Source organism: Paraburkholderia sp. BR10954 (assembly GCF_040965775.1).
In the GTDB taxonomy this organism is placed as follows: domain Bacteria; phylum Pseudomonadota; class Gammaproteobacteria; order Burkholderiales; family Burkholderiaceae; genus Paraburkholderia; species Paraburkholderia youngii.
Map to the genome: position 1 here is coordinate 56,011 of NZ_JBFRCK010000028.1, position 50,177 is coordinate 106,187.

Annotated in this window: 44 protein-coding genes (1 of these 44 running past the window's edge); 26 read left to right on the forward strand and 18 right to left on the reverse strand. The window is 63.3% G+C overall.

Annotated elements, in window-relative coordinates:
- The 4 genes from AB4Y34_RS30390 to AB4Y34_RS30405 form a co-directional block, all read left to right on the forward strand.
- Positions 1-276 carry the 3' portion of a hypothetical protein gene (locus tag AB4Y34_RS30390; protein WP_176380439.1) on the forward strand. 33 nt of this gene lie to the left of the window's left edge, so the window shows 276 of its 309 coding nt (coding positions 34-309); its start codon lies beyond the left edge, outside the window; the stop codon is at positions 274-276.
- Positions 237-353 carry a hypothetical protein gene (locus tag AB4Y34_RS30395; RefSeq protein WP_368718131.1) on the forward strand — a complete coding sequence of 39 codons (117 nt, stop codon included), beginning with the start codon at positions 237-239 and terminating at the stop codon, positions 351-353. Before AB4Y34_RS30390 ends, AB4Y34_RS30395 begins: the two co-directional genes overlap by 40 nt.
- Before the next feature lie 176 nt (positions 354-529).
- Positions 530-3,028 carry a filamentous hemagglutinin N-terminal domain-containing protein gene (locus AB4Y34_RS30400; RefSeq protein WP_368718106.1) on the forward strand — a complete coding sequence of 833 codons (2,499 nt, stop codon included), beginning with the start codon at positions 530-532 and terminating at the stop codon, positions 3,026-3,028.
- Between the two features lie 601 nt (positions 3,029-3,629).
- Positions 3,630-4,988, forward strand: a complete 1,359-nt coding sequence (locus AB4Y34_RS30405) for an alpha/beta fold hydrolase (protein ID WP_368718107.1) — start codon at positions 3,630-3,632, stop codon at positions 4,986-4,988.
- Positions 4,989-5,133: 145 nt separating this feature from the next.
- Here AB4Y34_RS30405 and AB4Y34_RS30410 read toward each other — a convergent pair whose 3' ends face one another.
- Positions 5,134-7,089 carry an alkaline phosphatase family protein gene (locus tag AB4Y34_RS30410; protein ID WP_368718108.1) on the reverse strand — a complete coding sequence of 652 codons (1,956 nt, stop codon included), beginning with the start codon at positions 7,087-7,089 and terminating at the stop codon, positions 5,134-5,136.
- A 678-nt stretch (positions 7,090-7,767) separates the two neighbouring features.
- On the opposite strand from AB4Y34_RS30410, the gene phnF reads away from it, so the two are divergent.
- The 18 genes from phnF to AB4Y34_RS30500 all read left to right on the forward strand — a co-directional run bounded on the left by phnF (position 7,768) and on the right by AB4Y34_RS30500 (position 23,314).
- Complete coding sequence (gene phnF, locus AB4Y34_RS30415; RefSeq protein WP_368718109.1) at positions 7,768-8,493, forward strand: phosphonate metabolism transcriptional regulator PhnF; 726 nt, start codon at positions 7,768-7,770, stop codon at positions 8,491-8,493.
- 118 nt (positions 8,494-8,611) lie between these two features.
- On the forward strand, positions 8,612-9,088 hold the full coding sequence (gene phnG / locus AB4Y34_RS30420; protein WP_368718110.1) for a phosphonate C-P lyase system protein PhnG: 477 nt from the start codon (positions 8,612-8,614) through the stop codon (positions 9,086-9,088).
- Positions 9,081-9,656: a phosphonate C-P lyase system protein PhnH gene (gene phnH / locus AB4Y34_RS30425; protein WP_176378578.1), complete on the forward strand. Its 576-nt coding sequence runs from the start codon at positions 9,081-9,083 to the stop codon at positions 9,654-9,656. Before phnG ends, phnH begins: the two co-directional genes overlap by 8 nt.
- Complete coding sequence (locus tag AB4Y34_RS30430; protein ID WP_368718111.1) at positions 9,656-10,786, forward strand: carbon-phosphorus lyase complex subunit PhnI; 1,131 nt, start codon at positions 9,656-9,658, stop codon at positions 10,784-10,786. Before phnH ends, AB4Y34_RS30430 begins: the two co-directional genes overlap by 1 nt.
- Positions 10,783-11,703, forward strand: coding sequence for an alpha-D-ribose 1-methylphosphonate 5-phosphate C-P-lyase PhnJ (locus AB4Y34_RS30435; protein ID WP_176378576.1), 921 nt, complete (start codon positions 10,783-10,785; stop codon positions 11,701-11,703). The genes AB4Y34_RS30430 and AB4Y34_RS30435 overlap by 4 nt, the downstream gene beginning before the upstream one ends.
- The gene (locus tag AB4Y34_RS30440) at positions 11,700-12,530 is read left to right on the forward strand and encodes an ATP-binding cassette domain-containing protein (RefSeq protein WP_368718112.1); all 831 of its coding nucleotides are present in this window, start codon (positions 11,700-11,702) and stop codon (positions 12,528-12,530) included. The genes AB4Y34_RS30435 and AB4Y34_RS30440 overlap by 4 nt, the downstream gene beginning before the upstream one ends.
- A gap of 9 nt (positions 12,531-12,539) precedes the next feature.
- Complete coding sequence (gene phnL / locus AB4Y34_RS30445; protein ID WP_176111612.1) at positions 12,540-13,262, forward strand: phosphonate C-P lyase system protein PhnL; 723 nt, start codon at positions 12,540-12,542, stop codon at positions 13,260-13,262.
- On the forward strand, positions 13,259-14,413 hold the full coding sequence (locus tag AB4Y34_RS30450) for an alpha-D-ribose 1-methylphosphonate 5-triphosphate diphosphatase (RefSeq protein WP_368718113.1): 1,155 nt from the start codon (positions 13,259-13,261) through the stop codon (positions 14,411-14,413). Before phnL ends, AB4Y34_RS30450 begins: the two co-directional genes overlap by 4 nt.
- 10 nt (positions 14,414-14,423) lie before the next feature.
- Positions 14,424-14,981 (forward strand): phosphonate metabolism protein/1,5-bisphosphokinase (PRPP-forming) PhnN, encoded by a 558-nt coding sequence (gene phnN, locus AB4Y34_RS30455; RefSeq protein WP_368718114.1) that lies wholly within the window; start codon positions 14,424-14,426, stop codon positions 14,979-14,981.
- Positions 14,981-15,784, forward strand: a complete 804-nt coding sequence (gene phnP, locus AB4Y34_RS30460; protein WP_368718132.1) for a phosphonate metabolism protein PhnP — start codon at positions 14,981-14,983, stop codon at positions 15,782-15,784. The genes phnN and phnP overlap by 1 nt, the downstream gene beginning before the upstream one ends.
- Positions 15,785-15,878: 94 nt before the next feature.
- The gene (locus AB4Y34_RS30465; protein WP_176378570.1) at positions 15,879-17,324 is read left to right on the forward strand and encodes an MFS transporter; all 1,446 of its coding nucleotides are present in this window, start codon (positions 15,879-15,881) and stop codon (positions 17,322-17,324) included.
- A 437-nt stretch (positions 17,325-17,761) separates the two neighbouring features.
- The gene (locus AB4Y34_RS30470) at positions 17,762-18,289 is read left to right on the forward strand and encodes a Na+/H+ antiporter subunit E (RefSeq protein WP_176378569.1); all 528 of its coding nucleotides are present in this window, start codon (positions 17,762-17,764) and stop codon (positions 18,287-18,289) included.
- A complete protein-coding gene (locus tag AB4Y34_RS30475; protein ID WP_176378568.1) occupies positions 18,282-18,542 on the forward strand; it encodes a monovalent cation/H+ antiporter complex subunit F in 261 nt (86 codons plus the stop codon). Before AB4Y34_RS30470 ends, AB4Y34_RS30475 begins: the two co-directional genes overlap by 8 nt.
- 3 nt (positions 18,543-18,545) lie before the next feature.
- Positions 18,546-18,788 (forward strand): hydrogenase subunit MbhD domain-containing protein, encoded by a 243-nt coding sequence (locus AB4Y34_RS30480; protein WP_018433708.1) that lies wholly within the window; start codon positions 18,546-18,548, stop codon positions 18,786-18,788.
- A gap of 3 nt (positions 18,789-18,791) precedes the next feature.
- Positions 18,792-19,136 carry a monovalent cation/H(+) antiporter subunit G gene (gene mnhG, locus AB4Y34_RS30485; protein ID WP_176111604.1) on the forward strand — a complete coding sequence of 115 codons (345 nt, stop codon included), beginning with the start codon at positions 18,792-18,794 and terminating at the stop codon, positions 19,134-19,136.
- Positions 19,133-19,834, forward strand: coding sequence for a Na(+)/H(+) antiporter subunit B (locus AB4Y34_RS30490; protein WP_368718115.1), 702 nt, complete (start codon positions 19,133-19,135; stop codon positions 19,832-19,834). The genes mnhG and AB4Y34_RS30490 overlap by 4 nt, the downstream gene beginning before the upstream one ends.
- Before the next feature lie 16 nt (positions 19,835-19,850).
- A complete protein-coding gene (locus AB4Y34_RS30495; protein ID WP_368718116.1) occupies positions 19,851-20,225 on the forward strand; it encodes a sodium:proton antiporter in 375 nt (124 codons plus the stop codon).
- Positions 20,219-23,314 carry a complex I subunit 5 family protein gene (locus AB4Y34_RS30500; protein ID WP_368718117.1) on the forward strand — a complete coding sequence of 1,032 codons (3,096 nt, stop codon included), beginning with the start codon at positions 20,219-20,221 and terminating at the stop codon, positions 23,312-23,314. The genes AB4Y34_RS30495 and AB4Y34_RS30500 overlap by 7 nt, the downstream gene beginning before the upstream one ends.
- Before the next feature lie 94 nt (positions 23,315-23,408).
- Here the strand turns inward: AB4Y34_RS30500 and AB4Y34_RS30505 are convergent, their stop codons facing one another.
- The 5 genes from AB4Y34_RS30505 to AB4Y34_RS30525 form a co-directional block, all read right to left on the reverse strand.
- Positions 23,409-23,978 carry a hypothetical protein gene (locus AB4Y34_RS30505; protein ID WP_255208698.1) on the reverse strand — a complete coding sequence of 190 codons (570 nt, stop codon included), beginning with the start codon at positions 23,976-23,978 and terminating at the stop codon, positions 23,409-23,411.
- Between the two features lie 140 nt (positions 23,979-24,118).
- Positions 24,119-25,549, reverse strand: a complete 1,431-nt coding sequence (locus tag AB4Y34_RS30510) for a cytochrome-c peroxidase (RefSeq protein ID WP_368718118.1) — start codon at positions 25,547-25,549, stop codon at positions 24,119-24,121.
- 106 nt (positions 25,550-25,655) lie between these two features.
- A complete protein-coding gene (locus tag AB4Y34_RS30515; RefSeq protein WP_368718119.1) occupies positions 25,656-28,052 on the reverse strand; it encodes an alkaline phosphatase family protein in 2,397 nt (798 codons plus the stop codon).
- 429 nt (positions 28,053-28,481) lie between these two features.
- Positions 28,482-29,156 (reverse strand): PQQ-binding-like beta-propeller repeat protein, encoded by a 675-nt coding sequence (locus AB4Y34_RS30520; RefSeq protein WP_176121558.1) that lies wholly within the window; start codon positions 29,154-29,156, stop codon positions 28,482-28,484.
- A 14-nt stretch (positions 29,157-29,170) separates the two neighbouring features.
- Positions 29,171-30,400 (reverse strand): helix-turn-helix domain-containing protein, encoded by a 1,230-nt coding sequence (locus AB4Y34_RS30525; protein WP_368718120.1) that lies wholly within the window; start codon positions 30,398-30,400, stop codon positions 29,171-29,173.
- 167 nt (positions 30,401-30,567) lie between these two features.
- Between AB4Y34_RS30525 and AB4Y34_RS30530 the strand changes: the two genes are divergently transcribed.
- The 3 genes from AB4Y34_RS30530 (at position 30,568) to AB4Y34_RS30540 (ending at position 32,626) form a co-directional block, all read left to right on the forward strand.
- Positions 30,568-31,329, forward strand: a complete 762-nt coding sequence (locus AB4Y34_RS30530; RefSeq protein ID WP_368718121.1) for a DUF899 domain-containing protein — start codon at positions 30,568-30,570, stop codon at positions 31,327-31,329.
- Positions 31,329-32,162: a DUF2182 domain-containing protein gene (locus tag AB4Y34_RS30535; RefSeq protein ID WP_368718122.1), complete on the forward strand. Its 834-nt coding sequence runs from the start codon at positions 31,329-31,331 to the stop codon at positions 32,160-32,162. Before AB4Y34_RS30530 ends, AB4Y34_RS30535 begins: the two co-directional genes overlap by 1 nt.
- Positions 32,163-32,359: 197 nt before the next feature.
- On the forward strand, positions 32,360-32,626 hold the full coding sequence (locus AB4Y34_RS30540; RefSeq protein ID WP_176111596.1) for a DUF4148 domain-containing protein: 267 nt from the start codon (positions 32,360-32,362) through the stop codon (positions 32,624-32,626).
- 153 nt (positions 32,627-32,779) lie between these two features.
- Here the strand turns inward: AB4Y34_RS30540 and AB4Y34_RS30545 are convergent, their stop codons facing one another.
- The 12 genes from AB4Y34_RS30545 to AB4Y34_RS30600 all read right to left on the reverse strand — a co-directional run bounded on the left by AB4Y34_RS30545 (position 32,780) and on the right by AB4Y34_RS30600 (position 48,743).
- Positions 32,780-34,222: an aldehyde dehydrogenase family protein gene (locus AB4Y34_RS30545; protein ID WP_018433696.1), complete on the reverse strand. Its 1,443-nt coding sequence runs from the start codon at positions 34,220-34,222 to the stop codon at positions 32,780-32,782.
- A 39-nt stretch (positions 34,223-34,261) separates the two neighbouring features.
- On the reverse strand, positions 34,262-35,449 hold the full coding sequence (locus AB4Y34_RS30550; protein WP_176378559.1) for a fumarylacetoacetate hydrolase family protein: 1,188 nt from the start codon (positions 35,447-35,449) through the stop codon (positions 34,262-34,264).
- Positions 35,450-35,533: 84 nt separating this feature from the next.
- Entirely contained in the window at positions 35,534-37,318 is a 1,785-nt protein-coding gene (locus AB4Y34_RS30555; protein WP_176378558.1) for an IlvD/Edd family dehydratase, read from the reverse strand.
- Positions 37,319-37,360: 42 nt separating this feature from the next.
- Positions 37,361-38,767: an MFS transporter gene (locus AB4Y34_RS30560; protein WP_176378557.1), complete on the reverse strand. Its 1,407-nt coding sequence runs from the start codon at positions 38,765-38,767 to the stop codon at positions 37,361-37,363.
- Between the two features lie 179 nt (positions 38,768-38,946).
- Entirely contained in the window at positions 38,947-39,942 is a 996-nt protein-coding gene (locus AB4Y34_RS30565; RefSeq protein WP_368718123.1) for a LacI family DNA-binding transcriptional regulator, read from the reverse strand.
- Between the two features lie 156 nt (positions 39,943-40,098).
- Positions 40,099-40,983, reverse strand: a complete 885-nt coding sequence (locus tag AB4Y34_RS30570; RefSeq protein ID WP_368718124.1) for an SMP-30/gluconolactonase/LRE family protein — start codon at positions 40,981-40,983, stop codon at positions 40,099-40,101.
- Positions 40,980-41,747: an SDR family NAD(P)-dependent oxidoreductase gene (locus tag AB4Y34_RS30575; protein WP_176111590.1), complete on the reverse strand. Its 768-nt coding sequence runs from the start codon at positions 41,745-41,747 to the stop codon at positions 40,980-40,982. Before AB4Y34_RS30575 ends, AB4Y34_RS30570 begins: the two co-directional genes overlap by 4 nt.
- A gap of 64 nt (positions 41,748-41,811) precedes the next feature.
- Entirely contained in the window at positions 41,812-44,217 is a 2,406-nt protein-coding gene (locus AB4Y34_RS30580) for a glycoside hydrolase family 3 N-terminal domain-containing protein (protein WP_368718125.1), read from the reverse strand.
- A gap of 281 nt (positions 44,218-44,498) precedes the next feature.
- Positions 44,499-45,629: an ABC transporter ATP-binding protein gene (locus tag AB4Y34_RS30585; protein ID WP_368718126.1), complete on the reverse strand. Its 1,131-nt coding sequence runs from the start codon at positions 45,627-45,629 to the stop codon at positions 44,499-44,501.
- A gap of 69 nt (positions 45,630-45,698) precedes the next feature.
- Positions 45,699-46,529 (reverse strand): carbohydrate ABC transporter permease, encoded by an 831-nt coding sequence (locus AB4Y34_RS30590; RefSeq protein ID WP_368718127.1) that lies wholly within the window; start codon positions 46,527-46,529, stop codon positions 45,699-45,701.
- 3 nt (positions 46,530-46,532) lie between these two features.
- Positions 46,533-47,450, reverse strand: a complete 918-nt coding sequence (locus AB4Y34_RS30595; RefSeq protein ID WP_368367179.1) for a carbohydrate ABC transporter permease — start codon at positions 47,448-47,450, stop codon at positions 46,533-46,535.
- Positions 47,451-47,510: 60 nt separating this feature from the next.
- A complete protein-coding gene (locus tag AB4Y34_RS30600) occupies positions 47,511-48,743 on the reverse strand; it encodes an extracellular solute-binding protein (protein WP_368718128.1) in 1,233 nt (410 codons plus the stop codon).
- 335 nt (positions 48,744-49,078) lie between these two features.
- On the opposite strand from AB4Y34_RS30600, the gene AB4Y34_RS30605 reads away from it, so the two are divergent.
- A complete protein-coding gene (locus tag AB4Y34_RS30605; protein WP_176378551.1) occupies positions 49,079-50,128 on the forward strand; it encodes a LacI family DNA-binding transcriptional regulator in 1,050 nt (349 codons plus the stop codon).
- Positions 50,129-50,177: the final 49 nt, after the last annotated feature.

Below are 50,177 nucleotides of genomic sequence, written 5' to 3' on the forward strand. Positions count from 1 at the left end.
ATCCACGAACATCTCATTCGCCGGGCCGACGGGCTGTCGACAGCCCAGATGCATGCGGACGTCGCGCGCGGCGTACTGGAGGACGACCCGGTGACGCTGCGTTTCTGCCGACGCACGATGGGCCGCCCGTGCGGGCCTTCACCACGTCTTGCGCCGAGGCCGCGCGGGCCTATTCGCAAGCGGCGCGCTGAGATGGAGGCGCAGTCCTGGATGCCGTTGGTGTGCGGCGTCACGACGTGCGCGGCTTTGCGATGGGTGTTGCTTCCCACGCCATAAGTACCGCCAGGGCGTTTGGGATCACTCTTGACGCCTTGACGCAATTTGCCGTCGGATCTTGTCGACGCGCAACATGAGTCCCGCCGCGTAACAGATGTCGCAAAAGTCCTGCCAGGAAGGCGCAATGCGCTGAGAAATCGGCATGCACCGGCGACACCAACTGCTATTCTTCATATGCTGCGACTCACGCCTTTCCGGCCGGCACTGCGGGGTCGTCGGTAACCATTCCGCACGCACGCGGAAAGGGGGCTGTATGTCACATCCGGAACAACCTCGCCCCACGCGACGCACACCGAGTCGACGGCAGTCGAGCGGACCCCTCTGGCTCTCCATCGGTATTTCGCTGGCTGGACTGTCCCTCACACCAGTGGCGTTCGCGGCGGGTAGCCTGCCGCAAGGCGGCCGTTACGTCGCCGGCACCGGCACGATAGCGGGCGCAGGCAACAGCCTCGTGATCACGCAATCCGGTTCGACACGTGGTGTGATCGACTGGAACAGCTTCTCGATCGGCGGAAGCAATAGCGTGACGTTCAATAACGGCGGTGGTGCGACGCTGAACCGCGTGACGGGAGGCTCGCTCTCCGCGATCTTCGGCAAGCTCAGTGCCACGGGCAGCGTGTATCTGGTCAATCCGCAAGGTGTCGTCGTGGGTCCATCCGGCGTGGTGACGACGGGCGGACGCTTCGTCGCATCGACGCTGGACACGGACAACTGTGCGTTCATGAATGGCGGCGCGCTCACCCTGTCGGGCAACTCGGACGCGGTAGTCGTGAATCTCGGGAAAATCAGCTCCAGTGGCGGCGACGTGTTCCTGATCGCGCGGACCGTAATCAACGGCGGCACCGTCAACGCGCCTGACGGTACGGCGGAATTCGCGGCCGGGTCGAAGGTGCTGCTGCAGGACTCGTCGAGCGGCCAACAGGTATTCGTCCAGGCGGGCAGCGCGGGCAACGTGGTCGATTCGGGTACCACGCGCGCCGCGCAGATCAGCCTGCAAGCCGCGGACGGCAACGTTTATGCACTCGCGGGCGGCGGCGCGCGCATCCGTGCGACCGGCAGTGCCACTCGCGACGGGCATGTGTGGCTCGTGGCGGACGACGGCACGGTGTCGCAACGAGGCGCAATCGTAGCGAAGAACCCGGACGGCAGTGGAGGCACGGTCGATACCGAGGCAGCGCAACTGTCGTTCCAGCGCGGCGCCGCCGTGTACGCCGGTCGATGGAACATCGCAACGCCATCGCTTACCGTGGACGCTTCAGTGGCGCGTGCGCTCCAACGCAGCCTGAATGCGGGGAGCACGGTCGAACTCTTCACCACCGGCGCCAACGGTGCGGCCGGTGACCTGCTGATCGCATCCGATATCGACTGGCGCGGTGCGTCGGCGCTGACGCTCGCGGCTTACCACAACGTCGCGCTTTCTCCGGGCGCGACGATCCGCGACACAGGTTCTGGCAACCTTACGCTGCGCGCGGACGCGACGGGCATCGATAACGGCGGCAGCGTGACGAACGGCGGCACGATCGACTGGTCGAAGAGCACCGGGACGGTCAGCGCGCTATACGACATGAACGGCACCTACGCGCCGGGGACACTGCTCGCCAACACGACCTGGACGGCGCCGTCCGACAGCGGACTGATCACTCAGATTACCGGCTACCAGCTCGTCAATTCACTTGCGGATCTGGAAAACATTTCGCTCGATCTCGCCAGCAACTATGCGCTCGGCAAGGACATCGACATCAGCACGCCACGTTGCTGCGGCACAGGCGTTTATGTGCCGATCGGAACTGGCGCCGCGCCGTTCGCCGGACAGTTCGACGGCTTGGGCCACACGATCTCGAATCTGAATGCGTGGCAGAGTGTTCCCGCCACGGGCGATCCGGCGAATCCCGAGGCAGCCAGTGGTCTATTCGGTGTGGTCGGCACGACGGGCGTCGTTCGCAACGTCAGCGTGAGCGGCTTCGTGAGCATCAGCGGCTATGGCTCCTTCGGCATCCTGGCCGGCGTCAACGACGGCCAGATCGTGCGCGCCCAGACGAGTGGCAGCCTTTCCTTATCTGAACCTTTCGTTTCGATCGATGCGATGAGCGGCGGTCTCGTGGGCTCGAATTACGGCACGATCACACGCTCGTCCAGCGACGCGGCGATGGTGAGCGAGGGCGTGTTGGGCGGCCTCGTCGGATACAACTTCAGCACCGGCGTAATCCGGCAGTCGTATGAATCGCAAAGCCCGGACATCCCGCCGTCGTTTGGGCCGGGCACCGTGAATTCCGCGGCTCACGGTCTGGGCGCCGGCGGTCTGGTCGGCACAAACGACGGTCTGATCACGCAGTCATATGCGACCGGCTCCGTTACGTATGCGCCCGACTACTGCGGTGGTGGTGGCGGCTTCCCCTGCTTTGGGACGGGGAGCGCGGCGCTCGTTCAAAGCAACACCGGCACGATCGAGCAATCTTTGGCGACCGGCACAGTCACCCAAATGGTCCTGGCCGGTCGTGGCCCCCCGCCGTTCGGCCTGGCGCTAAGCAACACCGGCACGATCGCCAACGACGTCTACTGGGACACGCAGACAACCGGGGCCACAGTCGGCGTGGGCACGGGTACTCCGGTGCCGATCGCGAATGGACTCACCACCGCGCAGATGAGCGTGCCATCTAGTTTCGGCCCGACGTTCGACTTCGGCTCAACCGGCGTCTGGGCACTTCCGGCCGGCGCGACCCATCCGGTACTGCGTTGGCAACTCGGTCCTTGAGGGGAACGATCATCGCAGGGGACAAACACCCGAAGGGTATGGCTTCACGGAGTGACTCGAGGTACGCAGAGGTAGCCTTGGCTGAGGCGCTTAAGTCCAAGGGCTTATGCCACCGTTGTATCGCTTCCGAACTGGAGCCACGCGCAGGCCGGCGCGGCTCTCGGGTAGCGGGTTCTCGCTACTGCGCAGAACCGGTCGGCCAGCTACGGACGGTGGCCCGCATTTCCATGTGGACGCTCGAACGTCCTATCCACCTCAGATAACCGACCGTCGCGCATGAGCATGTTTGTGTGCGTCCCGCTGCGTTCACCGCTGCCGTCCTCTTTGCTGCAGTGAATGGAGGCACATTGGGTTCCCGCCCCCCGTCGTCCGCCCCTCCCTCTCGCCCAGGTCTTCCTTTGTATCCCAACGTATCTGCAAACAGACTGGATACGCGCGCTTACACACATCCAGCTCCCGGACACAAACGCGATACGTTCATCCGGTCAAATACGCCCGTCGCGAGCCGAACGCCGGGCCGCGAACCGCACGTATGACTTCGTGAAGCTGTACGTCGCAGACTTCACTCGTAACACGCTGATCAAGGCAGGAGATCGATTCCATGTCAAAAGACACCCCACAATCCGCATCGCGTCGACACTTCGTCGGTGTGGCCGCCGCGGCGCTCGCCGCAGGCTCGCTGAGCCGCCTCGCATTCGCAGATACGAACCCGGAAGTCGGCAAAATCGTGGAACCCGCGAACGGCGACAGGTCCGCAATTCGTCCGCTCCACGTTCATGTTCCCGACTCGCAGCTCGTCGATATGCGGCGTCGCATCAAGGCCACGCGCTGGCCGGATCGCGAGACGGTGTCCGACGAATCGCAGGGTATTCAGCTCGCCACCATTCAGGGGCTCGCGCAATACTGGGCGACCGGCTATGACTGGCGCAAATGCGAGGCGCGGCTGAATTCGTATCCGCAGTTTGTCACCGAGATCGATGGACTCGATATCCATTTCATCCATGTGCGATCGAAGCACGACAACGCGATGCCATTGATCGTGACGCACGGCTGGCCCGGCTCGGTGATCGAACAGTTCAAGATCATCGATCCGCTCGTCAATCCGACTGCGTATGGCGCGCCGGCTTCGGACGCCTTTCATCTCGTGATTCCATCATTGCCCGGTTATGGTTTTTCAGCGAGACCAACCACAACGGGCTGGGGTCCGGAGCGCACCGCCCGCGCGTGGGTCACGTTGATGAAGCGGCTCGGATATCAGCGTTTTGCATCGCAGGGCGGCGATCTCGGCGGCATCGTGACCAACATCATGGCTAAACAGGCGCCGCCCGAACTGATGGGGATTCACGTGAACTTCCCTGCTTCCGTTCCCGCAGAGGTTCTGAAGTCGCTGGCCGCGGGCGACGCGATGCCTGCCGGCTTATCGGACGAGGAGCAGCACGCGTATGAACAGGTGAGCGCCAACTTCAAGAAGAAGCGCGGCTACGCATTCGAAATGGGCACACGCCCACAGACGCTGTACGGACTCGCCGACTCGCCGGTCGCGCTGGCATCGTGGCTGCTCGATCATGGCGATGGTTACGGCCAGCCCGCTGCGGCGTTGAGCGCTGCCGTGCTCGGTCATCCCGTCAACGGTCATTCCGCAGGCGCGCTAACCCGTGACGACGTGCTCGACGACATCACACTCTATTGGCTCACCAATACGGGGGTTTCGGCGGCTCGCTTCTATTGGGAATCGCACGCGAACTTCTTCCTCGCGGCAGACGTCAATGTGCCCGCCGCTGTGAGCGCGTTTCCGGGAGAGAACTACCAGGCGCCAAAGAGTTGGACCGAAAAGGCATATCACAACCTGATTTACTTCAACAAGCCCGAAACTGGCGGGCACTTCGCCGCGTGGGAAGAACCGATGATTTTCGCGAACGAAGTGCGCACGGGGTTAAGGTCCTTGCGCGCCCAAGTTTGAAGCGCTCTGACGAATGCGCCGGCGGCTCAGCGGTCGCTAGCAGCATCGCCTCAATAGTCCGCTCGCCCTGCGGATGAAACCGCCGCGCCGGGAGTGCGCGGCGGTTCCCGGTTGTGGTGCCCAGCGTACCTCGTGCAGAACACGATCAGAAAGGCCACCATCCCTTACCGCCGCTGCGATCGTCGTCGCTGTCCGGCCTGCCGTGGTCATGATCGTGATCGTCGGATTCCCGCTTGAAATCGAACAGATCGAACAGGTCACCGATCGCAGGCGCATTCACCGGCACGTATGGGTTATGGCTGCGTTGGATCGGATTTGGCAGGTTGTCACGACTACGACCGGTGATCGGCGGCAACCCCCAGTTGCGCTCAATGAATTTGACGAGTGAAGCGTGATCGGAGTAGCTGTGGGAAATGCGTCCTCCGGTCGAGAATTTCGATACTGCGATCATCGGGATGCGCGAACCATCGCCAAAATAGTCAATGGGTTGAACATAGCCTGAATCGTAGTAGCCGCCGCCCTCGTCGGTGGTGATCAGGATCGCCGTCGTGGCCCATAGCTTCGGGTCGCTTTTTACCGCATCGACCAGTTTCCTCACGAACGCCTCGTAAAGTCCAAACTTCGACGATGTCGGATGTCCATCAAGCAAGCCGCCCGGCTTTACAAACGATACAGCTGGCAGATTGCCCGCGCCGATGTCCGCATACAGGTCCGGCAAATCTGCAAGATGCGTGTCCCGCACCTGCTGGTTCGTCATGATCGACGTCTCGTACAGGAACGGATTGCAGATGTTGCAGTAGACGCTTTTCGTCGGATCCTTGATGAAGCTCTGCCAGCCTTCCCCGTAATACTTCCAGGGGATGTTGCGATCAAGCAGAGTGTCCCCGATGGTGCGCACCGGTGACGGCGGGATCGTGAAAGGCGACTTCGACCTGTCGAGTTCCGTGCCGTCGCCGTTATATCCAGGGTTGTAATTGTTCAGCAGGTAATAGTGCTTTGGCGCGCAGTTCGCCTTGGGGTCGTAGGGCAACGATTCGAGGTATCGAAGGATCGGGCCGACGCCCGGCTGGCCCGGGTCCGAACAGTTGCTATAGCTGCCGCCTGAGTAGCCATCCTGGGTGTACCAGTTGTTTGTGCCGGTCAACGGATCGGGATTTTCAATCTGATCCGAAGGTGGCGTTGCCGCGTTGCCGTTGCCGTCGGTGTAGTAGTACGCATCAGCGGCGCCGATCATGATGCTGTTGGCCCCCGTACCGCCCATCACCGGTTGGTGATAGTTGTCGCTCATCGCGTACTGCCGCGCCAGTTGCGTGAAGTACGGCATGTCGCCATTGTTCACGTTGTAAAAGCCGAGCGCATTCGAGCCTTCACCGGTGGTCTGATCGCTAAAAGGCGTCGGTCGCCGCTTACCGTTGCTGCCCGCGCCGATGGTAGTCTCGACCCACGCAAACAGGTCGCCCAGACAGCCACTCGGATTCTCGCGGCTCGCATGCGCGACGGCACAGTCCGCTTGCTGCCAGGCTTGATAGAAGCGGTGCACCGGACCACCCATGTACGCATCATAGAGCGGAGGCTGCAACAGGTACGGACCATTCAGCAACGCATTGTAGTTGGCCACCCGCGAATCCTCTGCATGCGTCGGCAGCCCTGTCGCGCCGGTCAACAGTTGATCGATGTCGGACGCTTCGAGCGCCGTCCCCTCGGCCTGCGCGGCCGCATCGTGAGTCGCGAATGGTGGCGGGCTCGCATCGCTCGCCGCAGTCGGCGCCCCGCCGGTGTTGGGCGCCGGCAGCGTCCCGTACGGTGTTTTATTCGACGGGGCCAGCGCGAATTTGGCCGGTCCAATCAATTGCGCCTGATATTGCTGCGCCTTCGCGAAGTGTGGCCCAGGGGAGCCATCCGCATTGACGATGCCGCGCGACAGCAGGTTCCACACTGATTGGCCTTGCGGGGGTTGATAGGTGCCGAAAACGTGGTCAAACGTTCGGTTTTCGCCGACAACAATGATCACATGCTTGATCGGCGTCAGTGTTCGGGACGTTCGATCGTTGCCTGCCGCAGATACGCCGGCGGGTAACGTAGCGAACGCTAACGCGGCCACTCCCGCGAAAGCTGCGATAGAAAGTCGTACGCATGCCTTATTGCATCGTTGTGACAGTTGGGACCTCACCATTTGTCGTCTCCTTACCGTTGATTACAACGGTAAGACCTTAGGGCCGTTCCATGAAGCTGGAGAGTCGTTGGCATTACAGACGGCTGTCGTCGTGTGCGCGAACCCGTTGGACAAAGATCCAGACGCCGGCTCGGTATTGCAATCGTTCCGTGGCTTTTCGACACGGACGATCGAAGAGACTCCGCCCTCCGCGGTTGTTGCAAGGTCCCCGAGCGCGATGATGCTTACGACATGGCTTTTGGTTGGGAATCGCACAGTGCACATAGCAGACAATAAAGACGGCGAGCAATCCGGCGACGAACGACATGGCCGTAATCATTTGACCTTCCTCTCCTGCAATACTCGCGATTTCGGATTGCCACTCGCTAGCCTAGAGCACGCCTGGTTTTCAAGCCGGTTGCAGCGGGCGCGTCGGCCATGAGGTGATCGTCAAGATCGATCCTGACGACTGACGGTGCAAGGCGCGACCGTTATCGCGCAAAGCCCGACTAACGCGGAATTCGAGCCGTCAGTCGACTTCCGAGACCCTGCTTTCCGCATCACATCTCTGTCACATACTCTTTGTAGGATCCGGTTATCCACTTATCTAGATAACCGCATCTGAGCTTGTACGCTGTCAGTCGAGAGCAGGGCGAATCCTTGTATGCCCAGATCGCACGACAACTGGAACAGGAAATCGCCAACGTCTACGCACCTGGCGACTACCTGCCATCCGAGGGCGAACTCGCGTCACGTTTTGGGGTGAACCGGCACACGCTCCGTCGTGCCATCGACGAGTTGGTCGAGGCCGGCCTGGTGGAGCGCCGTCATGGCCGCGGCATCCTTGTGCTCGATAACCAGATCGACTACCAGATCGGCAAAACCACCCGCTTTACCGAAACCCTGAACGCTCAGGGTTTGCTGGCCGGAAACCGCATCCTGCGCAGGCAGACCTTGCCTGCCAGTGTGCGCGTTGCCGAACGCCTGGCCATCCTGGAAGGCGAGCCCGTGCATTGGCTGGAAACGTTACGAAGCGTGGACGGCAAGCCGATGTGCCTCATTTCGCATTTTTTGCCAGCACAACCCTTCCCCGATCTGCTGGTCCGTTATCAAGGCGACTCCCTTCACGCTTTTCTGAACGCAGAGTATGGCTGCCAACTCCGTCGCGTCGATAGCGCCGTTACGGCAGTGCTACCCCAAGGTGACGACGCGCGAATCCTTGGCATGCCGCAAAACCGGCCAGTGTTGCGGGTCAAGAGCGTGAACGTGGATGAGCGCGACAACAAGCCGGTCGAGTATGTGATTACCCGGTTCCGCGCAGACCGCGTCCAGTTGCGCATTCCGCTGCTGTAAAGGGTCTCGGGTCATCCCTGAGCCAAAGGTCGCGGCCTTCGGGCCGTATGAATCGGCTAAGAAATCTAACTGCTTCACCAAGTTTCTAGAGCTATATGTACATTCAGAAGGACAACTCATGAACGCGATAGCGTCGCAGCTCGCTCGCGGGGACTGGATGCGCTACTGGACGAACGTGCCGGCACAGCGCATTCGCGCACTCGCGCGTCAATTCGGTGAGCAATTTCAGGTGGAAGACCTGGAAATCCCGCAATCGGGCCTCGCCTTGGTGCCACTCACCGACGCTGCGATGGGCGAGACTTACTACCTCGGTGAGATTCCGGTCGCAAAGGCGCATGTGCGCCTGACCGACCCACAAGGCGGCACCGCCGAAGGCGCGGGGATCGTCATGGATGACCGCACGAGCCTGATTCGCGCACTCGCGATTCTCGACGCGGTGACGGCTGCCGCCTGGCCTGGACATGATGCGGCCGTGGAACTTCTTCGTGAAGGCAAACAGATCGTCGAAGCAACCGCGGCCGATCGCAAGAAGCTGCTGGCGGCAACGCGCGTGGACTTCGCGTTGCTCGCCGCGCAGGAGGACGATGATGAATGAGCTGCAGACGCATATCGTCTCGCATCCGGCCGACTGGACACCACTGGTTCAGCAGCGCGCATTTCGCCGCATCGTGGATGCGTTTTCCTATCCCGGGCGAATTAACGAACTCGAGACTCAGGCTACGCATGTGCTGCCACTCGTGCTTGCGACGCTGGCCGATCCCGCAACCACACTGGCCGATCCCGGCGAACTGGTAGCTGCGGCGGACCGTCAGCGGCTCGGTGCGAAGTCCGCCAGCGCGGATCAGGCCCAATTCGTCGTGATGCCGGGCAGTCAACTACCCGCTGTCGAGCCTGCTTTCGGCACGCTCGACAGCCCGGAAAGCGGCGCAACACTCGTACTGGTGGTCGATGAGATCAAGCAAGGTGGCGAGCTCGTCCTCAGCGGTCCAGGCATTCAAAGCAGCGTTTCGCTGCAGGTGTCGGGAGTCGACCCGCAGTGGTGGAAGTTGCGCAAGCAATGGAACAGCGGCTTCCCGCTTGGCGTCGATCTGGTACTGCTGGACGAGCGCAGCGTAGTCGCACTGCCCCGCACGATCAAAGTTGCCATCGAAGGAGGCCGGTAATGGGTTATGTGGCTATCAAGGGCGGCGGCCGGGCGATCGAGGGCGCAGAGCGTGTCGTCGACGCGTTGCGTACGGCCGAGGGCGAGCACGGCACGCCGCTGACCCTGCAGACGATCGAACATCAGCTTCGTTCGCTGACCTCGCGAGTGGTTTCGGAAGGCGGGTTGTATCACCCGCGCCTCGCCGCGCTCGCTATCAAGCAGATGCAGGGCGATACGCTCGAAGCAGCGTTCGCACTGCGAGCCTATCGTTCGACCAAGCCTCGACTGCTCGAGGCGCCCGTACAGCACACGGGCGAAATGCGCGTGATCCGCCGTATCTCCAGCGCGTTCAAGGACATTCCTGGCGGTCAGATGCTCGGTCCGACCAACGACTACGCGCTGCGCCTGATGCGCCTCGACCTCGCCAACGAATCACCCGAAGCGTTTCGCTCGGTTGCACGCACGTTCCTCGACTCGATCGACGAAAGCGATCTGCCCGACACCTTCCCGAAGGTCGTGGATGCACTGCGCGCCGAAGGACTGCTCCCGGCGCTGCAGCCGTCACGCATCGAGCCTTTCGATGTCACGCGCGATCCGCTGATCTTCCCGGTTCCGCGTTCCGCCGCCCTCGCGACGATGGCGCGCGCCGAAACCGGCTCGCTGCTCGCGATCGCTTACTCGAACATGCGCGGCTATGGCGATGTCCACCCGACTGTGGCCGAACTGCGTGTCGGCTATGTGCCGGTGCGGCTTCCTCATCCGGTCACCGGCGAACTCGTCGAGGCCGGCGAGGTGCTGATGACCGAGTGCGAGATGGTCGCGATGTACGAAGACGACGACAGGGGCGGCCCACCCGTCTTCACTCTCGGCTATGGCGCGTGTTTCGGCCACAACGAAGTCAAGGCGATCTCGATGGCCGTGCTTGACCGTTCGCTGCAGAACGGCATGCGAAATGGTCCGACCAATCCGTCGGAGGACCCGGAGTTCGTGTTGCTGCATATCGACGGCGTCGATTCGATGGGTTTCGCGAGCCACTACAAGATGCCCCATTACGTCACATTCCAGTCGGACATGGACCGGCTGCGCACGACCCAGCAGAAGGCTGCGGACAAGCAGACCGAACAGGATGCACAAGGAGTCGAGCTATGAACGATCTCTACGAACTGCCGCTCGACGAAGCAGGTTACAACTTTGGCTTCCTCGATGAATACGCGAAGCGTGAGATCCGCCGCGCGGTGATCAAAGCGATCTGCGTTCCCGGCTACCAGACGCCGTACGCCTCTCGTGAAATGCCGATGGGCCGTGGTTTCGGTACGGGCGGTCTGCAGCTCACGCTGTCGCTCGTCGGTCCGGACGACACGCTCAAGGTGATCGACCAGGGCTCCGACGACTCGGTCAACGCGGTCAATCTGCGTCACTTCGTCGAACTCACCTGCGAGGGTGTTCAGACTACCGAGCACACCAGTGAAGCCACGCTGATCCAGTCGCGCCACCGGATTCCCGAAGTCGCGTTGACCGAAGAGCAGATTCTCGTCCTGCAGGTGCCGTATCCCGATCCGCTGGTCGTCGTGGAACCGTCCGAGGCGCGCCGCAAGACGATGCACGGCGAAGGCGACTACTCGCGTCTGCTGACCAAGCTGTACGAAGACATCGTGCAGTTCGACGAAATCACTATCTCGCATCGCTATCCGACGCGTATCAACGGTCATTACGTGATCGACCCGAGTCCGATTCCGCGCTACGACGTGCCGCAGCTGCATATGTCGGCCGCGCTCGTGCTACTCGGTGCGGGACGCGAAAAGAAGATTTATGCGGTGCCGCCCTATACCCGCGCGGACCCGCTCGCGTTCGACGACGTGCCGTTCCGCACCGAGGACTTCCACGACGAGCACGGCAATCGCCGCGCCTGCGTGCGCTGCGGCTCGATCGACAGTTTTCTCGACGAGATCATCGGCGAGGACGGCGACAAGTCGTACCAATGTTCGGATTCGGACTACTGCAACGACTATCGCAACGGCCGCACTCATCAGAAGGCCAACGCAACGAACGAAGGAGCAGTCCAGTGAGTTCCATTCTTCAAGTGCGCGGCTTGACCAAGATTCACGGCACAGGCTGCGAGCGCTGCATCGAAAGCACCGGCCCGGAACAGGACACCAACATCTGCCCGCATTGCGGTTCGGTGGTGGCTGCCCACGACGTCAGCTTCGACCTGCGGCCCGGCGAGATTCTCGGGATCATGGGTGAGTCGGGGTCGGGCAAGTCGACCGTCGTCAAAACACTGTACTTCGATGAAAAGCCAACCGCGGGCACCGCGCGCTTCTTCGATGAAGACAATGACTGGGACCTGTTCGCAGCGAATGCCGCCGCACAGCGCTGGCTGCGCAATCATCGCTTCGGCATGGTGTACCAGAACCCACACCTCGGCTTGAACTTCAACGTGTCAGCCGGCGGCAACATCGCCGAGCGCCTGTTGATGAACGACGTGACGCTGTTCGGCGAGATCCGGGAGCGCGCACGCGATCTGCTCTCGCGCACCGAGGTATTGCCCGAACGTATGGACGAGTCGCCGAAGAAGTTTTCGGGCGGCATGCAACAGCGCGTGCAGATCGCGAAGGCACTCGCGACCCGTCCGCCTCTGCTGTTTCTCGATGAAGTGACCACCGGCCTCGATCTCTCGGTGCAGGCGCGCATCCTCGACCTGATCCTCGAGATCCAGCAGGAACTCGGCACGGCGATGATCGCCGTCACGCACGATCTCGGCGTGATCCGCTTGCTGGCTGGTCGCACGATCGTGATGAAGTACGGCCGCATCATCGAGTCGGGCCTGACCGACCAGATTCTCGAAGACCCGCAGCATGCGTACACGCAGCGGCTTGTGGCCTCCGCTCTCTGAGGTAAACCAATGTCCGCGATCCTGACCGTTAAAAATCTGAGCAAGCACTTTGCGCTGCACGATCAGCGCAAGACCATCCCGTCCTGCGCGAACGTCTCGTTTGCCGTCGAGCCGGGCCGCCTGTCTGCGCTGATCGGCCCGACCGGTGCCGGCAAATCGTCGGTGCTCAAATGCATCTACCGTACTTACCTGGCGAGCGCCGGAAGCCTGCTGTTCCGCACCGCAGCCGGTGAGACGGTCGATCTCGCGCAGGCGTCCGAGCACGAAGTGCTCGCATTGCGCAAAGACGAGATTGGCTTCGTCACGCAATTCCTGCACTGCCTGCCGCGCAAGGCCGCCGTCGATGTCGTGGCCGAGCCGCTGCTCGTGCGCGGCACCGCGCGTGCCGAGGCGCGCGACAACGCGCGTGGAATGCTCGATGCGCTGAACGTGCCCGAGCGTCTTTGGGAAGTGCCCCCTGCGACCTTCTCGGGTGGTGAAAAGCAGCGCGTCAACCTGGCGCGGGGCCTCGTCGCTCGACCGCGCCTGTTGCTCCTCGACGAACCGACCGCCAGCCTCGATCCGCGCACCACCGACAAGGTCGTGGAGATCCTGCAAGGGATCAAGGCCGAAGGTGTGGCGATGCTCGCCATCTTCCACCACCCGGACCTGGTAGAGCGCCTTGCCGACCAGGTGATCGAACTGGCACCGCCGGTTGTCCACTCCCCTCTTTCGGAAGCGATCACGCAATGAGCCGCCAACTTCTGACGAACGCAACCGTCGTTCTCGCTGACGAAGTGCGTGAAAAACTCGCCATACTCATCGAGGACGGCAAAATCGCGGCGCTCGACCCAGAGCACACCGCCGGAGCGACCGTGGTCGACCTGCGAGAACATACGCTGATGCCAGGTATGATAGACCTGCACTGCGACTCGCTTGAAAAAGAGGTGGAGCCTCGTCCCGGCGTGTATTTCCCGATCGACTTCGCTTGCGCGCAGGCAGACAAGCGCAATGCGTCTGCGGGCATCACCACGGTATTTCATGCGCTGTCTTTCGCGAACCGCGAGTTCGGCGTACGCAACAACGAAACGGCAGCCGAGCTCGGCCGCTCGATCCACGCCTGGCAGGCGCATGCGCTGATCGACAACAGATTCCATGCACGCTTCGAGGTAACCGACGTCACCGCCCCTCCGGTTCTGTCGTCGCTGATGGACGAAGGCGTGATCGACCTGATCTCGTTCATGGATCACAGCCCGGGCCAAGGTCAGTTTCGCGACGTCGAGTCGTTCCGCAAATACCTTGCGAACGCCTACAAGGCCGACGATGCCACGCTCGACGAGATCATGAAGCAGAAGGCAGAGGCAGCCAGAGGCGCGATCGAACGCATGCAGCAGCTGGCTGCGCTGGCGCGCGCCAAGGGTGTCGCAATTGCAAGCCACGACGACGATTCGGCCGCCAAGGTCGACGTGGTACGCGATCTCGGTGCGACGATCTCGGAGTTCCCGATCAACCTCGAAACGGCCCAGGCCGCGCGCAGCAGCGGCATAGCCACGCTGTTCGGCGCGCCGAACATTCTGCGCGGCAAGTCGCAGTCGGGCAACATGCGGGCGCTCGATGCCGTGCTGGCAGGCGTCGCGGACTGCCTGTGCGGCGACTACTCGCCTGCCTCGTTGCTGCCAGCCACGTTCAAGCTGCCCGAGGTCGCGGACGTTTCGCTCGCGCACGCCGTCGCGCTCGTGACGCGCAATCCCGCACGGGCAGCCGGGCTAAACGACCGCGGCGAGATCGCGGTCGGACAGCGCGCCGATCTGGTCGCAGTCCAGCGGATAGGTGGGTTGCCGCATGCGGACCAGGTGTGGTCTCGCGGCAAGCTCGTACTCGGCGCGAGCCGCGTGCATCACTGAGGCCGCTTCCATGTCAGGCAATCTGATCTACGTAAGCGGTCCTTCCGGCAGCGGCAAGGACAGCCTGCTGCGCTATGCGCGCGAGCAGTTGTCCGGCCACGCCGGGATCTGCTTTGTTCATCGCTACATCACGCGCGCAGCGGACGCCGGTAGCGAGAATCACGTCGCGCTGAGTCCCGAAGAGTTCGCGGCGCGCAGCAACTCGGACCTGTTCGCGCTGAACTGGGCGAGCAATGGGCTGCAATACGGTATCGGGGCCGAGATCGACCATTGGCTGGATAAAGGGTTGACCGTCGTGATGAACGGGTCGCGCGAATATCTGCCGCATGCACGCACGCGCTACCCCCACCTCGTGCCGGTGGAAATTGCAGTGCCGCAAGCGGTACTGCGTGAACGCCTTCTGGCGCGCGGTCGCGAAACGGTCGAGCAGGTGGAGCAGCGCCTGCGGCGCAACCATTTGCTCGAGCAGCGTGCCGGCAAAGTGGAGATCATCCGCAACGACGGCGATCTCGAACAGGCAGGAGAGGCACTGGTTTCGCTGATTCTCCGCTGCGCGGAGCCATCATGATGCGCGTTACCTTCCTCGGCACCGGCGCGGCAGGCGGCGTACCGCTCTACGGCTGCAACTGCCCCGCATGTACACGAGCGCGAGCCTTACCCGCTTGCGTTCGTCGCCCCTGCAGCGCGTTGATCGAAACGGACACGACCCGCGTTCTGCTCGATGCCGGACTGGTGGACCTATCCGAGCGTTTTCCCGCTGGAAGTTTCGACGCGATCGTACTCACGCACTTCCATCCAGACCACGTGCAAGGGTTGTTCCATCTGCGCTGGGGCGTCGGGAAATCCATCCCGACCTGGGTCCCGCCAGACAGCAACGGTTGCGCCGATCTGTATCGCAACCCGGGCCTGCTCGCATTTAATCAGGCAGAGAAATTCGGCACGTTCGATCTCGGTGACCTGCGTTTCACGGCGCTGCCGCTGATCCATTCCAAACCAACGTTCGGCTATGCGATCGAAGGGCCGGCCGGAGAACGATTCGCCTATCTGACCGACACGATCGGCTTGCCGCCTTCCACGCTGGAGTGGCTGCAGGGATGGGGGGCGTTTTCGCTGGCTCTCGACTGTTCCTTCCCGCCAAAGGCTCAACCGGGCAACCACAACGACTGGAATACCGCTTGTGCGCTGATCGAGCAGCTGCGGCCAGTACGTACATGGATGACGCATGCATCCCATACGTTCGATACGTGGCTACTTGAGCAATCAGAAGACGTCATGCCAGAAGGCGTTTTGATCGCGCGGGACGGCATGGCTCACGTGCTTCCCGCTGATTTTCGGACTGCACCGACGTTCGAAGGGGGCCGCCATGGCTAGGTAATCAGCGCGGTATGACTCGCATGTGTCTTCAAGATTTCACTTTACTTAGTATGACGAATATCGCAACGAATCAGGAAAGGAACATATCGACATGACTTCCCGAACCACCATCAAGACCGACGCCCTAACTCGGCTCGATCACATGCCGTGGACCCGCTTCCACACGTTGCTGACGGTCGCGCTGGGAGTGGGCTGGACGCTCGACTCTTTTGAAACCAATATCATCGGTAGCGTGTTCGGCACGATCAAGGCGCTTTGGCACCTCGACGCGGCCCAAAGCTCACTGGCCGTAAGCGTGTGGGTGCTCGGCATTCTGGTCGGCGCGGTCGCGTTTGGCTACCTGGCTGATCGCTTCGGCCGCAAACGCCTGTTCCTGGCTACGCTCCTCTGGTATGCCGCGTTCAGCGTGGCAACCATCTTCGCGTGGGATTACCACTCCTTCCTCGTGTTCCGCGCGCTCACCGCGCTCGCCGTGGGCGGCGAATACTCCGCCGTGACGGCCACCATGGGTGAATTCATTCCGCGCCGCAATCGCGGACGTACCGACGCGCTGATCCTGTCGGGTTTTCCCCTCGGTGCCGTACTGTCCGCCGTTGTTTCGTACTACGCGCTGAATCTCCTGCCGCCCGACATCGCGTGGCGCGTAGGTTTCGGCCTGGGTACCACGATGGCCCTGATTTTCTTCTGGATTCGCCGCGTCATTCCCGAATCGCCGCGCTGGCTTCTGCAGCAAGGGCGCGTGACCGAAGCTGAAGCAATCGTCGATGAAATTGCCGCGTATGCAAAGGGTGCCGGGATCAGCGCGGCAACCGAAGCGCAGAAACGCTATGAGCCCACCGTGATCGTGCCTGCACACCCGACGTTCTGGCGCAACGTGAGTGAGCTGGTTGGCCGCTATCGCGGACCGTGCGGCCTTGCCAGTGCTTTGAACTTCTCGCAAGCCGTCGTTGTGTATGGCGTACTGTCGTTGATGGCGCTCGTCATTCTGCCGTACATGAAAGTGCCTGCTGCTGCAATGCCGATCTACTACATTTACGGCAACGTAGCGGCTTTGCTCGGTGGCTTCCTGGCATCGCGTGTGCTCGAGTCGTGGGGGCGTCGCTCGTCGCTGTTCACAAGCTACACGTTCACTGTGCTCGCTATTCTGGTGGTGTACTTTGCGCAAACGCTGCCTTCCATGGTGGTCGGCTATTGCCTGATCCAGTTTGGCGTCACGTGGGGCTATATCTCGGCTTACGTGGTTTCGTCTGAGATCCTGCCGACGCGGTTGCGCGCGTCGGGTTTGGGCGTGTCCGTTGCTTTCGGTCGAGTGGGCGCAATGATTACGCCGCTACTGTTGACCAGCGCCTTCAGCACGACGGGTACCCCTTCCGCACCGTTGCTCGTACTGCTGGCGCTTGCGCTGCCCGGTCCGGTTGCCGCCGCGATCTGGTGGGTCAAGGGACGCGAAACCCGGAATATTTCGCTGGAGGAAGGTAGCGATGATGCGTTGACGGAAGCCGCACCGCAGCATAATTTCCGAACGCGCGAAGCGTAGACGCCTGGAAAGTCAAAGGGCTGCGGAGAAATCTCTGCAGCCTTTTTTTCATTCTGGTTTCGGAATGGCCACCGTCGAGTCGTGGATTCAACTGGTCGGTCTCAGCAAAGCGAACCCGGGCAGCCTTCGCCGATACGAACGTGGTACTTGCATGAGTGCACGGCATGCCCAAGGGCATCAGTACAGATTTCATTTGCAAATCCGTTTTGCAGCGCGCCCCGCACCAGACCATATCTGTTTGCAAACATGGAATTGCGGGGAAAGACGAATATTCATACAAAACAGTCACTTAGCGAGCTACGTCGGGACGGGTATTGTTTGCACACATCCATCTATCGCGGTTTTTTCCAATCAACGAGCGCTGATCGGCGTCGGGTTTGATTTGCCATAAATTGTCACTTAGAATTTTCCGCAAGGCCTCCTTAGGAACCGATGACATGCCTTCGAACAACGGAAAACCGGTGTCGTCGTTCGTTCCTCGGGGAATGCCCGGCCTCTGGGTCATCCTGTTCGTCATCTGGATGGTCGCGAATGCATCGCTCGCGGTCGAACCCGTTCTTGCCGGTCTCGTCATTACCTTGGTCGTCGCGCGTGTCTTCGTATCGTCGAGCGAAGCATGGCAGCGCCTACGTCTAACGCCAGCCGCGCCGTATCACTTCGCCGCGTATAGCGTGACTTTCATCGTCGAGCTCGTACGCGCCAATCTGAATGTGATGGCGCTGGTGTACTCGCCGCGTATCGACATCAAGCCCGGCATCGTCAAGGTTCGCACCCGCCTCCAAACACCCCTCGGCCGTCTCGCGCTCGCCAATTCGATTGCGCTCACGCCGGGCTCGCTCGTGATGGATATTCGGGACGACATACTTTTCATTCACTGGCTCGACGTGAAGACGACCGATATCGACGAAGCGACCAACGCACTCGTCACACCGTTCGAAAAGCATCTGGAGAAAGTCTTTGGCTGAGATCATGCTCCGGATCGCCGGCGTGCTGATCTTGTTCGCGATCCTGTTCGGCGTGATCCGTCTCGTGATCGGCAAGACACTCGTCGACCGCATCGTCGCGATCGACGTGCTGACGGTCATCTCGCTATCGCTGATCGCGCTGTATGCGCAGTTCTCCGGTCGTTTCGTCTATATCGACGTCGCGCTCGTGTACGCACTGCTCAGCTTTCTCGCGGTGCTCGCGATTGCGCGCTTTCTTGAAAGGGGGCTGTGAGCGATGCTCGAACTGCTCCTGCTGCTGATGTGCGCGAGCATCCTCGTGAGCGGGGTGCTGGCCGTCTGCCTGAAGAATCTGCTGGCCGCGATGGTGAGCTCTGGACTCGCGAGCCTGTTCGCGGCGGTCGCCTTCCTGCTGCTCGCCGCGCCGGACGTCGCGATGGCCGAAGCCGCGATCGGCTCGGGACTCACGACTTTCGTCTTTCTGTACGCGATCCGCAAAACCGGCTATCAGAAGGGCTAGCGCATGTTCGAACTGACCGGCAGCGTGTTCATCCTGTTGGGCGCCGTCTTTCTGTTCTCCGCCGGCCTCGGGCTGCTGCGCATGCCGGATGCGTATACGCGCATTCAGGCCGGCACCAAGGCGTCGACGCTCGGCAACATGCTCGTGCTGATCGGCCTCGCGTTCTACCACCCGAGCTGGACCTTCCGTCTGATCCTGCTGATCTACTTCGTGCTCGTGACCAACCCGCTGTCCTCGCATGCGTTATCGCGCGCCGCCTGGCTGATCCGCACGCCGATGACCCCGTCCACGATCACCGACGCGCTCGCCGACGAAGATGCGCGCACCGCCGGGAAGGCCGAATCATGATGCGTCGCGTGTTCGGGCTGCTGACGGTGCTGCTGTTCGCGGTCGTGTTCTGGCGAATTGTCGGCGGCTATACGGAGTTGCAGGGGCTGCGCCCGCTCGCCTGGTACTACGTCGTCAGAGGGCCGCTCGAACTCGGCGCTCCGAACATCGTGACCGGCATCCTGATTACGTTTCGCGGCTTCGACACGCTCGGCGAAGTCGCGGTGCTGTTCATGGTCGCGGCGAGCGTCGGCGTGCTGCTGAAAGAGGAAAGCGCAACGCCCACCGCTGTGGCGGACGAAGCCGCGCTTGCGCGCCGGCCCGCCGGCGAGATCGTACATACCGGCAAACAGGTGCTGCTGCCGATGATCTTCACCTTCGGCGGCTACGTAATCGTCAACGGCCATCTGTCGGCGGGCGGCGGCTTCCAGGGCGGCGCGATCGTCGCATCCGCGGTGATGCTGATGCTGCTCGCGCGGCCCCGCTCGACGCTGAACCTCGCGCTGCTGAGCGTCGTCGAATCGCTCGCGGGCGTGCTCTACGTGTGCATCGGCATTCTGGGCCTCGTGCTCGCGGGCGGTTTTCTCGACGCGCGCTTTCTGCCGCGCGGCGAATTCGGCACGTTCTTCAGCGCCGGCGCGATCCCGCTGATTTCCGCGCTGCTCGGCGTCAAGGTCGGCGCGGAGCTTAGCGTCATCATCGACCGGTTCAGAAGCTGAACGAAAAGGAGAGCGCATGAGCACAGGCATCCCGGTTTCGAAGATCCTGCTGATCACGGGTTTCTGTCTTTCCTTGATCGGCCTGTGGGGCATGCTGACCCACCGCAACATCCTGCGCATCATCATCGGCTTCGCGGTGATCGACACGGGCCTGCACATCGTGATGGTCGCGACCGGCTACATCACGGGTGGCACTGCGCCGATCATCGATGCGGCGCTCAGCAAATCCGCAGCCGCGCACCGTGCGATCGATCCGATTCCATCGGCGCTCGTCGTCACCGCGATCGTGATCGGGCTATCGGTCACCGCCATCATGCTGTCGTTCGCAATCCGTCTTTACGCCGTCAAAAAGACGCTCTCCATCGACGCCTTCACCGAGTCGAAATGGTAGCCGCACTGTTTCATCCGTTGCAGATCTTCATTCTCGGGCTCGGCGGCGGCTTTGTGATTCCGCTGCTGTATCGGCTCGGCAAGCCGTGGCTCACGCTCGGTTTCTTCATCGCGCTGTGCGGGATCGTGCTGGTCTCCGGCGTGTCGTTTTACGGCCTGCTCGATGGCGGCGACACGATCGAAGTGCTGACCGCGGGCGCGCTGCCGCCGGTGTCGATCAATCTGCGCTTCGGCTTGTGGGAAGGCCTTTTCACGTTCAGCGTCAACGTGGTCGCGCTGCTCGGCGCCTTGCATCTGTGGGACCGTCTGCGCGGCAACTACGCGGCCTTGCTGCTGTACCTGATTCTGGTGATGGGCATCGACGGCATGGTGATGACCCGCGACCTGTTCAACCTGTTCGTGTTTCTCGAGATCGTGTCGATCGCGACATACGGCCTGTTCGGGCTCGAGCGCACACCCGCCGCGCTCGCCGCCGCGTTCAAGTACATCCTCGCGACCGTGATCGCGTCGACCCTGTTCCTGCTCGGCGCAGTGCTGCTCTACTACGTGAGCGGCACGCTGAACATCGACGAATTGCTGTCGCTGCGAGAGCAGATCGGCGGCCCGATCGGCACGGCCGCGATCCTGCTCGTGTTCGCGGGTCTCGTGATCGAGTTGAAGCCGTTTCCGGCCAACGGCTGGGGGCTCGACGTCTACGAGACCGCGCCGAGCGGCGTCGCCGCGATGGTATCGGTCGGCGTGTCGGCGGGCGTGTTCTTCGCGCTGCTGAAGTTGCTGCCGCTATTCGACGGCCAACTCACGCTGCTCGCCGTGTCGGGCGGCGTCACGTTTCTGTTCTCGAACCTGCTCGCGATCAAGCAAACGAAACCGCAGCGCGTGCTCGGCTATTCGTCGATCGGGCAAATGGCGCTACTGATGCTGTCGCTCGCGTTGCTGCGCCAGGTCGGCGGGGACGCATCGATCCCGCTCGTCGTCGGCGGCCTGTTCATCAACCATCTGTTCGCGAAGGCGGGGCTGTTCTGGCTGACCGGCGTACTGCGGCGGCACGGCGGCGACGCACGCGCGATCCTGTCGCGCAGCCCATTGCTGATAGGCCTGCTCGGCCTCTTCCTGGTCGCGATTGCGGGGCTGCCGCCGTTCCCCGGCTTCTGGGCGAAGTGGGAACTGGTGATGCGCCTGACCGCCGCCGGCAAGCCGTACTGGATCGTGCTGATCCTGACCGGCTCGCTGCTCGAAGCGGGTTATATGTTCCACTGGTTCGTGCGCGCGCTGGCTCCGTCCGATGTCGAGGCCAAAGCCCGGCCGAATCTCGCCGCGCTGCTGCCGCTGTTCGGCGTCGCCGTGCTGCTGATCGCGGCGGCCTATATGGCGGCCGTCTTCTCGGGCGTCGCGTCGGCGTGGATCTTCTCGCCGCTCACGGCAGGCGCGCTGTTCTATGCGGCCGATCGTCTGCCGGGGCGCGTGAAAGGCGTGCTCGCGGTCATCGCGATTGGACTGATCGGCAGTCTGCTTTGCGAAGGCGTGGGCCGTATCGCCGGGCTGTTCGCCTGGCTGCTGCTCGCGGGGAGCCTCGTGATCGCCGCGGCGAGTCTCTATCGCGACGATGTGCGCCCCGGCTTCTATCCGATGCTCGTTGTGCTGTCGCTGTCGATTCCGGCGCTGCTGCGCTCATCGACGTCGCTCGAATTCTTCTATAGCTGGGAAATCATCACGCTGTCGTCGTGCTTCCTGATCGCGAAGTGCCGGCGCGCGGGCCCGCATGTGCTGACCTTCCTGCTGTTTTCGTTGCTGGCGGCGTTCTTCCTGCTGGCGGGTTTCGCCAACGTCGCGGCGATCGACGACACCATCGCACTATCGGCGCTGATCCATTCGGGGCCGGAAGCGAACTATGCGTTCGTGCTGCTCGCGGCCGGCTTCCTGATCAAGGCGGGCGCGATCGGCGTGCACGTATGGCTGCCGGGCGCCTACACCGAAGCGGAAGACGACGTGACCGCGATGCTGTCGGCGGTGGTCAGCAAGGTCGCGATGTTCGGCCTGCTGATCGGCACCTATCTGACGATACGCTCGGAGGTCGGCCTCGAACTCGCGCACGTGATGACATGGATCGGCATGCTGACGGCGCTGTTCGGCGCGCTGATGGCATTGCGGCAGAACGACTTCAAACGCATGCTCGCGCTGTCGAGCATGAGCCAGACCGGCTATATCGTCACCGCGATCGGCCTGATGAGCCATCTCGGCTGGGTCACCGCGCTGTACCTGGTCGCCAATCACATGTTCGTGAAGGGCATCCTGTTCCTCGCGCTCGCGGGTGTGATCTTGCGCACCGGCACGCGCAACTTCGCCGCTGTGGGCGGCCTCGCGCGCGAGATGCCGCTGACGTTCGCGATGGTCGTGATCGCGCTCGTGTCGATGTCGGGCCTGCCCCCGCTGATGGGCTTCGGCGGCAAGTGGCTATTGCTGAGCGCGATGACCGACAAGGGCTGGTACGGGCTCGCCGGGTGCGGACTGCTCGCGACCTGCGCCGGTTTTCTGTACATGCTGCGCCTGTTGAACGGCGTCTTCCTCAAGCCGCGCCTGCTGCAGCGGCCGCAGGTGCGCGAAGCGCCGGTGATGCTGCTGGTGCCCCAGTTCCTGTTCGTGGTCGGTATCGCGATCCTGTCGTTCTTTCCGAAGGTGTTGCTCGAACCGGTATCCGCCGCGATCGATCCACAGTTCGCGGCGACCCTGGTATGGGGTGGCATGTCGCTCGAAAGCATCTACGGGTTCTGGAATCCGACACCGGTCGTGATCGTCGTGCTGATCGTCACCGCGATCGTATTCGGACTCGGTGCGCTGTACTACCGCAGCCGTCGCGGCAACGCGCGCAACGCCCCGGACTTTTACCACTTCTACCGGCCGATGCTGAGCCGCACGGTGCCGCCGGTCGCGCAGATTTTCTGGCGCGGCCTATCGCACTTCGCGCTCGCGGCGGCGGCACGGATACGACGCGTCTATACCGGCGACGGGCAGACCTACGCGCTCTACGTGCTGCTGTATTTTCTCGTGATCTATTTCGCGAGCACGGGATTGAGTTCGGCGGGGACACCATAACGGTGCGGGTGGTCCTGGCGCGGCGGCAAGGGGCCGCCGCCGCGCATCAGGTGCCGCGCGATCTGGTCGTGCACCGCGTCGTCAAACTCGGCGATCAGCGAACGAAATATTCTTCCGCCACCCAGCCGTCCTTGGTCAAGCGCACACCCTCGCGCAGTTGCATCGTGCCGGCGCCTTCGATCACGCGCTCCACCATCGGGAACACTCGCTGGAACTCGGGAGTCCTCGCAAAAGGCACCGGGTCGATCTTATAGGTGTAGAGCACCGAGGTCCTGGTCTCGCCGTCGCGGGTCAGCGGCGGCTCCCAGCCCACCACCTTGTCCAGGCTCAGCGTGGCCACGCACAAGTCGGCGTCGTGCGTGACGCGCCTGGTAGCCGTTGCAACCACGACGGGCTTGTGCAGGAAGAACTTCTTCCCTTCATCGGTCAGTTCGTACTTGCGCCCCGGCGCCGACACCTTGGCGCCATCATTGTCCGTGCGCTCGACGGTCATGTCGGTGCCTTTGACCACACCGAGTTTTTCCAGCACAGGCAATTGGACGGCGTCGCGCGAGTTCGAAGTCTTATCCTGGTCGGCCACGTAAATCGGCCAGTCGTATTTCGCGAGGCACAGGTTGCCGCGCTCACCCAGGTAGCTGCTAATGGTCTTGGTGAAGTTCTCCATGCTGGGTTCGCTGAGGTTCTGTTTGCTTTGGCAAGCGCCTAGCAGCATCAACGAGAACAGGGAAACCGCAATACCCGCGCTACGCGCTGTAGTTGAAATTCGCTTCATCGTCAAAAAACAATCGGTCCAAGGTTGAGGAATCAGTTTACGCACGTGCCGCTGGTCGGCTGCGTTGCGGGCGGCTTGTAGCCGTCGCTCAGGGTGTTCAGGAAGCAGATCAGGTCCTGCATATCGTGCTCGGTCATGATGGGCGTGCTGCCCTGCGCCCGCGGCTGTGTGCCGCTACCCAGGGTATTGCTGCCGCCGTCGCCGGTGCCCATCGGAAGTTCCTCGTCGACATTGCCCTGGAAGGCCGCCGGCAGGTCGTTGAACTTTTGCACCGTGGCACCCGACGCGTACTGCGGGAACAGCGCATAGCTCGGGTTTGTGATGAGCGCGCCGGTGCCCCCGGTAGCCGGGTACCAGTATTCTGGGTTGGTGTCTCGCGTATTGTAGAAATGCACGACCTGGACCAGCGAATGCAGGACCCCGTTATGGAAGAACGCGCCGCGGGTCGCCACGTTGCGCAGTGTGGGTACCTTGAACATGCCGCAGTAGGGATCGGGCGTCGCAATACCTGCCGTGCCCGGCTGATGGTCGGTCCGTAGCGGCCCGCACAGGCCCATGTCGTAGTAGGCCGGATCCTGGTTTGCCGGGATCGGCGACGGATTGTTCGGGATCGAAGTATCGTTGCGCGGCAGACCAATCGCCTGATAGGTAAAGTCCGTCATCAGGCCCTGGTTGCCGTCGAAGTTGGCTCCGGCATAGTGGCAGGCCGAGCAGTTGCCGATGGTGCCGCTGTTGAAGATCAACAGGCCGCGGGTTTCGGCCGCCGTCAAAGTTCCACCGATCTTGTTATGCACGTAGAGATCGTACTTGCTCGTGTACGGGTGGAAGCTGGTGTCTTCATGTTCATAGGCCTCGATCGCTTTGCCGACATCGGCGAAGGCGGCGTCGGGGTTGCTGAACACATCCGCGCCGAAGGCCTGCTTGAACAGGTCCACGTAAGAGGCGTTCTGCACCGCCTGTACCACGGCCGTTTTCGAGGAGTTCATCTCGACCGGATTGAGGAGCGGCATTGCGACCTGGTCGGCCAGCGTTGCGGCGCGGCCATCCCACATGAAGCCGCCTCCGGGCGCGTTGGAGGTGACGTTATCCGGATTCGCCGCTACGTCGTTATAAGGCGGTGTCGCGTCCTTGTAGCGCAACGAGGGCACGGCGCGTGCGCCGGATTGCGTCGGATCGGAGCCCAGTTGCACGGACAGGCTGTTCGGCGGCCCATAGGAATAGGCAGGGTCATGGCAAGTCGCGCACGCCATGTTCTTGTTGCCGGACAGGTTCGAGTCGAAGAACAGTTTCTGACCGGCCTGAGCGGCAAGGCTCAATGTGCTCGCATCAGAAGTACTCGTGCTCCCCGTAGTCGCGCCTGACGCTGTGTTCGGTGCTGAAGCGTCGCCGCTGCCGTTTCCACAGCCGGCCACGCTCAGCATGATGGCCACGCACGCGACCGCGCGAAAAACTGTCTTACGCATCGTATTGTTCTCTTGATCTTATAACGGACAGGGGAGCGGTCGATACCGCTCCCCTGTGCCGCGTTATCTACCGCCTGATGGGGTAGCTTTAAGCATCACCACGCGCTTACTTCAGCGACCAGATGTTTTTCTGCGTTGCGTCCGGTCCCGTCTGCGTCGTCAGCGCGGTCGTGCTGATCAGGTTGCCGTTGTTGTCCTTGACGCCCGTGATGTCGGCCGGATTCAGCTTCTGCACGTGGCCGGCTGGGATCACGTAGGCGTGGTTGATCGGACGAACGGAGTCGAAGTGCGTATCGGCGCTGCCCGTGAACTCGGGAAGGTTCGCGATGTTCTGCAGAATGAACGCTTCCGTGTACTTCGCGCGGTTCACGTACGAAGCATCGACAGCCGGATCGGCGATCTGGAACATGTCCTGCAGCGTGCGCACCAGCGAGAAGTGGCTGTAGGCGTCGCTGTCGACGATGCCCTTGGCCGCCGTACCGACGTCTTGCTGGTTGGTGATAACGCCGAAGATCGAGTTGCCGTGGCCGATGTTGCCGCTTGCGTAGCCACTCGGCGCCGTCGACTTGGTCACAGCGCCGTTGCTGATCACCAGCGGTGCTGCACCGGAGGTCTTTCCACCTGCGTTCCAGCCACAGCAGGACGTGGACGAACCTTCACCTTCGTCGAACATCACGACGATCGCAACGCGCTTCTGCGGGTTCTTCCAGAGCGCCGAGTTCTGGATCGCGGTGACGACATTGTTCAGATAGATGTCGGCCCGCGTGATGCTGGCGTTCTGACCGTTGTTGCTGTTCGCGCCGCCGTTACAGGTCTCCGTGTCCGTACCTACACCGTGCATGTCGTCGCACTGGTCGGGCACGATGAAGTTGATGTTGCCGACGTCACCCTTGGCCAGGTCGAGGCTGAACTGGTCGTAGATCCACTTCGACGTGTCGTAGGTGCCACCGTTGGCGCTCGAGTACGGAGACGTGCTCTTCCAGTCGGCTTCGTTGTACTGCGTGCCGAAGATCGTGCGGTTGTCGGCGTAGAACTCCGGCAGGCTGCGCGCGTCCTGGAAAGCGATCGACGGACCGTGTTTGACCTTGTACAGACCGCCCGGCATCGGGTAGGCCTGGCTATCCTGGATAACCGTGCCGTCGATGGCGGTGCCGCTGTACGCCTTCGAGACGCTTTGCGCAACGCTGTCGGCGCGCGCGTCCTGACCAGGGTTCATCGATTCGCTGTAGGTACGCGCGGTCAAACCGGCCTTGGACAGCAGCGTGAACAGGTTGTCGCCGGGCACGTTGTGAACCGTACCGGAGGTCGGGTTGACGCTGCAGGCAGCGCCGCTGGTCGTGCTGAAACCAGCGAGGTGGGCGCTGTCCTGCGGCGGGAGCACGCCGGTAACCGGAAGCAGCTGACCGTCGGAAGCAGTGCCGCCGTTAAAGGCAACGTCCTTGATCGCGTAGGCGCCAGTGGCACCGCAGCCCCACCAGTTGTCGTCGGTAATGCCGTAGTCGTCGGCGCCGCCCATCGCCGTGTAGTTCGGCTCCGACGGGTTACCGGTCGAGTAGTAGGTCGTCAGCTGGTTGTACGTGCTGAGCAGCTTGTTGATCGCCGGGGCCCGCGAGTTGTTCAGAATCGCGTCCGTCGACTTGTTCTCTTCGACGATGATGAAGACATTGTCGTAGGCCGGGATGCCCTCGATGTTGAAAGCGGCCTGCTGTGCCTGCGCGAACGTGATCCGCTGTTGGCTCTCGAGCGGCTTGACGAGGTTCGCCGCGGTGGCGCTCGTCCCGACCAGACGGGGATCACCGCCCTTGACAGCGAGGTTGTCCGGGTACATATCGCCACGATCGAGCTTCGTGGTGGCGTACGTGTAGCGGTTGGTCAGTGCGTTGTCTTCGAACAGCACGGCGTACTGCTCGGCGCCGGACAGCGTGTTGACGTCGGCGAGGGCGTCGGCGCCGGAAACCGTCACCGACGCGTTGTTGAACGACGGGCCCGACAGACGGGTCGACAGATTAGCCTTCTCGGTCGCGTACTTGGTGCCGTTGGCTTCGACGAGGCGCTGCACTTCGCTCGACATCGGGCTGATCACGACTTTGCCGGCGCCCTGGTCGGCGATCTGGTCGACCGAAGCGCGCAGGATCAGGTGGCTCGCCACGTTTGCGCCCGATGCCGTGTTGGTCGCCGAGGTCGTGATGTCAGCGACGAGCGGACCCGAGGCGGTCGTGGTCAACGAGAAATGGCCGTTCGCGTCGGTTTTCGCCGAGGCTTCGCCGTTGTCGAGCACACCGTTGCCATTGGCATCGACGAACACGGTCGCACCGGCGTAGTAGCCGGCCTTCAGGTTCGGGTTACCGGTCGAGCTGCCCGGTACGAAAGCAGCTGCCGCGACCACGCCCGAGTAGGTCGTGCTGGCGTTGTTGTTGCTGGAGCCGAGGCTGTCCGAATTTCCGCCGCAAGCTGCGAGCACGCAGGCAGCGGCAACGGACGTTAGACAAAGCGCTGGACGCATTTTGTGATGCGATGACATTTGGAGGACCCTGTGTGAGTTGTTTCGGCAACCGCTTCTTTTATCGGGGGCAAGACTTAGTAAAACGAGCGAATAATATGAAGGGATTGTGTAAAAAGTATGTCTGCCCACGATAAGGATTACCGTGACAACCTGGCTTGGTTCAGTTCACATCTTTTTGAAAAGGCGCAATGCACGGGGAAGCAGAAAAAATACTCCCGATTCGCCTCAAGTGGGGCGAACCAATGCATAAAGGTTTAAAAAAACGATGCCTTTTCAGGCAAAGACGCCCTCGCAGGAAGAGGGACGACAGGCGCGATAAGAGTAACGAGAAATATTTCGTTTTCTTACTATCGATGAATTAAGTTATCGACGAGTACAAATAAACCAAATACCAGGACCAATAACGACGCCGGCTATTTAAGTGATGACTCACTCGCTCGTCGAATCGACCGTCATTTGCGAACCGCTATCTCGCGCGGGACGCTGCACGACACGAACGAGCCCGCTGCCGCCGCCGCCGCAGAAGAACAGATCCGCGCCGTTCGATTCGAGTCCGGAGATACCCGCGCCGGCAGGCATCTCGACACTCTCGAGCACCTCGCCCGTGCGCGGATCGATATGCCGCAGATCGCTCTCGTCTCCTTCCCACGTGCCATGCCATAGCTCGCCGTCGACCCACGTAATGCCGGTCACGAAGCGATTCGATTCGATCGTGCGCAACACCGCGCCAGTGTCCGGATCGACCTGATAGATTTTCCGTTCGGGATACTGACCGACCCACAGCGAACCCTCGGCCCAAGTGAGCCCGGAGTGGCCGCCGTCGCCGGGCGCCGCGATCGTCGACAGCACACGGCCGCTCTGCGGATCGATCTTCTGGATGCGGCCATTCGCGATCTGGAACAGGTGCTCGCCGTCGAAAGCCGTGCCCGCGTCGGCGGGAACCGCGATCGAGCGCAGCGTCTCGCCGCTCGCCGGATCGAACGCGTCGAGTCGTTCGCCGGTCGCGATCCACACCTGCCGGCCGTCGTAAGTGACTCCGTGCACTTTATCGACGCCCGTAAAGGGCCCATATTCGCGGACAATTCTGGCGGCAGAGTGGTTCATGATGACCATCCTAATCACGAAGGGAACGGGGAAGGGAGTAACAAAGCCGTCGCGAATCCGGCGAGCGGCGGCGTCATCCAGCGGCGCGCGCGCCCCTCGCCCACCGGCTGCACTTTGCCGGCCGCGGCGAGCGTGTCGAGCGATCGCTGCACGGTGCGCTGACTCGCGCCGAGCACGAGGGCAAGCGCGGAACTCGACCACGATTCGCCATCCGCTAGAAACGCGAGCAGCGCCGCATGCTCGCCTTCGACTGGCGGCGCCAGCACGACGACCTCGCGCGCTTGCCGCGGGGCGAGCGCGAAGCCGCGCGTCGTCGCGCTGACGCTCGCGAGCGTGCCGAGCACCGCGCGCAGCCGGCCGATCTCGACGCGCAGCCGCGCGCGATGCGATTCGTCGGCGCGTTTGGCGCGGAACGCGCGTGCGACGAGCGCGTCGCGCGGCACGTCGTCGGGCCATGCCTCGCCGAGCATGCGAGCAAGCGCGAACAACACCGGTCGGCTCGCCAGCGCAATCGCCGCGTTGGCGTCGCGGATCGCGTAGCGGCAAGCATCGACGATGAGCGGACCGCCCGCCTGGTTCGAGGTCAGCAGCTTCTCGATTTCATCGAGGAGGATCGGTTCTTCTTCGCCACGCGCGATCATGCGCGCCGCCGGCTCGCTCAGTGCGGCCGAAGCGCTTTCGACTTCCGCGATCAACGCCGGAATGCCGGCCTCGCGTGCCGCGCGTGCGGCCCGCGCCAGCGCGGCACGGGCGGCGCCGCTGCGCAAACGCCGCAGCGCGACCCCCGCGACCACCAGCTCATGCGCGGCACGCAACGCGGGCGGAAACGGCCGGGGATCGAGCGCGGCAAGCTTGCGCTCCGCTTCGTCGAGACGGCCGATCAGCAGCAGACGCCGCGCCGCCAGATACCGCGCATGCGCGGCATTGACGCGATCGCCGTGCGCGTCGAGCGTGGCGGTCGCGGCATCGAGTGTTCTGGCGGGCCATGCGAGATCGCGCGACGCGAACGCGATCTCCGCTTCGGCGACCACGCAGCGCGCACGCGCGACCGCATGCTGCGCGCCGAACGCGCGCGCGGCGCCGCGCACCAGCGCCCTTGCGCGCACGAAATCGCCGAGCTGAGCCATCGCAATGCCGCGCAGCGCGAGCGCCGGCGCGTCGTCGCGCAACGCGACGCGGTCGAGCGCGCCGAGCGGATCGCCGGCCGCGAGCGCGCGCGCCGCCGCCGCAATCAGCGCGTCCACGGCGTGCGAGTCCGCGCGTAGCACGTCAATGCATCAAGCGAATCCCGCCACACTTGTCACTCCCATCCGATCGATGCCCGGTTCTAATCTAGCACGACCATCAACCGTCACCGACGCCTTCGGGCAAGAGCTCGCGCGGCGCGGCACGACCCACGGAGGAACCCACGATGACCACGCATCCGGTCGGAACACGCGAACAGTGGCTCGACGCGCGACGCGCGCTGCTCGACGCGGAAAAAGCCCACACGCGACACAGCGACGAGCTCGCGCGGCAACGTCAGGCGCTGCCGTGGGTGAAGGTCGATAAGGCCTACCGCTTCGATACCGACGAAGGCAGCGCGTCGCTCGCCGAGCTGTTCAGCGGACGTTCGCAGCTGCTCGTCTACCACTTCATGTTCGGGCCCGACTACAAGGCGGGCTGCCCGTCGTGCTCGTCGATCGCGGACGGCTTCGGCGGCTTCGCCGTGCATCTCGCGCATCACGACGTGATGCTGATGGCGGTGTCGCGCGCGCCGCTCGAGAAGTTGCAGGCGTATAAGCGGCGCATGGGCTGGACGTTTCCATGGGCGTCGTCGGCAAGCGGCGATTTCAATTTCGACTTCAATGTCTCGTTCACCGAAGCACAGCAGCGCGCCGGCGATATCGAATACAACTACGCACGCAACAGTCACGCGATGGACGTGAGTCCCACGCCCGAACCCGTCGCGCAATTCGCGGCGACCTGCGGCACCGACGCGGCCACCTATTCGCGCGACCGGCCCGGCATGAGCGCGTTCGTGCTCGAAGACGGCGTCGTCTATCACACGTATTCGACCTACGCGCGCGGCGTCGATGCGCTGTGGGGCATGTACCAGTGGCTCGATCGCGCGCCGAAGGGACGCAACGAGACAGGCATCTGGTGGCGCCGTCACGACGAGTACGAGCGGTGATGGGCCCGCTCGTGCGCGCTGCCTGCGTGAGCGGGCAGCACTTCTCTACGTGGCGCGCGATGCGCTTATCGCAGCGCGTGTTCGTCGGCGTCTGCACGTTGGTGTTCATCGCGAGCGTCGCGGCGACACTGGCGCACAACGCGTCGATGTCGGCGATGGGCGCGCTGCCGATGCCCGGCGGCTGGTCGATGTCGACGCTGTGGATGCCGACTTGCGGGCGCACGTGGGCCCGCACCGCGGCATCGTTCATCGGCATGTGGATCGTGATGATGGGGGCGATGATGTTGCCGTCGTTGATGCCGACGCTGCTGCGCTATCGCGACGCGGTCGGCCCGCGGGCCAGCGCGGGGCGACTGGCGCTGCTGACCGTGCTGGTGAGCGGCGCGTATGCCGTCGTATGGACTGCGCTCGGCGTGGCGGTGTTTGCGCTCGGTGCGTCGCTCGCGGCGTTCGAGTTGCGGTGGCTAGCGCTCGCTCGTTCGGCGCCGTTAGCGGCCGGCGTGGTCGTCCTGCTCGCCGGCGCATTGCAGTTCAGCACGTGGAAAACGCGCCGCCTCGCCTGCTGTCGCGCGACACCGAGCCTCGCCGCCAACGCGGCAAGCGCGTGGCGCTACGGGCTGCGCATCGGGGTGGATTGTGCCGGTTGCTGCGCGGGGTTGACGGCGATTCTGCTGGTCGCCGGAATGACTGATTTGCGCTTGATGGCTGCCGTGACGGCCGCCATCACCGCCGAGCGAGTGGCGCCGGACGGCGCGCGCGTCGCACGGGCGATCGGCGCCATAGCCATAGGCGTCGCTGGCTGGCTGCTTGTCCAAGCCGTGTCAGCCGGCTGATACACGCGCCCGACCACCTTGGATGGCTTCGCAAATCGATGCTCGACAGCCTTGCCGCCCCAATATTGTTCTAGTTATGGAAACAGTGAGTTCAGGAATTAGGTATTTACCCTAGTTCCGGTTCCCCCTAGACTGTCATCACTGCTGCAAACAAACGGTTTCGCAGCCTAACAAGACAAAACCTGGAGGTAGTAAAAATGAAATCGCTCGTTCAAGCTGTCGTTATCGCCGCTACCCTCGCTGCTCCGGTTGCTGTTTTCGCTCAATCGAACCAGCCGCTGACCCGCGCGCAAGTTCGTGAAGAGCTGGTTCAGATCGAAAAGGCCGGCTACAACCCTGCGCGTTCGAACCCGAACGAATATCCGTCGAACATTCAGGCTGCCGAAGCCCGCGTCGCGGCGCAAAACAGCGCGGTCGGCGGCGTGACCAGCGGTTCGTCGCAACAGGGCCGCGCAGCGCAGTAAGCCGCGTTCCCGGTTGGAAAGTTGCCGTTGATGTAGCTGTACCTGCCGGAGCGCTTTGCCATAGCGCTCTTGCAGCTTCCCCTGCTGGCCCGCCATCGCGATTGAATGCAATGGCGGGCCAGTTCCGTTTTGGGAAGCCCTGCTAGTGTCGCGTCAGACCGCGCCCGGGTTGATATACGCGGTCTTCACCGACGTATAGAACTCGCGGGCGTAGGCGCCCTGCTCGCGCGGACCATAGCTCGATCCCTTCCTGCCGCCGAACGGCACGTGATAATCGACCCCCGCCGTCGCGGTGTTGACCATCACCATGCCCGCCTGCACATGGCGGCGGAAATGACTCGCGTACTTCAGCGACGTCGTGCAGATGCCGGCCGACAGACCGAACTCGGTGTCGTTAGCGACCGCGAGCGCTTCCTGGTAGTCCTTGACCTTGATCACCGAGGCGACCGGCCCGAACACCTCTTCGCGGTTGATGCGCATCGCCGAGGTCGTCTCCGTGACCAGCGCCGGCGCGAGGAAGTTGCCCGGCGTCACGCCTTGGACGCGCTCGCCGCCGAACACCGTGCCACCCTCTTCGCGCGCGATCGCCAGATAGCGCTCGTCCTGCTCCAGTTGCTTGTCGTCGACGACAGGGCCGATCTGCGTGCCGTCCGCGAGCGCATCGCCGACCTTCAGTGCGCGCATGCGCGCCTTCATGCCGTCGATGAAGCGGTCGTAGATCCCCGCGGTGACGATCAGCCGGCTCGATGCCGTGCAACGCTGGCCCGTCGAGTAGAACGCGCCGTTGATGCAGGCTTCGACCGCGACATCGAGATCGGCGTCGTCGAGCACGACCATCGGATTCTTGCCGCCCATTTCGAGCTGGAATTTCTTGCCCGACTCGAAGCACTTCGCGCCGATCGCGCGGCCCGTCGAGACCGAACCGGTAAAGCTGATCGCATCCACGTGCGGCGACGACACCAGCGCCTCGCCGACCACCGAGCCGCGGCCCATCACGAGGTTGATCACGCCCGCCGGCGCGCCAGCCTCGGCGATGATCTTGACCAGCTCCCACGTGCTGCCCGGCACCAGATCGGCCGGCTTGATGACGACCGTATTGCCGTACGCGAGCGCCGGCGCGATCTTCCACGCCGGAATCGCGATCGGAAAGTTCCATGGCGTAATCAGGCCGACGACGCCAACCGGTTCGCGCGTCATTTCGACCGTCATGCCCGGCCGCACCGACGGCACGATTTCGCCGCCGACGCGCAGCGCTTCGCCCGCAAAAAACTTGAAGATCTGGCCGGCTCGGCCCACTTCGCCGATCGCCTCGGGCAGCGTCTTGCCCTCTTCACGCGCGAGCAGCTTGCCGAGCTCTGCCTTGCGCGCGAGAATCGCGCTGCCCGCCTGGTCGAGCACGTCGAAGCGCTGCTGCGGCGTGGACAGCGACCACGTCGCGAAAGCCTTGCGCGCGGCGCTGATCGCGCGGTGCGTCTGCTCGGCGTCGGCTTGCGCGAATTCGCCGATCACGTCGTCGAGATTCGACGGATTGACGTTACGCGATACGCTCGCGCCGTCGACCCACTGTCCGTCGATGTAGTTTGCAAATTGACTCATGTCCTGATTCTCCTTTCGAAAATTGCAGCGACGATCCAGTTATTCAGCAACCAGCAGGCCACGAGCCGCGAGGTTGCGATAAAGCGCGCGCACGCCGAACGTCCACGGTTCGATTTCGGTGGACAGGCGCACCGTGTTGGTCAGCGCGCCGAGCTGCGGCGTCGAAATCGTCACGCGGTCGCCGAGGTGATGCGTGAACCCGGCGCCGGGCGCGTCGCGGTCCTTGATCGGCGAGAACATCGTGCCGAGGAACAGCATAAAGCCGTCCGGGTACTGATGGTGACGGCCGCAGGTCTGCGCGACGAGGTCGGCCGGGTCGCGGCTGATCTCGCTCATATGGCTCACGCCGTCGAGCACGAACTCGTCGTCGGTGCCTTCGACGCGCAGCGACACGCTCGCGCTGCGCACCGAGTCGAGCGAGAAGGTGTCGTCGAACAGCCGCACGAACGGGCCGATCGCGCACGAGCCGTTGTTGTCCTTGCACTTGCCGAGCAACAGCGCCGAGCGCCCTTCGATGTCGCGCAGGTTCACGTCGTTGCCCAGCGTCGCGCCGACGATGTTGCCGCGGCTATTCACCGCGAGCACGATCTCCGGCTCCGGGTTGTTCCACACCGACGCGGCGAGCAGACCGACGTCCGCGCCGAAGCCGACCGCCGACATCGGCTGCGATTTCGAAAATACTTCGGCGTCCGGACCGATGCCGACTTCCATGTATTGCGACCACGCATCGCGACGCTCGAGCTCGGCCTTCAGCTTCATCGCGGCCTCCGAGCCCGGCTTGATCTTCGACAGATCGGTGCCGATCGTCGATGCGATCGTCTCGCGCACTTCCTTCGCCTTCGCCGGATCGCCGCCGGCCTGCTCCTCGATCACGCGCTCGATCAGGCTCACCGCGAACGTGACGCCACAGGCCTTGATCGCCTGCACGTCGCACGGCGCGAGCAGGCGCACGGCGGGGGTGCTCGCGCCCGGCAGGTTTGCGTCGATCAGTTGCGCGACCGGCCCGAGCGGCGCGCCCGGCGCGCTGCGCGCAAATTGCGCGGCATCGTCGCGTTCGAATAGATCGGCGGTGGTCGGCACGCTCGCGGTGATGTCGAACACCTCGCCGCCGCGCACGACGACCACGCACGGTCCTTCATGCTGCTCGGTCTTGCGCCACACGCGGCCGATCAGCAGCGCGTCGTTCAGATCGCCGGGAAGAAAGCTGGAGGAGGAAGTTGCGGACATGGGATGGGCTCTTTCGAATAAGTGGAGAAACGGGCAAGGCCGGGCGTCGCGTTGCGTGCGAAGCCCGGCATTGTCACCTGCAGGTCAATGCGAATGCCGTGGATTGCCGCGCTCGGCAATCACCTTCAGATAAAGCGTCGCCGGTTCCAGACAGCCGCCGGTCGAAAGCTGGCCGACCGTCTTGCGGTACAGCTCCTGCCACGGCGTTTGGGCGGCCGGAATCTCGAACTTCACGGTTTCGCGGCGTCGCGCGAGTTCGGCTTCGTCGACCAGTACGTTGACGCTGCGCGAATTCAGATCGACACGGATGCGGTCATTCGTGCGCAACAGCGCGAGGCCGCCGCCCACCGCCGCTTCCGGCGACATGTTCAGAATCGACGGGCTCGCGGACGTGCCGCTTTGCCGGCCGTCGCCCAGTGTGGGCAGCGACGTGATGCCCTGGCGCACGAGCGCCGCCGGCGGCGCCATGTTGACGACCTCGGCGCTGCCCGGATAGCCGACCGTGCCGGTGCCGCGAATCACGAGAATGCAATGCTCGTCGATTTCGAGGGCCGGGTCGTTGATGCGCGCGTGATAGTCCTCGGGGCCGTCGAACACGATCGCGCGTGCTTCGAAGGCGTTCTCCGCACCCGGCTCGCTCAGATAGGTCTTGCGGAACGCATCGCCGACCACCGACATCTTCATGATCGCGCTGTCGAAGAAGTTGCCCGACAGCACCATGAAGCCCGCGCCGTGCTTCAGCGGATCGTCGGTCGTCTTGATCACCTCGCGATCCGGCGTCGGCGCGGCGGCCGCGATTTCGCCCATCGTGCGGCCCGACACCGTCAGACATTCCTCGTGCACGAGGCCGGCTTTGGCGAGCTCGTGCATCACGGCCGGCACGCCGCCCGCGCGATGGAAGCTCTCGCCGAGATACTCGCCCGCGGGCATGCAGTTGACGATCAGCGGCACCTGCTCGCCGACGCGCTGCCAGTCGTCGAGACTCAGCTCGACGCCCATGTGCCGCGCGATCGCGATCAGATGCGGCGGGCAGTTGGTCGACGCGCCGAGCGCCGATGCGACCACGATCGCGTTTTCGAACGCTTCTTTAGTCATGATCTTCGACGGCCGCACGTCCTCGCGCACCAGATCGACGATGCGCTTGCCGGTCGCGTAGGCCATCTGGCCGCGCTCGCGATATGCGGCCGGAATGCTCGCGCAGCCGGGCAGCGACATGCCGAGCGCTTCCGCGAGGCTATTCATCGACAGCGCGGTGCCCATCGTGTTGCAGTGACCGATCGACGGCGACGATGCGGTGGTCAGCTCCATGAAGCCTTCGTAGTCGATCTCGCCGGCCGCGAGCAGATTGCGCGCATGCCAGATCACGGTGCCCGAGCCGACGCGCTTGCCGTCGTGCCAGCCGTCGAGCATCGGGCCCCCGGACAGCACGATCGCCGGCATGTCGACAGTGGCCGCGGCCATCAGGCACGCGGGCGTGGTCTTGTCGCAGCCGGTGGTCAGCACCACGCCGTCGAGCGGGAAGCCGTGCAGGATTTCGACGAGACCCAGATACGCAAGATTGCGGTCCAGCGCGGCGGTCGGCCGGCGGCTCTGCTCGGCGAGCGGATGCACCGGAAACTCCATCGGAATGCCACCCGCGTCGCGAATGCCGGCTTTCGTGCGCGCCGCCAGTTCGATGTGATGCCGGTTGCAGGGCGCGAGGTCGCTGCCCGTCTGCGCGATGCCGATGATCGGCCGGCCCGACTGCAGCTCTTCGCGCGTCAGACCGTAGTTCATGAAACGCTCGACGTACAGTGCCGTCATATCCGCATGCGAGGGATCGTCGAACCATTCCTGGCTGCGCAGCCGGCGCGGGGTGGATGCTGACATGATGCGTGTCTCTCTGTCTGGGTGAGGGTTGCTGATACGCGCTTATGCGTGCTCTGCGTGTTTCCGTGCGCGCGCCGTCTCGCGGCCAGGCGCGCTGTTTTCATTCGACGTGGCCCGCGTCAGCATCGTGCGCGGCACGAGCAGGATCAGCACGCAGCTGACCAGCAGACACGCACCGAGTGCGTAGGTGCCGTTGTTGATGTCGCCGGTCAGGTTTTTTGCCACGGCGGTGATCATCGAACCAGTAAATCCGGACAGATTGCCGATCGCGTTGATCATCGCGATGCCGGCCGCCGCCGCGGCGCCCGACAGCAACTGCCCCGGGAACGTCCAGTAAATCGGCATCAACGCGAGGATGCCAGCGGTGGCGATCGTCAGAAACGTGATCGCCCACACCACATGATGCGCCAAAGCCGCGCTCATGATCAGACCGACTCCGCCGATCAGCGCCGGAATCGCCGCATGCAGGCGCCGCTCGCCGGTCTTCTTCGAATGCGCGGCGTTCGCGAGCGTCGCGACGATCGCCACGCCGTACGGGATCGCGGTCAACAGGCCGATATGCAGCGGGTCCTGCACGCCGGTCGCCTTGATGATCGACGGCAGCCAGAACGCGAGACCGTAGAAGCCGGTATTGAAGGTGAGCAAGATCGCGACCAGCAGCCAGACGCGCGGATCGCGCACCGCGGAGCCGAAGCGCGCGGTCTTGTGCGCGCTTTCGCGCTGCAGATTCGCCGCGAGCAGGCTCTTTTCCTGGGGCGTGAGCCAGCGGGCGCGGTCGATGCCGTCGTCGAGCGAAAAGTACACGACGAACGCGGTCAGCAGCGACGGCACGCCCTCGATCAGCAGCATCCATTGCCAGCCCTGATAGCCGAGCAGGCCCGCCGTATGTTCCATCAGCCAGCCCGACACGACCCCGCCGAGCATCAGACTGACCGGCATCGCGATCAGAAAGCCGGACATCACGCGGCTTTGGCGCTGCGCGGGAAACCAGAAGTTAAGGTACAGAATCACGCCGGGGAAGAAGCCGGCCTCGCAGAGCCCGAGCAGGAAGCGCAGGATGTAGAACATCGTCGCGGTTTCGACGTGCGCGATCTGCGCGAGCGGCGCGACGAACGCGAGCGCCATCGACACGAGCCCCCACGTGAACATGATGCGCGCGATCCAGAAACGCGCGCCGTAGCGATGCAGAAACACGTTGCTGGGCACTTCGAAGATGAAATAGCCCCAGAAAAACACGCTCGCGCCGATCGCGTACATCGTGTCGGACAGGCCGAGATCGTCGAGCATCTGCAGCTTCGCGAAGCCGACGTTCACGCGATCCAGATACGCAACCACATAGCACAGCAACAGTATTGGCAGCAGCCGGCGTACGACCTTGCGATAGGTCCTTTCCTCGAACTCGTCGACGCGCGCGGTGGGCGCGGCGATGGCGGACGGTACAGCGGTCATTCGTTTCTCCATCAGCGTGTTTTGTTGGCAAATGCCGTTGCCGGCAAAGTTACCGGTAACATTTCTGGCTGTGGATGTTACGCCGGGCTTACCGTCCGGACAACCAAGGGATATCCCTGATCTGTCTGATTAAGGGTAGTTCGACGCATTCGCGGCTTGCGAATTCAGCGACGCGCCCATTACGCGCTATCGCGCGCAATCACCGTGAAATCGATCTTCACCGCTTTGCTGCGATGCACGCCGCCGGCTTCGCGGTCAGCGAGCGCCGCGAGCAGCGTCTCGCCGGCGCGCAGGCCGATGCCGTACGCATCGACCGATACCGTCGTGATGCTCGGCTGACAGCACCACGACACCTCGAAGTTGCCGAAACCGGCAACCGCGATGTCGCCTGGCACCGACAGCCCGCGCCGATGGCACTCCATGATCGCGCCGAACGCCGACATGTCGCTCACGCACATCACGGCCTCGGTATCGGGCCACGTGTCCAGCAACGCGCTGACTGCCGGCGCGCCGTGGCTCATCGTGATCGGCGAATCGCCAAGCCGGATCACGCGCGGCTCGCCGAGGCCCAGCGCCTTGACTTCGGCGACGTAGCCGCGCATCCGGTCGTGCCCGCGCCGGTCGCGCTCGCTGGCGCCCGCGATAAAGCCGATCCGCCGATAACCGCGCTCGTGCAGATGCCGAACCATCGCGCGCGCCGCCGCCGAGTTCGAAAAGCCGACGACCGTATCGATCGGATCGCTGGGCAAATCCCACATTTCGACGACCGGGATACCGGCGCGCTGCAACAGCATGCGCGTCGCGTCGGTGTGCCGGCCGCCCGTCAAAGCGACGCAGCGCGGCTGGTGGCGCAGCATCGAGCGCACCAGCAGTTCTTCCTGTTCCAGCAGGTAGTCCGTATCGCCGAGCAGCAGTTGCAGACCGTGCGGATTCAGTGCGGCATTCAGGCCGCGCACGGTGTCGGAGAAGTTCGAGCTGGACAGCGACGGCACCAGCACCGCGACGAACTCCGAGCGTCCCGACGACAGCGCGCCCGCCGCCGCATCGGCGACGTAACCGAGTTCGTCGATGACCTTTTGCACGCGTTCGCGGGTCGCTTGCGACACGTTGCGGCCCGCGAGCACGCGCGACACGGTCATCTTCGAGACTCCCGCTCGTTCGGCAACATCGGACATGCGGGGCGGGACTGGCGGCCTGGACGTCATGATAGGAATCGGGGCGAATGCGCGGAAGTCATGGAACGCACATGATAGCGGGCCGCTCCTTGCGGAGCGACCAGGCAACGTCAGGGTTGCGTATTGCGGCTTGTCCTGTCGCTGTGTTATGTCGTTTTAACGCTCGAAGCCCACCGTGCAGCGAGCATGAACCTGTCCCGCCACTGGTGCTCGGAACGAGAACAGCCCGCCGGCCCGCGGCTGATGCTGGCGCTCGACGGCAGTCAGCCCCTTCCATGCGGTCGTCACATAGACGGTTTGCAGATCGTCGCCGCCGAACGCGAGCTTCGTCACGTTCGCGCACGGCAACGGCACCTGATCGACCAGTTCGCCCGCCGGTGAATAACGCTCGATCCGCCAGCCGCCGAACAGCGCGATCCACACGAAGCCGTCGGCATCGACGGCCATGCCGTCGGGATGGCCGTCGCCCGAGATCGCGGCGAAGATGCGCTTGCCCGACAGCGTGCCGTCCGCGGCGACGTCGAACGCATAGACCACGCGCCGCATCGTGTCGTTGTGATACAGCGTGCGGCCGTCCGGGCTCATCGCCGGGCCGTTCGTGATCACGTAGTCATCGTCCTGCGCGATCGCCGAGCCTCGCTCGTTCACGCGATAGAGCGTGCCGCTCGGCGCCTCTTCGGCATCGTCCATAGAGCCGAACCACAAGCGCCCTTGGGCATCGACGAAACCGTCGTTCAGGCGGTTGCCCGGCAGATGCGGTTCGACGTCGACGAGCTTGCTGAACTCCCCGCTCGCCGGATCGAAGCGATGCAGGCCGCCTGGCAGCCCGCACACGAACGTGCCGTTAGCGAGCGGCGCCAGAAAACCGGGCTGGTCCGGCGCCTGCCACGTCCGCTGCTCGCCGCTCGCGACGGACAGCCGATGAATCCGGCGCCCCTTGATATCGACGAAATACACGGCGTTCTCGGCAGCCTGCCACAGCGGCCCTTCAGCCAGTTCGGCGCCGACCGCCCATACGCACACAGGTACCTGCATGCTCATTCTCCGTACCACCCTGCGTCGACGAAGTAATCACGGCCGGAGCAGCGCGACGCGTCGTCGGACGCGAGGAACAACGCCATGCGCGCGACGTGCTCGGGCTCGATGCGCAGTTGCAGACACTGACTCGCGACGACCTTCGCTTCGCTTTCCGCCGATTGCCACAGCTGCATTTGCCGCGGCGTCTTCACCGCACCCGGAATGATGCAGTTCACGCGGATGCCCGCGCCGCCCAGATCGCGCGCGAGACCCCGCGTGAGCCCTTCGATACCGGCCTTGGCCGTCATATAGATCGCGAGGTTCGGCAGCGCGAGATGCCACGACACCGAGCCCAGATTCAGGATCACGCCGCGCCCCGCGCGACGCATGCCGTTCGCGGCGGCTTGCGCGCAGAAGAACTGGTGGCGCAGATTCACCGCGATACGGTCGTCCCAGTAGCTCGCGGTGAGATCGCCGATTTCGTGCCGGTCGTCGTTGCCGGCGTTGTTGACGAGCACGTCGATCGGACCTGCCGCTTCGACGATGGCCGCAAACGTGCTTTCGATTGCATCGACATTTTTCAGGTCGCAGCGGCGGAACAGCGGTTGATGCTTCGCGTGGCGAAGCGTTTCCTGCAGCGCGAGCGAATCGTGCTCGGCGACGTCGAGGAAGAACACGCGCGCGCCTTGCTGCGCGAAGGCCTCGACGATCGCGGCGCCGATCCCGCTGCCGCCGCCGGTTACGACGATGGTTTTGTCCGCCAGGCTTGGATAGGTTGCGTACGACATCAGATTTTCCACTTGTAACGAGTAGGACCACACACAGGGCGGCACTCGCCGCCCGACCCGCCGCTTAGGCCACGATCTCGACTTCGCTCAGCATGCGCCAGTTGCGTTCGAGCGTTCTGGTCGCGGAGCCCGCGACCGCGACCGTGCCGCTCAGATGAATGTCGCGGCTCGAACTGCCGACGAGCAGATCGAAATCACCGGGCTCGACGATACGCTCGCCGCGCGCGTCGGTGAAGTTGAGCATATCGACCGGCAGCTTCACGCGCACACGCGCCGAGGCACCGGCCGCGAGCGGCACGCGCGCAAACGCTTTCAGCTCGCGCACCGGCCGCGCGACCGACGCGTGACGGTCACGCACGTAGATCTGCACGATCTCGGTGCCGTCGCGCGCACCGATGTTGTCGAGCGTGAAGCTCAACTCGATCGTCCCGTCTACGATCGGCACTTCGCTGTGGGCGAGCGCGAGATCGCCGTAACGGAACTGCGTATAGCCGAGACCGAAGCCGAACGGATAGCGGCAGCCGAAATGGTATGCAATCGGCGTTCCAGCGCTCTTCAGACGATGGTTATACACGTACGGCACGGCGCCCGCGCTCTTCGGCACCGACAACGGCAGACGGCCGCTGAAGTTGGCGCGGCCCACCAGCAGATCGGCCAGCGCTTCGGCGCCGCGCTCGCCCGGCGCGAACGCCATGATCTGCGCGGCGATGCGATCTTCGAGGCCGCCGAGATTGTACGGGCGGCCGCCCGTCATCACGACGACCGTCGGCGTGCCGCTGTCGACCACCGCCTGCAGCAACGCCTGCTGCACGCCCGGCAGGTCGAGGCTGTCGGTATCGGACCCTTCGCCGACCGTGCCGGACTGGAACAGGCCCGCCAGATCGCCGACGAACACCAGCGCGACGCCCGCTTGCCGCGCGGCCTCGACCGCCGCCGCGATGCCGTCGGTGTCCTTGCTGATCAGTTCGTCGCAATGCGCGTCGCCGGTCAGATCGAGCGACACGTCGCCCGGGAACACCGGCGCGCCCGCGCGGCGTTCCTTGATGATGTCGCAGCCCTGCGCGTGAATCACGCGCTCGTTGCCGAGCAACGCGCGCAGCGAACGCAGCGGCGTCGAGATCGAAGCAGTGGACTGCTCGCCGCTGTTGATCAGATGCACCGGGAAGCTATAGCCGGCGAGGAGCGCGAGCGGATCGTCGGCGGTCGGGCCGATCACCGCGATTTTGTCGGCGCCGTTCGCGTCGAGCGGCAGCACGTCGCCCTGATTGCGCAGCAGCACCGCCGATTCGAGCGCGACCTGATACGCGGTATCGCCCGCGGCCGCGCTCTTCACGTCGACGCGTTCGGGATCGACATACGGATTCTCGAACAGGCCGAGCTGGAATTTCACGCGCAGCACGCGCGTGACGGCGGTGTCGATCGTCGCTTCGGTGATCTCGTTGCGCTCGAGCGCCTCCTTCAGATGCACCGCGCACTCGTGGCCCGGCAGCTCGACGTCGAGGCCGGAGTTGAACGCGAGAGCCGCGGCCGAAGCGCTGTCGCGCGCCACCGCGTGATGGCTGTAAAGCAGGTCGACGCCCGCGTAATCCGCGACGACGAGACCGTCGAAACCCCACTTCTCGCGCAGCGTGTCGTGCAGCAGCGTGCGATCGCCATGGCAGGGCACGCCATCGACGTCGTGATACGCGGGCATCACCGAGCCCGCGTTCGCGAGCTTCACGGCCATTTCGAACGGCAGCATGAACACGTCGTTGAGCTCGCGCGGACCGACATGCACCGGCGCATGATTGCGGCCGCCTTCGCTCGCCGAATGACCGACGAAATGCTTGAGCGTCGCCAGCAGATCGCGCTGTTCGCCTTGCAGGCCTTTCACGTAATGGCACGCGAGCACGCCGACCAGATACGGGTCTTCGCCGAGCGTCTCCTCGGTGCGGCCCCAGCGCGGATCGCGCGACACGTCGAGCACCGGCGCTAGCCCCTGGTGACAGCCGATCGAACGCGCCTGCTCGCCGATGATCGTGCCGACTTCGCCGACCAGTCGCGGATTCCACGTCGCTGCATAGTTCAACGGCGACGGGAACAGCGTCGCGTCCTTGATCATGAGGCCGACGAGGCACTCCTCGTGCGCCATCACCGGAATGCCGAGGCGCGTGTCTTCCACCATCTTGCGCTGCAGTTCGTTGAGCGCGCGCACGCCTTCCTTCGGTTCGACCGTATGCGTGCCGAGCGGACGCGTGATCTGGCCGAGGCCATATTGCAAGATTTCGTCGACCGTGATCTGGTTGGCACTCTGCGCGAAATCGATGCTACGCGCCTTGTGATTGCCATCGGCCGACAGCACCAGCCACGCGGCATGAAGCTGCGCAATCTTTTCGTCGAGTGTCATGCGCGCGAGCAGATCGCCCACGCGCTCTTCCACGGCTGCGGCGGGATTGCGGTAGAGCGGCATCTCACTTTGGCGAAGCAACATCGAAAACTCCTTTTATTTATCCTGGTGTACGAAGCGCATGAAGCGCCGACAAATCCGTTGTTCCTGACAAGCGTGCGGCAGGGCGTTGCTTCGACCCGGAGCCATCCCGTTCCATTTCAGATACCTTTCCGTACTTCGCAGTCCTGCTAATCGACCGAACGCGGCCGCGACTCTAGATTCGCGGTGTTTGATCGGCTGCGGGTCGTTCGGTGCGACTAGCGACGCGGTTCAGTAGGACCGCGCTTGCCTGCTTCGCGCAGCAAAGCGCGGTCACAAGCGGATCAGTGCAGACGCGGCAGCGCGAAATCCTTGTCGTCGAATACGTGGCACGCGTGCGGTGCGAATGCCAACTCGACGCGTTCGTCGTGGTTCACGCCACCGTCGCCGGGCAGTTTGGCGATCATCGTGTTGCCGTCTCGCACGCCACCGTCCACGTGCACGTAGCTGTGCTCGCCCATCCGCTCGACCAGACGCACGGCGCAGCGAATCGACTGCACGCCGGGCTGCGCCGACGGCAGAGCGAGATGCTCCGGCCGGATGCCGAGCGTGACCTGCGAGCCGACGCGCTGCCTGCTGCCGTCGACCTCGGCGCGCACCCGCTCGCCCGTGGTCAGTTCGACCTGAATGCCCTTTTCGTCGACCGCGAGGACCGTGGCCGGCATGAAGTTCATCTTCGGCGAACCGATGAAGCCCGCGACGAAGCGGCTCTTCGGCCGGTGATACAGATCGAGCGGCGCGCCGATCTGCGCGATGCTGCCGTGTTTTTCCATGTCCGCGCCGGCGTGCAGCAGCACGATCTTGTCGGCGAGCGCCATTGCTTCGATCTGGTCGTGCGTGACGTACACCGCGCTCGCACGGTTGAACTCGCGATGCAAACGGGCGATTTCAGTACGCGTTTGCACGCGCAGCGCGGCGTCGAGATTCGACAGTGGCTCGTCGAACAGGAACACGCCCGGCTCGCGCACGATCGCGCGGCCGATCGCCACGCGCTGGCGCTGGCCGCCGGACAGCGCAGCGGGGCGGCGCTCGAGATAGCTGTCGAGTTGCAGTGCGGCAGCGGCGCTGCGCACTTTCTTGTCGATGATGGCCTTGTCGACTTTCGCCTGACGCAGACCGAACGCCATGTTCTCGTACACGCTCATATGCGGATACAGCGCGTAGTTCTGGAACACCATCGCTACCTGGCGCTTCGCGGGTTCGACGTTGTTCATCAGTTCACCGTCGATGCGCAGTTCGCCGTCGGTGATCGATTCGAGGCCGGCAATCATGCGCAGCAGCGTGGACTTGCCGCAGCCGGACGGCCCGAGGAACACGCAGAATTCATCCTTGCCGACTTCGAGGTTGGCGTCGCGGATCACCGAGTTACCGCTCGTATAGGACTTCTGTACGTTAGTGAGAGAGATGCTTGCCATGTCGTTTTTGCGAAGTTCGGTGTGCGGGCCACTGCGGCCCACACGATTCGAGGTGGTGTGCGATGCGGATCAGCCCTTGAGCGAGCCAGCCATCATCCCCTTGATCACGCGCTCCTGACCGAACGCGTAGGCAACGATCAGCGGCAACGAGGTGAGCACGAGGACGGACAGCATCGAAGGAATGTTCGACGCGTATTGCCCCATGAAGTCCCAGATCGCGAGCGGCAGCGTACGGTGCTCGGCCGTCGACGTGAGCATGTACGCGAAGATGAACTCGTTCCACAGGCCAATGCCGTTGAAGATCGTCACAGTGGCGAGCCCAGGTGCCGAAAGCGGGAAGAAAATCCGCCAGAAGATGCGGAACGGACTGCAGCCGTCGAGCTGCGCCGCTTCTTCGAGCTCGCGCGGAATCTGGCGCATGAATTCGGTCAGGATGAAGATCGACACCGGCAGACTGAGCGCCACATACGGGCCGAGCAGCGCGAACGCGGTGTCGTAGAGGCCGAGGTTGCGCGTGAGCAGATAGATCGGCACGAGCGTCGCATGCAGCGGCACGATCATGCCGGCGACCACCAGTCCGAACAGCGTCTTGTCCAGCGAGAAGCGCAAGCGCGCAAACACGTAGGCCGCCATCGCACTGATGATGACGATCAGCAGCACCGACACGCCCACCGTGAACACGCTGTTACGGAAATAAGTGAAGAACGGCCCCTGCAGCACAGCCGCGTAATTGCCCCAGTACAGGTGGCTCGGGGGCGCCCACACGGACGTCGCGAAAGTCTCCTCCTGGCTCTTCAGGCTCGACGCGACCATGAAGAGAAACGGAATCGTCGTGACGGCCAGCCAGATCAGTGCCAGCAGAGGAATCCCCACACGGGGGAAGCGTAGTTTCTTGTTCATGGTTCAGACCTCGGTTGCATAACGGCGGGTGAAGTACATCGACACCGCCGCCACCGTGATGACGATAAGGAACATCGCCGAGCCGATGGTGCTGCCGTAGCCGAGTTGGAACGAACTAAACACCGTGCGATACATGTAGGTGGCCATCACCTCGGACGAGCCTTCGGGGCCGCCACCGGTCATGACGAAGACGAGATCGAAGTAACGCAGCGAGCCGAGCACGGACAGCAGCACTGCCGTGCGCACCGTGCCCTGCAGATGCGGCAGCTTGATGCGCCAGAAAATGGTCCACTCGGATGCGCCGTCGAGCAGCGCGGCCTCGTTGACCTCGGCCGGCATCGACGAGAGGCCGGCGAGGAACAGAATCATGTAGAAAGGCGCGTTCTGCCAGATGATCACGGCAATCGTCGCGCCCAGCGAAAAATGCGGGTCGCCCAGCCAGTCCTTCGCGAGGCCATCGAGCCCGAATGCCTGCAGCGCGACGTTGACCGGACCGAAATTCGGATCGTAGATTTGCTTGAACAGCACGCCGATCGCCACGCTCGACATCAGCAGCGGCAGGAAATAGAGAACCTTCAGCAAGCGCGAGCCACGGCCGGCCTTTTCCAGCAGCACGGCGAGCGCGAGCGCGATCGGAAGCTGGATGACGATCGACGAGACAGCAAGAATCACGTTGTTCTTCAGCGATTGCCAGAACACCGTGTCGTGCGCGAGCCGCTCCCAGTTCGCGAGCCCGATGTAACGGGCAGTGTTGCCGAGGCCGTTCCAGTCGAGCAGCGACAGCCGCAGGCTGGAGACGAGCGGATAAAGCAGGAACACCGCCAGCAGCAGCAGCGACGGCGCAAGAAACACGACCGTGACTAACGTTTGCGACGAGAATCTCAGCCGGCGTTCGGGAGTAGCGGTAATTGCAATATTCACGGGCTTGTATGCCGACCGGCACCTTGCGGTGCCGGTCGGACTTTTCTTTAAGACTAGGGATTAACCGCCCTTCTTCGAAGCGGCTTCCATTTGCTGCGCAGCAGCCTCGGGCGTCAGCGACAGGCCGAACAGAGCCTGCGTGGTGTCCTTGTGCATTTCACCGAGGGCCGGCGGCAGTGCCTGGTCGTACCAGAGCTGCACGCTCGGAGCCGCGGCAAGCAGTTTCTGCAGACGCTGCGTGAACGGATCGTCGATCTTGACGTTATTGACCGGCGGGAGCTTGTGGTCATCCGACGCGCGAGCCTGCATCGCCTGTTCGTCGGTCAATGCCTGGATCAGCTTGAACGCTGCGTCCGGCGTCTTGCACTCGGCCGAGATGCTGAGGAAGCCATCGCCCACCGTGCCGATCAGGTCACGCGGATCGCCCTTGCCACCCGGCACGCTCGGGAACGGGAAGAAGTCGAGATCCTTCGAGAACGTCGGATTTTCGTTGGCGATCGTCGAAGCTTCCCAGGCGCCCATCAGCTCCATCGCAGCCTTGCCCGTGTACAGCAGACGGCGCGAAGCGCCCGAGTCGTAATCGAGACCGTTGATGCCCGGTGCGAACGCGCCAGCCTTCACGAGTTCCTGAATGCGCTTGCCGGCTTCGACGAAGGCCGGATCTTCGAAGCCCTTGCCCTTGCCTTCGATCGCGTCCTTCACGACTTGCGGACCACCGATACGGTCGACGAGGTACATGTAGTACATCGATCCAGTCCACTTGTTCTTGTTCGCGAGCGAGAACGCCGCGACGTTGTGCTGCTTCAGCACGTCGACGACGTGCATCAGTTCATCCCACGTCTTCGGGGGCGTGATGCCGTACTTCTTGAAAACTTCCTTGTTGTAGAAGATCACCGCGGCCGCTGCGTTTTCGGCAGCAACACCGTAGGTCTTGCCGTCGAATGTCGTGACATCCCACGACGATTGCATGAAGCGGTTGCGATACGCCGGGTCCTTGGTCAGGTACGGCGTCAGGTCGGCGATCTGGCCTGACTTCACGTACTCGTGCAGGCCGCCGCCGCCCCAGTTCTCGAACACGCACGGCGGTTGGTTCGCGCCGAAAGCGACCTTCAGCTTCGTCTTGTACGCTTCGTTCAGCACGTGCGAATTCTCGACCTTGTAGCCCGGAACCGCCTTTTCGAATCGATCCGACGCGTCGCGAATGATCTTGCTCGACGACGCATTGGTCTGCTGGTCCCATACCGTGATCGTCTTGGAGTCCGCCGCTAGGGCGTTCGAAACAACTGCAGACAACGAAAACAGCAGCGCCGTCGCGCCGACAATGGACCGCGCTTTAAACAACGCCGGGTACGCCATGTGTGTGTCCCCTCTTCTGGATTTTTAAGAAACCGCCGAAACGTTAACGTTAGCCTTAACGTTAGTGAATGTTAGGCCGATGCGGGAAGTAACGCTATGCGGGATTTTACCTGGTCTCGGCGGGCTGCGACGCAACACTTGTATAAGATTGATTGATTGTGGGAAAGCGGAAATATATAGGGTTCTGCTAGAATAGCGACTACATAAACGGTATCGCTAACGCGATTAGCGAGTCGACCCATCCAATGACCTCTCGCACAGCTCCGACCCGCATGGCAAGACAAACCCCCACACTTGAGCACGTCGCCAAGCTCGCCGGGGTGTCCCAGATGACCGCATCGCGCGCTCTGAACGGCCGTCCTGGCGTGTCGCGCGAAACCCGTGACGAAGTACTGAGAATCGCGTCGGACATCGGTTACGTCGTCAACCGCACCGCGCAGAAACTGTCGGGTGGCCGCAATGGCATCATCGGCATCATCACGCCCACGCTCGACACGCAATTCTCCAGCGAACTGATTCTCGGCGCGGGCCGCGCGGCGCGTGGCGCGGGCTGCGAGATGCTGGTCTACACGGTGTTCGACGAAGATCGTCATACACATCACGACCTGCTCGGACTGATCCAGCAATTCTCCGATGGCATCCTCGCGATTCTTCCGCGCGAGTCGCTGTGCCTCGAGGCGCTCGCCACCGCGAAGGTGCCGGTCGTCGTCGTCGATCAGCGCGGCACGCTGACGGGCTTCCCGTCGGTGTCGGTCGACAACTACGGCGGCGCCTGTCTCGCGGTCGAACACCTGGCGGAGCTCGGTCACAAGCGCATCGCGTTTCTGGCGGGCGACGAAACGATCGAAGGTGTGCGCGACCGGCAACGCGGCTATCACGACACGCTGGCTCGTCTCGGCCTGCCGCGTGAAGATTCGCTGGTCGCCGCGGGCGACCTATCGCAAATGATGGCGTTCGACGTCACGTTCGATCTGCTGAACCTCGCCGAGCCCCCCACAGCGATCTTCACGGCCAACGACCAGAGCGCGTTCGGCGTAATCGCCGCAATTCGCGAAGCCGGCCTGCGCGTGCCGGACGACATCTCGGTGATCGGCTTCGACGACATCCCGATGTCCGAGCAGTTTCACCCGGCGCTCACCACGATCCGTCAACCGTTCCAGCAAATGGCGCGCTCGGCGGTCAACACGCTGCTCGCGCAAATCGCCGGGATCGACGCTGCTTCGCAGCGCATCACGCTGCCGGCGGAACTGGTGGTGCGCGATTCCACCGGCCCTGTCCGCATCAAGCAGCGCCGCGGCCGTCACCAGATCGTTTCGACGTAGGTCGCCGCGCGCACCTTCGCATCCGAAGTCACGAGCGCGCCGCCATGCG

Bases quoted from the DNA above. Each gene is read 5' to 3' on its own strand.
- AB4Y34_RS30400 (WP_368718106.1), top strand. From the start codon at position 530: ATGTCACATCCGGAACAACCTCGCCCCACGCGACGCACACCGAGTCGA.
- AB4Y34_RS30405 (WP_368718107.1), top strand. From the start codon at position 3,630: ATGTCAAAAGACACCCCACAATCCGCATCGCGTCGACACTTCGTCGGT.
- phnG (WP_368718110.1), top strand. From the start codon at position 8,612: ATGAACGCGATAGCGTCGCAGCTCGCTCGCGGGGACTGGATGCGCTAC.
- phnH (WP_176378578.1), top strand. From the start codon at position 9,081: ATGAATGAGCTGCAGACGCATATCGTCTCGCATCCGGCCGACTGGACA.
- AB4Y34_RS30430 (WP_368718111.1), top strand. From the start codon at position 9,656: ATGGGTTATGTGGCTATCAAGGGCGGCGGCCGGGCGATCGAGGGCGCA.
- AB4Y34_RS30435 (WP_176378576.1), top strand. From the start codon at position 10,783: ATGAACGATCTCTACGAACTGCCGCTCGACGAAGCAGGTTACAACTTT.
- phnL (WP_176111612.1), top strand. From the start codon at position 12,540: ATGTCCGCGATCCTGACCGTTAAAAATCTGAGCAAGCACTTTGCGCTG.
- AB4Y34_RS30450 (WP_368718113.1), top strand. From the start codon at position 13,259: ATGAGCCGCCAACTTCTGACGAACGCAACCGTCGTTCTCGCTGACGAA.
- phnN (WP_368718114.1), top strand. From the start codon at position 14,424: ATGTCAGGCAATCTGATCTACGTAAGCGGTCCTTCCGGCAGCGGCAAG.
- phnP (WP_368718132.1), top strand. From the start codon at position 14,981: ATGCGCGTTACCTTCCTCGGCACCGGCGCGGCAGGCGGCGTACCGCTC.
- AB4Y34_RS30465 (WP_176378570.1), top strand. From the start codon at position 15,879: ATGACTTCCCGAACCACCATCAAGACCGACGCCCTAACTCGGCTCGAT.
- AB4Y34_RS30470 (WP_176378569.1), top strand. From the start codon at position 17,762: ATGCCTTCGAACAACGGAAAACCGGTGTCGTCGTTCGTTCCTCGGGGA.
- AB4Y34_RS30480 (WP_018433708.1), top strand. From the start codon at position 18,546: ATGCTCGAACTGCTCCTGCTGCTGATGTGCGCGAGCATCCTCGTGAGC.
- mnhG (WP_176111604.1), top strand. From the start codon at position 18,792: ATGTTCGAACTGACCGGCAGCGTGTTCATCCTGTTGGGCGCCGTCTTT.
- AB4Y34_RS30490 (WP_368718115.1), top strand. From the start codon at position 19,133: ATGATGCGTCGCGTGTTCGGGCTGCTGACGGTGCTGCTGTTCGCGGTC.
- AB4Y34_RS30495 (WP_368718116.1), top strand. From the start codon at position 19,851: ATGAGCACAGGCATCCCGGTTTCGAAGATCCTGCTGATCACGGGTTTC.
- AB4Y34_RS30500 (WP_368718117.1), top strand. From the start codon at position 20,219: ATGGTAGCCGCACTGTTTCATCCGTTGCAGATCTTCATTCTCGGGCTC.
- AB4Y34_RS30505 (WP_255208698.1), bottom strand. From the start codon at position 23,978: ATGGAGAACTTCACCAAGACCATTAGCAGCTACCTGGGTGAGCGCGGC.
- AB4Y34_RS30510 (WP_368718118.1), bottom strand. From the start codon at position 25,549: ATGCGTAAGACAGTTTTTCGCGCGGTCGCGTGCGTGGCCATCATGCTG.
- AB4Y34_RS30515 (WP_368718119.1), bottom strand. From the start codon at position 28,052: ATGCGTCCAGCGCTTTGTCTAACGTCCGTTGCCGCTGCCTGCGTGCTC.
- AB4Y34_RS30520 (WP_176121558.1), bottom strand. From the start codon at position 29,156: ATGAACCACTCTGCCGCCAGAATTGTCCGCGAATATGGGCCCTTTACG.
- AB4Y34_RS30530 (WP_368718121.1), top strand. From the start codon at position 30,568: ATGACCACGCATCCGGTCGGAACACGCGAACAGTGGCTCGACGCGCGA.
- AB4Y34_RS30535 (WP_368718122.1), top strand. From the start codon at position 31,329: ATGGGCCCGCTCGTGCGCGCTGCCTGCGTGAGCGGGCAGCACTTCTCT.
- AB4Y34_RS30540 (WP_176111596.1), top strand. From the start codon at position 32,360: ATGAAATCGCTCGTTCAAGCTGTCGTTATCGCCGCTACCCTCGCTGCT.
- AB4Y34_RS30545 (WP_018433696.1), bottom strand. From the start codon at position 34,222: ATGAGTCAATTTGCAAACTACATCGACGGACAGTGGGTCGACGGCGCG.
- AB4Y34_RS30550 (WP_176378559.1), bottom strand. From the start codon at position 35,449: ATGTCCGCAACTTCCTCCTCCAGCTTTCTTCCCGGCGATCTGAACGAC.
- AB4Y34_RS30555 (WP_176378558.1), bottom strand. From the start codon at position 37,318: ATGTCAGCATCCACCCCGCGCCGGCTGCGCAGCCAGGAATGGTTCGAC.
- AB4Y34_RS30560 (WP_176378557.1), bottom strand. From the start codon at position 38,767: ATGACCGCTGTACCGTCCGCCATCGCCGCGCCCACCGCGCGCGTCGAC.
- AB4Y34_RS30565 (WP_368718123.1), bottom strand. From the start codon at position 39,942: ATGTCCGATGTTGCCGAACGAGCGGGAGTCTCGAAGATGACCGTGTCG.
- AB4Y34_RS30570 (WP_368718124.1), bottom strand. From the start codon at position 40,983: ATGAGCATGCAGGTACCTGTGTGCGTATGGGCGGTCGGCGCCGAACTG.
- AB4Y34_RS30575 (WP_176111590.1), bottom strand. From the start codon at position 41,747: ATGTCGTACGCAACCTATCCAAGCCTGGCGGACAAAACCATCGTCGTA.
- AB4Y34_RS30580 (WP_368718125.1), bottom strand. From the start codon at position 44,217: ATGTTGCTTCGCCAAAGTGAGATGCCGCTCTACCGCAATCCCGCCGCA.
- AB4Y34_RS30585 (WP_368718126.1), bottom strand. From the start codon at position 45,629: ATGGCAAGCATCTCTCTCACTAACGTACAGAAGTCCTATACGAGCGGT.
- AB4Y34_RS30590 (WP_368718127.1), bottom strand. From the start codon at position 46,529: ATGAACAAGAAACTACGCTTCCCCCGTGTGGGGATTCCTCTGCTGGCA.
- AB4Y34_RS30605 (WP_176378551.1), top strand. From the start codon at position 49,079: ATGGCAAGACAAACCCCCACACTTGAGCACGTCGCCAAGCTCGCCGGG.